Origin of the sequence: Micromonospora sp. NPDC049114, assembly GCF_040648635.1 — a bacterium.
Classification (GTDB): domain Bacteria; phylum Actinomycetota; class Actinomycetes; order Mycobacteriales; family Micromonosporaceae; genus Micromonospora.
Genome location: NZ_JBEZEA010000008.1, coordinates 111,859 through 166,390, shown reverse-complemented (window position 1 = coordinate 166,390; position 54,532 = coordinate 111,859). Strand labels below are relative to the sequence as shown.

Genomic DNA, 54,532 nt, shown 5'->3' with positions numbered 1-54,532 from the left:
GGGCCGGTGTGGCACCCAGGCGCTCTGCCGGGCCGGTCAGCTCGTGGTGGCCGCTGAGCCGTCCGGCGGCCAGCGGGAAGTAGGGGATGAAGAGGATGCCCTGGGTCTCGCAGTCGGCGAGGACCTGGACGCCGCTGCGGTCAAGCAGGTTGAAGCGGTTCTGCACCGCCGCGATGGGGGTCATCTGCTGGGCGCGGGCCAGCACCTGCGGGGACGCGCCGGACAGGCCGATGCGGCGGATCAGCCCCTGGTCTCGCAGCTGGACGAGTGCGCCGAGCGACTCCTCCAGCGGTACGTCCTGGTGCGCGCCGGGGGTGTCGCCGACGAGTCGGAGGTAGGTCAGCTCGCTCGCGTCGGTTCCCATGTCGGTGAGGGCCTCGTGAACCTGCCGCCGGACCGTCTCCGGGCGACCGTCGACGATCCAGGACTTGTCCGGGCCGCGCTCTGCGCCGACCTTGTTGCCCACGATCACGCCCTCGGAGATCGGTCCCAGCGCCTGCCCGATCAGCTGGTTCACCGTTCGTGGCCCGTAGGCGTTCGCGGTGTCGAAGAAGGTCACGCCCAGCTCGACAGCCAGGCGCAACACCCGCCGCGCCGCCTCCGGGTCGTCCGGGAATCCCCAGACGTCAGGGCCCGCAAGCTGCATGGCGCCGTATCCCACACGATTCATCGACCTCTCCTGCCCGTATCACTGCGACGGTATTTTCCGTATCGATGCCCGAACCAGTGATACGCCTTATGCCGTAGCATTGCAACCGTGGATGATGCGAAGACCCGCAGTCGCCGGCAGATCCTGGAAGTCGCGGCCGAGCTCTTGGAACGGGAGGGCGCCCAGGCGCTCTCCACCCGCGCCGTCGCAGCGGCGGCAGGCATCCGTGCCGCCTCCCTGTACCAGCTCTTCGGCGACAAGGACGGGCTCCTTTCGTCGCTGGCCATCCACGCCTTCGACCTCTACCTGGCGCAGAAGCACACGTTGCCGTCGAGCGGCAACCCGGTCGACGACATTCGCCGCGGATGGGACATGCACGTCGACTTCGGCCTGAAACACCCCGCCCTCTACCTGCTGATGTACGGCACCGACCGCCCCGGCCGGCGCCCACCTGCCGCGCGGCAGGCTCAGGAACTCCTCATGACGTTCCTCGGCCGCGCCGCCTCCGACGGCCGCCTACGGGTGCCGCCCGTCCTTGCCGCCCACCTCACGCTGGCAGCGGTAACCGGCACCACGCTCTCCCTGATCGGCATCCCCGAGAGCGAACGCGACCCGGAGGTCTCACCGCGCATGCGGGAAGCACTCATCGACACCCTGACCACCGACACGAGCCCAGCCCCGGACTCCACCCTCGCCGCTCGCGCCCTCGCGCTCGATGCCGCCCTCGGCGGGGCGGATCCAACTGACGTTCCGCTCCGCCCCGTCGAGACCGCACTCCTGCAGGACTGGCTCCAGCAACTCGCCCACTAGGACGAGCCGGGCCCCTCGAAGAGCATTTGTCAGCCACGGCCCAGGACGCGCCCGCGCGTCCGCATTGCCGGGTTTCCGAGGGTGCGCGCGGGGAAGGCCCGCCGGGTGAGCAACGCCGACGATCGGACCACCGCCCGCCGGGCCCTGGTCGTGATCGGCCTGGTGCTGGCGACCGCGCTCGCCCTGGCCTTCGTGTACGCGACCCGCCGGGTGCTGGTCTGGGCGGTGGTGGCCGCCTTCTTCGCGGTCGCGCTCAAACCGGCGGTGGACTGGCTGCAACGTCGCTTCGTGCGGCGGCGGGCGGTGGCCACGCTGCTCGTCTTCCTCGCCGCGTTCGTCGTGCTGGCGGTCCTCGCCACGGTCATCCTCGTGCCGCTGCTGGACGAGCTGGGCCGGTTCGCCGATCGGGGGCCCGAGCTGCTGCGCGACGCGCGCGCCGGCCGCGGACCGGTGGGCCAGCTTCTGGAACGCACCGGGGCACGCCGCTACGTCAGCGAGCACTCCGACCAGCTGCGCGACGCCGGCAGCCGGCTGCGTCAACCCGCCGTCGGCGTGCTGCGCGGTGTCCTGGAGACCGTCGCGGGGCTGGTCACGGTCGTCGTGCTGGCGTACCTCATGGTGTTGGAGTCGCCGCGGATCACCGGCAGCCTCCTCGCGGCGGTCGGGGACGGTGCTGGCGAGCGACTGCGCCGGGTCGGCCGGGAGGTGTCGCGCACGGTCAACGGCTACCTCACCGGCAACCTGCTGATCAGCGTGATCTGCGGGTTGTTGACGTTTCTGGTGCTGGCCCTGACCGGGGTGCCGTTCGCGGGCGTGATCGCGCTGCTGGTGGCGGTGGCCGACCTGATACCGCTGGTGGGGGCGACGATCGGCGCGGTGCTCGCCGCCGGCGCCGGGTTCCTGCACTCCTCCACCGCCGGGATCATCGTGCTGGTCTTCTTCGTCGTCTACCAGCAGGTGGAGAACCATCTGCTCCAGCCGCTCATCCTGTCCCGCGCGGTCCGGCTCAACCCGCTGACCGTGCTGCTGAGCGTGCTGCTCGCGGCGGAGCTGGCCGGGCTGCTCGGCGCGCTGCTGGCCATCCCCGCGGCCGGCATCGTGCAGATCCTGCTGCGCGAGTACGGGCCGCGACGACTGAACCCACCCCCACCGGCGGACCCCGGCGAACCGCCGCCGCCTGCTGTGCCACCGCGCGGACCGGCCGGTCCCGCCACCTCGCGGAGCTGACCGGCCGGAATCGACACGTTGCGCTCAGCGGCCGTGCATTGCGACCTCCGGCGACGTGCTCTCCAGCGGGACCGCGTTCGCCGGGACCAGCCCCAGCTGCACGGCCGAGCGGGTCAGCGCGGCGTCGAGCACCCAGTCGGCCCCCACGCGGGTGCGGTTGCCCGGCATCGCCATCAGGTGGTACGCCCGGGTGACGGCCTTGGCCGGCAGCCCGGCCAGGTTGACGTGCAACGGGTTGGCGGCGGCGTCCTTGCCACCCAGGTCGACGACCCAACCCAGATCGTGGTGCTTGTACGGCTTGCGCTGCCCGAAGCCGTACGACGCGGCGATGTTGTGCGCCACGCGCTTGCCCTGCCGCTGCGCGTGCTGTGCCGTCATGCCGCAGATCTGCCCCGGGTTGACCAGGTCGGGCACTGCGGCGGCGTCGCCGCAGGCGAAGACCTCCGGGTAGCCGGGGACGTTGAGGAACTCGTCGGTGACCAGCCGGCCCCGCTCGGTGCGCAGACCCAGCTCGTTGACGAACGGGTCCGGCCGCACCCCCACGCACCACACCAGCGTGCAGGTCGGCACGTACTCGCCGTCGGTGAGCTTGACCCCGTCGCAGGTCGCCTCGGCCACCGAGGTGCCCATCCGCACGTCCACCCCGCGCCGGTTGAGCACCTTGTGCGAGGTCTCGGACATCCGCTTGTCCAACTCGGGCAGCACCCGGGGGGCGACGTCCAGCAGCATCCAGCGGGGCCGGACGGTCAGCCGGGGCCGCTGCGCGTGCAGCGCGTCGGTGAACAGCTGCCCGTGCGCGGCGACCTCGGTGCCGGTGTAGCCCGCCCCGACGACCACGAACGTGGAGCGGGCCTGCTGCTCCGCCGGGTCCTCGGCCTGCTCGGCCAGCTCGACCTGGCGGACGATGTGGTCGTGCAGGTAGACGGCCTCGGGCAGACCGCGGAAGCCGTGCGCGTACTCGGTGACACCCGGGATGGGCAGCAGCTTGTTGACGCTGCCCACGGCGAGCACCAGCCGGTCGTACGCCAGGCGGTTCTTGTCCCCCTCGGGCTGGGTGAAGCCGACCCAGCGGTTCTGCAGGTCGACGTGGTCCGCCTCGCCGATCACCACCCGGACACCCTTGAGGGTCCCGGTCAGCGGCACCGCGATGCGCCGGGGCTCGACCACGCCGGCCGCCACCTCGGGCAGCAGCGGCAGGTACAGGAAGTAGTCGGTGGAGTTCAGCACCACGATCTCGGCCCGGTCCCGGGCGATCCGGCTCAACGTCTTCGCCGCGTGGTAACCGGCGAACCCGGCCCCCACGATCACCACACGAGGTTTCGTCATTGCGGGCCGTTTCCCGTCGCAGCCCGGGACAAACGTCGACGCGCTCAGCGCGCGTCGAGCCGGACGTTACCGCTGGTGCCCACGGCCTCCACACCCCACTCCTGACCGAAGGCCCGTACCCGGTGAGCAGTTATCCGGCCGAACTCGGGCGGGATGTCCGGGTCGAGCGTGAGCCGGCCGTCGACCGGGTTGATGCCCAGCATCGCGCGGATCAGGGCCAGCGGCGCCCCGGCCGCCCACGCCTGCGGGCTGCACGCGGTGGGATACGGGACGGCGAACAGCAACCGTTGCCGGTCGTACCCGCTGAGCGCCTCGGGCAGCCGGTGGCCGAACTGCTCGGCAGCGTCGATCATCGCCAGGCTGATCCGGTTCGCCTCCGCCCGGTAGCCGTAGCGCACCAGGCCCAGCGCGATCAGCGAGTTGTCGTGCGGCCAGACAGTGCCCAGGTGGTAGCCGATGGGCCGGTAGAGGCGTTCCTCGCGGGACAACGTCCGGACGCCCCACCCGGAGAACATGTCGGGCGACATGAGCTGTCGCACCACCGCGTCGGCCCGCGCCCGCGGCACGATCCCGCTCCACAACAGGTGACCCATGCTGGACGTCTTGGAGTCGACCACGTTCTTGTCCCCGTCGAGGGCCACCGCGTAGTAGCCACCCCGCTCGTCGATCCAGAAGTCCCGGTTGAACCGCTCGGCCAGGGTGCCGGCCTCGTCGCGCAGCCGTGCCGCCAGGGCGGGGTTGCCCAGCGGGCCGTCGAACAACTCGGCCAGGCGCACCTTCGCGTCGTAGGTGTAGCCCTGGATGTCGGCGGTCGCCAACGGCAGCACCGGGATGCGCCCGTCGGCGAAGCAGACGCCGTCCGGCGAGTCCCGCCAGCACTGGTTGCCCAGCCCCTCCGGGGAGCGGGTGGCGTACTCCACGAAGCCGTCGCCGTCACGGTCGCCGTACTCGTCGATCCACCGCAGCGCAGCCAGCGCGTTGTCGTGCAGGTGCCGGACGGTCTCGTCGTCGCAGGTCCACCGCCAGTACTCCGACAGCAGGATCAGCCAAAGCTGGGTGGCGTCGGCGGTGCCGTAGTAGGGGCTGTACGGTTTCTGGCCGGTGCGGGTCAGCTCGCCGCTGCGGACCTCGTGCAGGATCTTGCCGGGTTCCTCGTCGGTGAAGTCGTCGCAGGTCTCGCCCTGCAGCCGGGCGAGCGTGAGCAGCGCGCCCTTGGCGAGCGCCGGCCCGGCCACCAACGTCTGGTACGCGGTGATCAGCGTGTCCCGCCCGAAGACGGTGAGGAACCAGGGCAGTCCCGCGCCGGGCAGCAGGATCCGCTGACCCTTGACCTCCAGGTCGAGCCGCAGCGCCGCCAGGTCGTCGCGGGACTGGCGGATGGTGCGCTCCAGCGTCTGGTTGTCGCTGCGCAGCACCGCCCGGTCCTCGGTCCACCGGCGCAGCGGGTCGTCGGCGCGGCCGTGGATGACGTCGGCGATGTCGCCCCGCACCGGCTCGACCACACCCATGCCCGGCGGCAGCGGCACGTGCAGGTCCAGCTGCCGCCCCTCGCGCGGAAGCAGCCACAGGTCCCAGACCAGGTCGTCACCGTCGATCCGGTCCGCCGCCGTCGCGCACCGCACCCGCGTCTCGGCAAAGAAGTCGCCGTTGCGGTAGGAGAAGCACAGCTCGGAGCCGTCGGCGCGTGATCGCGGACGATCTTCGCGGAGCGGTCCCGGACCACCGACTTGACCTCGAACAGGTCGGCGAAGTCCACGCCGACGGCCAGGCGCACCTCCACCCGGACCGGCTCGGTCTGGAACGACAGCAGCTCCAGCCGCTCGTGGAAGCCGTCGCCGACGTAGCGCAACCGCCGCATGGCGAGACTGTTCGGCGGCAGCCCCGGCAGCTCGGGGTTGGTGAGCACGTACTGCGCGGAGTAGTGCTCGAGGGTTTCGGCCCGCAACAGCAGCAGCTCACTGCCGTTGACGGTGAGCGTCCAGCCGCTGATCAGGCGGGTGTCCAGGTGCACGAGCCCGCCGATGCTGCCCGGCGGCACGTCGCCGCGCGCGTCGGAGTACAGGAACGTGGGGCCGCTGAGCACGGCGAGCGAGTCGGGGCCCAACTCGGGCGGCATCGCCCGCTGGTCGCCGCTCGCGCCCGTCACGGAGGCCATGCCGACGGTCGGGTCGGCGGGGGTCGCGCGCACGACAGCCATGACATCCACCGTAGGAACGACGGCAACTGAGTGTCATCACCCGGTGCGGGTGAAAGCTCCCGCACCATCCACGTCCAACGATATGGACAAACGTCACCATCGATGGGCAGGATGCCGGAATGGGATCAGACGACACCGGCGAGCGGCCCACGAGGCCCACCCGCCGCACCTTCCTGTCCGCCTCCGCCGCCGCCACCGCGGCGACCGCCGCCACCGTCGCGGTGCCCTCGCTGGCCGCGCCCGCGGCCGCTGACGCCGGCCCCGCCGGCCCCGGGCGCCCCGCCCGCGCGCAGCGCCCCGAGCGCGAGCTGCGCGAGCTGCTCCGCCAGGTCGACCCACGCCGGATCGAGGCGATCGTGCGCCGGCTGGCCGCCTTCGGCACCCGGCACACCCTCTCCAGCCAGGACGACCCCGAGCGGGGCATCGGCGCCGCCCGGGACTGGATCCACGCCCGCCTCCAGGAGTACGCGGCCACCTCCGGCGGCCGGATGACAGTCGAACTCCAGTCGTACGTGCAGCAGCCCGCCTCGCGGATCCCCACCGCCACCCGGATCACCAACGTGGTGGCCACCCTGCGCGGTGTCACCTCACCGAACCGCACCTACGTCGTGACGGGCCACTACGACTCCCGGGTCACCGACGTGATGGACGCCGTCAGCGACGCGCCCGGCGCCGACGACGACGCCTCGGGCGTGGCAGTGGTGCTGGAGCTGGCGCGGCTGATGGCCACCCGGCCCACTGCCGCCACCATCGTGTTCGCCGCGGTCGCCGCCGAGGAGCAGGGCCTGTACGGCTCGGCGTACCTGGCCGCCCAGCTCAAGGCGGCCGGCGCGGACGTGCAGGGCATGTTCAGCGACGACATCGTGGGCAGCAGCACCGCCGACGACGGCACCCGCGACCCGTACGCGGTGCGGCTGTTCGCCGAGGGGGTGCCGACCGCCGAGACACCCGCGGAGGCGACGACCCGCCAGTCCGTCGGCGGCGAGAACGACTCACCGTCGCGGCAGCTCGCCCGGTTCGTCCGGGACGTGGCGGACAACGACGCGACAGGCATGCGGGTGCGGGTGATCTACCGGCGGGACCGCTACCTGCGCGGCAGCGACCACATCTCGTTCCTGCGCGAGGGCTGGCCGGCGGCCCGGTTCACCGAACCGAACGAGGACTTCGCCCACCAGCACCAGGACGTCCGCGTGCAGGACGGAAAGCAGTTCGGTGACCTGCCGGAGTTCTGCGACTTCGGGTACATCGCCCGGGTGGCGAGGGTCAACGGCGCGGCGCTGTGGTCGCTGGCCCAGGCGCCCGGCACGCCCAAGGGCGCCATCATCGTGACCACCGACCTGACCAACAACACGACCCTGCGCTGGCAGCGCGGCGACGAGCCGGACCTGGCCGGCTACGAGGTGGTGTGGCGCGAGACCACTGCCGCCGAGTGGCAACGGGTGATCCCCGTCGGCGACGTCACCGAGGTCAGCATCGACCTGTCCAAGGACAACGTCTTCTTCGGCATCCGCGCGGTCAACCGATCCGGCCTCCGCAGCCCGGTAGCCTTCCCCCGCCCCGGCAGCTGACCGCCCACTTCCGCCCCACTCCCCCGCCCCGCCCTGTTGATCAAGAGGTTCGCGTCACGACACGCCGCTGTCGGTGACGCGAACCTCTTGATCACGCGGGAGGTGGGGTGGGGGTGGGGGCGGTTATGGCCCAGCGTTCGTGGTCGCGCCACGCGCCGTCGATGAACAGGTAGTCCGGGGAGAAGCCCTCCAGGCGGAAGCCGAGCTTGCGGGCCACCCGCCGCGAGGGCTCGTTGCCCGGCTGGATGTTCGCCTCCAGGCGGTGCAGGCCGGCCGTCGTGAACGCGTGGTCGATCACCAGCGCGATGCCCGCCGAGGCGTGCCCGGTGCCGCTGTACGGCTCGAACGCCGCGTACCCCAGGTAGCCGCCGCGCAGCGCGCCCAGCACGATGCCGCTGATGTTCACGTAGCCGGCGATCGCGCCGCTGGCCCGGTCGCAGATCAGGTAGCCGGCGCTGTCCCGGCGGCGGATGCGGCGCAGGTAGTTGTCGTACTCCTGCGGGGTCGCCGGCGCGGCCAGCCACGGGTGGTGCAGGTCCCGGCTACGCCTCGCGGCCGCCACGAACTCGTCGACGTCGGCGGGCCGGGGTCGCCGGATGGCGGCCGGACCACCGCTGCGCAGGTATCTCACGGCGGACCACTCTGACCGACCGGCGCGGCAGTTGTCCAACCGGCCCGCCGCGCCCGATCGCCTCAACCAGGCCCGCCGCTGGTGCTCGATGGCCGGCTGCGGAACCACATCACAATCAAGCGGGCGTACGCCGTCTGCACCGGCCGCGCGCGTCCGCCTAGCATCGTCGGCATGGCAACGCGGCTTGTGCAGATCAACATGAAGGCCCGGGACGACGCCGCCCTGGGCGGTTTCTGGGCGAAGGCGCTCGGCTGGGGCATCTCCAGCGAGGGACCGGGTGTCACCAACCTCGAACCCGAGGGCTTCGTCTATCCCGACCCCGTCGCCGTCTGCGTCGACCTCGTCGTCTCGGCGGAACCCAAGACGGTGAAGAACCGCGTGCACGTCGACCTGGCCACCACCTCGGCGGACCACCAGGCGGAGCTGGTGGCGCGGCTGAAGGGCCTCGGCGCGACACTCGCCGACGTGGGCCAGGGCGACGTGCCGTGGACGGTCATGGCCGACCCGGAGGGCAACGAGTTCTGCGTCCTGGACTCGCTCTACGACGAGACCGGACCGATCGCATCGGTGATCGTCGACTGCGCGGATCCGCAGGTCATGGCCCGCTTCTGGGGCGAGGCGACGGACTGGGCCGTGCACCGGGTGACCGACGACAGCGCGGTGCTGCGCTCCGCCAAGGGTGTGGGCCCCTATCTGCAGTTTCTCCGTACACCCGACGTGAAGACGGTGTGGAATCGCGTCCATCTCGACGTGCGCCCCTACTCGGGTGACGACCTGGAGGCCGAGGCGGCCCGACTGCTGTCGCTCGGCGCCACCGCCGTCGACCTGGGCGACAGCGACATCCCGTGGACCGTCCTGGCCGACCCGGAGGGCAACGAGTTCTGCCTCCTCACGCCGGGCTGACCCACACCCCGGCCTCCGTCGTGCTCAGTGCGCGGCACGAACCGCCGAGACGAGGCCACCCACGCCCTCGTCCTGCTCCGGCGGGGTGAGCACCGGACGCCCGTACGCTGCGGCACGCTCACGCAGGGTGAAGGTCTCCGCCTCCCAGCCGAGGCCGTGCAGCCAGCCGACCGGGTCCTCCGGCATCTCCCAGACCCACATCGACGCTGCCGATCCCGCGGCGGCGTCGTCGCGGAAGCGTTCGACCACACCGCGCGAGCCCAGGGTGAGGCCCATCCTGCTGCCTGCGGCGGACAGCGCGCCGACCCGTTCGAGCAGCGACTCCACTGCGTCCTGGGGTAGATAGATCAGCAGTCCCTCGGCGATCCACACGGTCGGCTGCGCCGGGTCGTGCCCGGCCGCGGCCAGGGCGCCGGGCCAGTCCTCGCGCAGGTCGACAGGAACGGTGATCCGCTGGCAGCGCGCAACGGCACGCTCCCGCCGCAGCACCGCGGCCTTGAAGCCGAGCGGTTCGGCAGTGTCGACCTCGAACAACCGGGTGCCCGCCGGCCAGTCCATCCGGAAGGCCCTGCTGTCCATCCCGGCTCCGAGCAGCACGACCTGCCGGACGCCGGACGCGACCGCCCGATCCAGCAGGTCGTCCAGGAACTTCGTCCGGATGACGATCGAGAAGGCCACACCGAGCCAGCGGCGCCGTGCCACCTCGTCCGCGTGCGCGCGCGGCGGCGTCCCGGGGCCTCGCCCGCCGGCCGTGGCGAAGGCCAGCGCCAGCGGGTCCCGGAACAACGGCTGTTCGCGTGCCGTCTCCATCGCCCGCACCCGGGCCACGCCCACGGCGGTGGCCCACACCCCCGACGGCTCGATCGGCCCCGCCGCGTCAGTCACGCGTCCAGCCTAACCAGCGCCCGTGTCACGCCACCTCGTGCGCGTTCCTGATCACCGCACTACCGGGGCATCAGCAGCCGGAACTCGGTGCCGTCGGGGTCGGCCAGCACCACCGCGCCCTGCCCGTCGGTGCCGACCACTGTGGCGCCGAGGGAGAGCAGACGGTCGACCTCCGCCTGCGGGTCGTCGCCGTCGTCGACGGCGAGGTCGAGCGTCACCCGGTCCCGGTCACCCTTCGGCATCAACGGTGGACCACCCCAGGTGATCTTCGGGCCGCCCAGGGGTGACTGGATGGCGGTCTCCTCGTCCTGGTCCCAGACCAGCGGCCAGCCGAGCGCCGCGCTCCAGAAGTAGCCGACGGCCTGTGTTCCGTCGCAGGCCAGATCACCGAGGAAACCGCAGCCGGCGAGGAACGTGTTACCCGGACCGAGGACGCAGAACTCGTTGCCCTCGGGGTCGGCGAGCACGATGTGGCTCTCCTCGGGGAGCTGGCCGACGTCGGTGTGCCGCGCGCCCAGCTCCAACGCCCTGGCCACCGTCTGCCGCTGGTGTTCCGGCGAGTCGCTGGTCAGTTCGAGGTGTGCCGGGTTCTGTAACACCTTCGGCTCGGGGATCTGCGGAAAGCGGAGCCGGAAACCGGACTTGTCGTCGGGCAGCACGAGGACGCCGTCGCGGGGGTCGTCGACCAGCTCCCGACCCAGGATCTCGGACCAGAAGCGTGCGACACGCAGGGGCTCGTTCGCACCGAAACACACCGCGAAGAGGTGACTGGCCATCGCTGCGCTCATCTCCGATCCTTGGACGGGGGCAGCCCGGACGGGCCGGAGATCGGAGCCTACGGATCCGGCCGCGCCGCCCGCACCCGAGTTTCCGACGCGTTCGCCGCAGCGGCGGTTGATCGACTCGACTTCGCTGAAATCGGGGTGTCCCGGGTGCTCGGACACCCCGATTTCCGTGAAACGGAGTCGATCATCGCGCGCTGCGGCGGGTAAGCCGGGACGCCTCGGCGGATGCCGCATACAGTTGGCGCGGAACTTCGTATCCCTGGTTCGAGAAACACGTCGCAGATGAACTCGGGACCTCGCCGCGAGCGAGGAGAAGGTGGCGGCTTCAGTTCACGCTGCCCACCCTACGGAGATCGACATGGACATCGGCCTCGGCCTGCCCATCAGCGCACCGGCCCGTCTGCTCGACTGGGCCACGACCGCCGAAGCACTCGGCTTCGACAGCCTCGCTCTGCTGGACCGCCTCACGTTCGACAATCCCGAACCGTTGACCGCCTTGGCGGTCCTCGCCGGCGCCACGACGCGCATCCGCCTCCAGACGGAAGTCCTGCTGGGCCCGCTGCGCGAGACCGCCCTGCTGGCCAAGCAGGTCGCCACCCTGGACCGCATGTCCGCTGGTCGCTTCGTCCTCGGCATCGGCGTCGGTGGTCGCGACGACGACCACGTCGCCGCCGGCACGCCGATCGGGCAGCGAGGTCGACTGCTCGACGGGCAACTCGCCGCCCTGCGCGAGATCTGGCGGGGCGAGCCGTACCGCGGCACGACGATCGGGCCCCGCCCCACCACGCCCGGGGGGCCACCGATGCTGATCGGTGGGTTCGCCGCGCCGGCACTGCGGCGGGTCGGACGGTACGCCGACGGGTTCGTCTGCGCGGCGCCCCTGGCCTGGGCCGGCCCCCTGGTCCGCACCGTGCGGGAGGGGTGGGAGGCGGCGGGCCGTCCCGGTCGGCCGCGCCTCGTGTGCCAGGTTAACGTCGCGGTCGGGTCGGCCGCCACGATCGACGAGGCCCGCGGCGCCATCGCCGCCTACTACGCGTTCACCGGCCGGCCCGGTTGGGGCGAGCCGTTGAGCGACCCGGCGCAGATCGTCGACACCGTGGCCGCGTACCGGGAGTTCGGCGCGGACGAGCTGGTGTTGTACTGCTACGCCCCGGACCCGGGGCAGGTGGACATCCTCGCGGAGATCGTGCGTTGAGCCGGAGCACCCGGATCGGGGTCGCCGCAGAGGCAGCACGCCGCGTCGACACGGTGGCCCCGGTCCTGCCCCGTCCGGTCAGCTGACTGTCCGCTGTGGTGGACGCGGTCCGCGCCATCCGGGCCGAGGCGGATGCGGAAGCGCCGTAGCGGCGGCTCCGCTCAGTTGCGCTGTGTCGCGGGCCGGACGAACCACCGGGCCAGCCACGGGGTGGACCCGACGAAGGCGACCGCGAGGGCGGTGATGACGGCCTGCCCGATCCGGCCCGGTGTGACGCCACCGGCGGGGTCGAGCACGTAGTTGGCGTACCCGTTCGCGGCGGCGTCCGTCACCAGCACGGCGCAGCCCAGCGCGAGCCCCGCCCGACGGCGAGCCGCCAGCAGCAGCGCCGCCAACGGATCCCACAGGGTCAGGGACACGAAGTAGGCGGCGAGCCACCCGGGCAGGGCGAGCGGCGGCCGGAGCCCGGGGACGAACACCTGCAGCACGTGCACGACGGTGCCGTAGGCGAAGACCAGGACGGCCGCCGACACGACAAGCCGGGCCCGCGGTGGAACGCCGTGCCACCGACCGGTGCTCATCCGGCCAGTCTGCCGCAGCGGCGTGGGCGCCGGGTGACCCGTCAGAGCGGCTCGGGAAGCGGCCGTTCCATCGGCATCGGCACCTGGAGGTAGGTGACGCCGCGCATGTCCAGCCAGGCCCGGTCCGGTGCGCGGACCAGGCGCACCATCACCGACTCGCAGGACGGGCAGCGCGCGACCAGGCCCGGCGCGTGCGAGTAGACGTGCAGACTGGCCATCGAGCCGGTCATCCCGCAGTTCTCGCAGCGGCCCATCGCGGTGCTCAGGTCGACGGTGAACAGCTCGCGCATCGGGCCGTCGAGCATGTTGCCGTCCAGGTACGACATCTCGGTCATCGGGTCTCCTCGACGTTGCGTCGGCGGGCGGGACAGGCGGCGGGCGGGACAGGCAGCGGGCGGGACAGGCAGCGGGCGGGCTCTCAGCCGGTGGGGCCGAAGCGTTCGGTCTTGATCCGCCGCGACGGGTGGCCCAGCCCGACCAGCAGATCGGCCACGGCCTCCACGAACCCGGTCGGCCCGCACACGTACGTCTGCGGTTCCAGGTCCGGCGGCCAACCGTGGGTGTTCACGTCGGCCAGGCCGATCCGGTGCGGCTCGCCGCGCCAACCGTCGGGCGCCTCGCGCGTGTAGACGTACGCCACATCGAGGCCGAAGTCGTCGCGGACCCGGCGGCGCAGCTCGTCGGCGTAGATCACGTCCTCCGCGGTACGCACCGAGTAGATCAGCCGGAACGGCACCCTGCTGCCGATCGCCCGCCGCGCCCGGATCATCGCCATCAGCGGCACGATGCCGGAGCCACCCGCGACCAGCTGCACCGGCGCGGTGTCCTCCGACCGCCAGATGAACCAGCCACCGAGCGGTCCGCGGACCTCCACCGGGTCGCCGGCGCCGAAGACATCGATGAGGTACGGCGACACCTCACCGTCGGGCACCCGCTGGACGGTCACCTCGATGCGCGGGCCGCCCGGGCCGTCCACCGCCGGCCCGGCGATCGAGTACGACCGGGCGGCCTGGTAGCCGTCCGGCGCGGTCAACCGCACGTCGACGTGCTGCCCGGGAAGGTGCCCCGGCCAGTCCGGCACCTCCAGGACCAGCGTCTGCGCCGTCGCCGTCTCGACCCGGCGCTCCACCAGCCGCGCCACCTGCCACTTGATCGGCGCCCGGGCCGGGGTGCCCGTCGCCACGGCCCGCTCAGTCACCCTGGTACCGCTGTTCGCGCCACGGGTCGCCGTAGTCGTGGTAGCCGGCCGTCTCCCAGAACCCCGGCTCGTCCATCGTCTTGAGCCGGATGCCACGCACCCACTTGGCGGACTTCCAGAAGTACAGGTGCGGCACCAGCAGCCGCGCCGGGCCGCCGTGCTCGGCCGGCAGCGGCGCCCCGTCGAAGGTGTGCGCCACCCAGGCCCGGCCACCGCGCAGATCGTCAAGCGGCAGGTTGGTGGTGTACCCGCCGTACGAGTGGGCGAGCGCGAAGTGCGCGCCGGTGTCCACGCCGTCGAGCAGGGTGTCCAGGGAGACGCCCTGCCAGGTGGTGCCGAGCTTCGACCAGTGGGTGACGCAGTGGATGTCGACCATCGGGGTCTCCTGCGGCAGCGCCATCAGCTCCTGCCACGACCACCGGTACTCGGTGCCGTTCTCGGCGGAGATGACGAACTCCCAGGTGTCCAGGGAGACCCGGGGTGTCGGGCCGGCCGACAGCACCGGAAAGTCCTCGGTCAGGTACTGACCGGGTGGCAGGGCCGGCTCCTGTGAGCGGGGCCGACCCTGAAAGCCCGGTGACACGATTCCCATTGCACAGTCGTACCACCCGGGCCGGCCGGGTCGGAGGCTTTCTGGCGTACGCCCTCGTCGACCCGGCGCGGCGCGGTCAGTGCCGCTCCGTGACGACCTCGCGCTGCTCGGGCGTGCCGCCCCGGGTGGCCCGCAGGCTGGTCAGGGTGACCACCGCCAGCACGCCGATGATCACGCCGAGCGAGGCCAGGGTGGGGATCTGCGGCACGCTGGGCCAGATGCCGTGCGCCCAGTGCAGGCCCAGCTTGAGGCCGATGAACGCCAGGATGGTCGCCAGGCCGTAGCTGAGGTGCACCAGCCGGCTCAGCGCGGCGTGCAGGACGAAGTAGAGCGCCCGCAGGCCGAGCAGGGCGAACGCGTTCGTGGCGAAGACCAGGTACGGGTCCTCGGTGATGCCGTACACCGCGGGCACCGAGTCGACAGCGAACACGATGTCGGTGGCCAGCACCGCGACGACCACCAGGGCGAACGGGGTGAGTGCCCGCTTCGCGCCCTGCCGAACGGTCATCCGGGTGCCGTGGTACTCGTCGACCACTGGCATGATCTTGCGCAGCAGCTTCACCGAGCGCATCTTGTTGATGTCGACTTCCTGCTGATGCCCGGAGAGAGCGTCGCGCAGCAGCTTCACCGCCGTGGCGACGAGGATGATCGCGAAGAGCAGGAAGGCGAAGTCGAGGGTCTGCAGGGCCGCCGCGCCGAGGGCGATGAAGACCGCCCGCAGCACCAGAGCGCCGGCGATGCCGTAGAGCAGCACGCGCTGGGCGAGCACGGCCGGCACCGCGAATGCGGCCAGCAGCAGCATGAAGACGAAGAGGTTGTCGACCGAGAGGGACTTCTCGACGAGGTAACCGGTCAGGTACTGCACGCCCTGCTCGGAGCCGTAGCGGGACCAGACCCAGCCGCCGAACGCGAGCGGCAGCGCGACGTAGAACGCCGACCAGCCGATCGCCTCGCGCATGGACACCTCGTGCGGCTTGCGCGTCACCAGGAAGTCCAGCACCAGCAGGAGCACCACGCCGGCGATGGTCACCGCCCAGAGGGTGGGCGTACCCACCGACGACAGATCACTCGCAGCGGCTAGATATGACAATTCGGTCATGGGGTCTCCTCGAACACCGTGTCATGTTCGAGGTCTCCTTCACCCATCACCAGATGGGCAACCACCCGAGGCACGCCGGGCGTGCCGTACTGACCGGAATGGTTCGTGGGAAGTACTCCCCTCGCACGACAAGGTTAGGCCAGGGCCGATCGACACGCCAAGCCGGACGTCGATGGTTGCCCTGGCCAACCGCTGTGCGTCTCGATTTCTGGCACTGTCGTCAGGCGCGGCGCAACGTGGCGCCCGGCGCCATCGCCTGCTCCACGAGGCCCCGGTAGTCGCGCGGCAACTGGGTCGCCACGTCGTCGAACTCCCCGCCGGTGATCGCCTCACGCAGGGTGGTGAACACCGCCCGGACGGCGTCCCGCGCGGCCGGCTCCTCCACGCGGGCGCGCAGCGCCACGCGCGCCACGAACTCGGCCGCTCCGAACCGGTCCGCCTGCTCGGTGCTCGGGCTGGGCTTGAGCACCAGTTGCAACGGCTGCGGAAGCTGCGCGGCCAGGTCCAGCACCTCCCCGCCGGTCAGCCGCTCGGCGAACGTCTCCAGCACGGCCCGGGTCAACTCGACCGCCTGCTCGGACGACGTCCGAGTGCGCTGGGAAACCTGGTCGACGAAGGTGTCGTAGTTCATCGCGTACTCCCTCGGGCTTGTCGGCGGCGCCTGCGGGTACCCGCCGCGCCGTCGTGGAAACGACGCCGGATCTCCCGCGGCGACCAGGACGACGTCCTCCGCCGGCCTGGGCGATTTCCTGCGCCCGGCCGGGCGTGACCGGACGGCGGACGGGTAACCGCCGCCGGTCGTGACCACATCGATGCCCCGAGGGAGCCCCAGACATGGCGAGCTACGCGGACGTCCTGCAGTACCTGTCGAGCCTGGACTACCCGGCCGAGAAGGACGACGTGGTCCGCGAGGCCGAACGCGAGGGTGCCCCGCCGGACGTGCTCAAGGCGCTGCGCGCCCTGCCGCCCGTCGACTACGCCAACGGCACCGAGGTGGCCCGGTCCGCAGGCATCGAGGCCGCCCCGGAGGTGGGCCCCTCGCAACGCGCCGCGCAGGCCCGGGACAAGAAGCACAACCGGGTGTCGCAGCATCTGCGCGGCATCTGACCCGGCGGTGGTGGCGTCCGCCGCGACGGGCGGGCGGCGCGGATGAGCCGCACCGGTCCGCTGTCCCGCCCCCCGGACGGGCACACCCCGGCGGCGGGGCAGCTCCTCGTCGTGGCGGTGGTCGGCGCCATCGCCGGCTGCGTCTTCGCGCTGACACTGTCGCCATCGCTCGCCCCGCTGGCCGGCTGGGACGCCGCCGCGCTGAGCTGGCTGGTGCTGGTGTGGCGCAAACTCTGGCCGATGGACGCGACCCGCACCGCCCGACTCGCCGTACACGAAGATCCCAACCGGGCCATCCGGGACGTGGTGCTGCTGATCGCCTGCCTCGCCAGCCTGCTGGCTGTCGGCCTCGTCGTGGCCAGCGCCCACGCGGCGCCACCCGGCCCGCGCCGGGACCTGTACGGCGGCCTCGGCGTCTTCAGCGTGGTGCTGTCCTGGCTGGTGGTGCACACCGTGTTCGCCGCCCGGTACGCCCGGATCTACTACACGGGCCCCGACGGCGGGGTGAACTTCAACCAGCCCGAGCCGCCCCGGTACTCGGACTTCGCGTACGTGGCGTTCACCATCGGGACGACGTTCCAGGTCTCCGACACCAACCTCACCAGCAACGAGATGCGTCGTACGGTGCTGCGGCACTCGATGGTGTCGTACCTGTTCGGCGCGTTCATCATCGCCGTCACGGTGAACCTGCTGGCGGGTCTGGCCCGCTGAGCGCTCACGCCCGGCTGCGTCACGGGCGGCGGCGGTTGTGTGTCACGGGCGGCGGCTCGTGCGTCACGGCGGCGCCTCGCCGGGACAGGCGGGCGCCCCTTGGCCACGAACCGCGGCCGGGGGCGCCACACAAACCTGTCCAGGCGGTGAACCGCGTCCGAACCGGTCGCGGGTCACCAGGCGGTGGATGGCCGCTCGAACCGAGCGGTCAGCACTGCCGGGTACAACCATACGACAGACCATCCTCCGTACGGTCAGTTTTTGGCGAAGTGTGGGCCAGGGCACGTCAGGGACGCCCGGTCAGCTCCGCGTACCGGTGCTCCAGATCGACCCGGGCCAGGGCCCCCACCAGCCATGCCAGCCGCTCGGACTCGCCGCTTGCCAAGCCGGCCAGGTCATCCGCCGAGCGGCCCAACCCCAGCCGACGGGCCGCCGCCAGCGCCCGCCGGTCCGCGACCGGCGCCACCTCCCGCCACAGCGCCTGTGCCTCGCGCAGAAACAGGTCGACCACCTGGTCGTCCACCCCGGGCAGGTCGGCGAGGAGCGCACGCTCGGCAGCCGGCTCGTGGTGGGCGACCGCACGCAACCGGCGCAGGTCGCCCCGGTACCGCTCGACGACCGTCCGGGCCAGATCACCCAGCACGTCGGCCAACGCGTCGACGTCCCCGCGCTGACCACTGTCGCGCAACACCCGCACCCGGTCCCGGTGCAGCGACCGGGCCAGCCGGGCGGCGCTGTCCCACCCCTCGTCGCGCAGCGCCCGCGCGCCGTCCACCGCCCGCCGGAAGTCACCCCGGCGGGCGAGCAGGACCGCGAGGTAGAGCACCTGGAACAGGCTCGCCGGATTGTTGGTCACGCGGAAGCCGTACTGCTCGGCGAAGCCCCGTCCGCTCCCGGCCAGCCGGCGGGCCAGACGTTTGCGGTCCTCCACGGGCGTGATCAGAGTGGTCGCCATGCCGGCGACTACCCACGCCACCGTCGGCCAACCGCCGCCCCCGGCCCGCCCAGGCGCGGCGTGTCCTGACCCGGCCCGCGTCCCGGCCCGGCGCGCGTCCCGGCCCGGCGCGCATCCCGTCCCGGCGCGCGTCCCGTCCCGGCGCGCGTCCCGGCCCGGCGCGCATCCCGTCCCGGCGCGCGTCCCGGCCCGGCGTGCGTCCTGACCCGGCGTGCGTCCTGACCCGGCCCGTGCCGGTCAGCCGTGCAGGCCGCCGGTGCGGTCGCGCGCCTTGAGCCGGGTGGTGGGCAGGGCGGGCGCCGGCAGCGGCGACGCCGCGTCGTCGGCCACCACTCCGAATCGCCGGCCGGCCATCCAGTCCTGACGAGCGGCGGCGACCTCCTCGTGCGAGCGGCCCACGAAGTTCCACCACATGACCAGCGGCTCCTCGAACGGCGTGCCCCCCAGCAGCAACAGCCGGGCCCCCGCCCCACCGCGCACGGTCACCTCGCGCCGACCCGAACCCAGGTAGAGCAACGCGCCCGGCTCGAAGCCCACCCCGGCGGCCTCGGCGGAGCCGGACATCGCCAGCAGGGCGTACTCGAAATCGGGCCGCAACGACAGCGTGGTCGGCGCCGCCCCACCCAGCTCGAGCTGCACGCCCACCAGCGGGGTGTGCACCACCGCCGGGGACCGCTGGCCGGCGAACTCGCCGACCAGCAGGGTCGCGTCCAGGTCGCCGTCGCGCCACCGGGGCAGGTCGGCGTGGTGGGCGAAGTCCGCGGCGCCGGCCCGCGCCGGGTCCGGCAGCGCCACCCAGAGCTGCACACCGTGCATGACCGGCGGGTGCGTGGCCGGCGACCGCTCCGAGTGGGCGATGCCGTGCCCGGAGGTCATCACGTTCAACTGGCCGGGCCGGATCGCCTGGACGTTACCGAGGCTGTCGCGGTGAATGATCTCGCCGTCGAGGAGCCAGGTCACCGTCTGCAGGCCCGTGTGCGGGTGCGGTGGCACCTCCATGCCGGGGCGCTGCGCCACGTCGTCCGGGCCGAAATGGTCCACGAAGCACCACGCGCCAACCATCCGCCGAGGCCGCTGCGGCAACAACCGCCGGACGGTCGTGTACCGCCCCAACGGCACGTCGTGGCCCGGCAGCAGCACGCTGCCGGGATCGACGTCGGCCACGCCGGGCGGTCGGGTCTCTGCCAGCATCGATTCGGTACGCTCCACCGCCCGACTGTACGCTCGCGCCCTCCCCGGGCAGCGGCGCTTCCCAGCAGGGGTGACCTCCGACCCAGCACGTCACGGGCGGGCCGGTCGGCGTCCCACGCAGCGGCCCGAAGTCCCGCCCGACGTCCGGCCCGCTCCCCCGGCGGCCCCGCGTTCAGCCCGCTCCCCCGGTGGCCCCGCGTTCGGCCCGCTCCCCCGGTGGCCCCGCGTTCGGCCCGCTCCCCCGGTGGCCCCGCGTTCGGCCCGCTCCCCCGGTGGGCCCGCGTTCGGCCCGCTCCCCCGGCGGCCCCGCGTTCAGCCGGCTCCCCCCGGCGGCCCCGCATTCGGCCCGCTCCCCCGGCCACACCGGCTGGTGTCGCCGTCGTTGGCCACTGCTCCGCCCTGGTCACTGCGCGACGGCCCCGACCAGCACCCGACCTCACCGCCCCGGCGACACCGGCCGGCGCCCGACGAACCTGGTCGGCGTCCGAGTCGCGGGACGGTCACCGAGACTCGGTCACCGTCACGGTGCCGGCACCTGCGACCAGGTCAAGGAAGAGCCGGTTGGCCGAGCGGTCCCACCCTGGCGTACTCAGCAACGCACCCGCGGCGACCCCGGCCCAACGCTCGTCGCGGACCGCGACCGAACCGGCCCCGGCTCCCGCCCGCACCCGTACCGGTGGAGTGCCAGGTACCCGGATGTCGAACTGGTTGACGCCACCGGTCAGCCGCACGGTCGTCGTGCCGCCGTTCACCGGCGGCAGGATGAGGTCGGTGCGGGCGGAGCCGCCGACGAGGTCCACGCCCAGAAGTCGCGCCTGCGCCAGGTCAAGCACCTGTTCGCCAACCCCGCCTTCCAGGCGCAGACGCCAGGCGACCCGCTCGCTGAGCAGCACCCGCGCGGCCCGCCCCTCGGACGTGCCGGTGGCCACCACCCCGAGCCGGACGGTCTCACCCTGCACCACGGGACGGACTGCCACGCCCGAGCCGGCCGGGCTGCTGATCCGATAGAGGTCGTCGCCCAGGTCGCCCACCCGAAGGTCGAACGACGACAACCCGTCCGCCAGCACGAAGGTGGCCTTCTGTCGCCCCGCCAGCGGCGTCGTCATCGTCTGCTCGGCGGCCGCTGCCGCATCCGGCCGGGTAGCGTCCCGTCGGCTGCCGTCCGGGGGGACGCCGTCGGGTGCGCCAGAGTAGGTCTGGCCGAGACGGTAGGGGTCGGCGACGATGACCACCACCGCCGAGGCCCCGAGAACCAGCACCACAGCCGCGGCGGCCAACAGCAGCCGGGCACCGACCGACCAGCGCCCCGGTGCGGCGTCGGCTTCCGGTGGTCGCGGCTCCGTCTCCGACCGGCGCCCTGCGTCGGAGGCGGGCCGAGCCGAGCCGCCCTCGCACTCCGGCTGAGCTGCGGCCGAACGCTCCACCCCCGACCGCGCCGCCGGTTGCGCCACCGCCGAGCGCGCCGCCGCCGGGTGGGTTGGTTGCTGCCCGGGTTCGTGTTCTGCCTGGTGCTCGGTGCCGTCACCCACTGCGGCCATGCCTCTGCCCTTCCGCCGGTCCCCGCCGGGAGGTACGTACCCGCCCGCCGATCGGATCACTCCGCGCCAACCACGCCGCTCCGCTACGTCGCATCGGTGAATCTTGGACAGTTTCCGTTAGCTGCTAACGGAAACTGTCCAAGATTCACCGTCACGCAGGCCGACAACGCCGTTCATCGGAACTGCAGCGGTGGATGTGCGGGGGCGGCCGGTCACTCTGGCGAAGCTGGCTATGCCGCTGGCCGGCCCCCGGTTTCGAGGTGGCGGCCAGGTCAGTGGGCGGGGGTTGGGTATGCCGCTGGCCGACACCCGACTCGGGGTGGCGGCCAGGTCAGTGGGCGGGGTTGGGTGTGCCGATGGCCGGCACCCCGGGGTTCGGGGTGCCGGCCGGGTATGCCGATGGCCGGCACCCGTTGTCGGGTGCCGGCCATCGGTTGGTTCGGGGTCAGCTGTTCCAGTGCTGGGCGACGAGGTCGGTGGCCTGCTGCTCCCACTGGGCGTACGCGTCCGGGTAGGCCGAGACCTGCACGGTCTGCGCGGCGTCGGTCAGCGGCATGTCCTGCCAGCCGTCAACCTGCTTGAGGCCCTTGAGGAACGCGGTGGTGGAGTACTCGGGGTTGGTGATCTGCTCGGGGGTGCCCCAACCGGAGGTGGGGCGCTGCTGGAACAGGCCCAGCGAGTCGTGGTCGTTGGCGTCGCCGAGGTGACCCAGGTTCTCCAGCTTGGACTCCTGCAGGCTCGTCGCGATCGAGATGACCGCGGCGCGCTCGGGCAGGCCGGCCTTCTTCGTGGCGGCGATGATCGCCTTGACGTTGCCGGTCTGCTCACCGTTCAAGTCGATGTGGGACTGCGCGCCCTGCGGCTTCGGCGCCACGGTCTGCACCGCGGCGGCGGCGGTGGGCTTGGCGTCGACGGGGTTGGCGTGCGCGGCGATCGGGCCGGCGAAGACACCACCGGCGAACGCGAGACCGGCAACAGACAGCATGCTCTTACGGAAGATCGTGTTCATGGGGGTAGCTCCTTCGGGGGTAGGAACACCACACGCACCACCAAGGGGGGTCGGTGACGTGGGGTGTGAGCACCTCGTCCGGCGCTGCACAAAACAAGGGGAAAGTTTGGGGGCCTGCGAGCCGGGGGCTCGCGGCGCGGCGACCTTGCGAGCGGGGCTCGTGGCGCCGGGACCGGGTGTAACGACCCGCGATCCGCGGTCATTCCCGGCGGCCCGCAAGCGGGGCTCGCGGCGTCCGGACCGGGTGTAACGGCCGGCCATCCGGGGTCATTCCCGGGCCCTCACCGGGGCCCAGGGGGCGGGGCCACGGGTTGTTCGGGGGTCTGCAACGACCCGGCCGCGTCGGCCATTCCCAGCCCGGTCGAGCGGGCGGGGGTGGCCGTGGTCCTGCGATCGTCAGGGTATGTAACGACCCCCGGCCCGCCACGATTCCGGCCCACGGGTGCGACCGGTCACCACCCAACGACCGCCCAGAAACGGACATCCCGCCCAGTCGGGCACAGCGACGCGGGCGGTTGGGAAGGGCCACGGGATGATCCACTCGGGTTACGTGAAACCGGGGTATTCGGACTCGGCTGATACCCCGGTTTCCATGAAGTCGAGTGGATCATGGAGGTCGGATGGCGTCAGCCTTCCAGGCGAGAGCGGACCTTTTCCGCACAGGCCCCCACAACGGTCTGCGCGTCGAGCCCGAGGCTCTCGATGGCTACGAGCGCGGTGAACACCACGTCGGCCAACTCGGCCGCCACGTCCTCGCGGGTGTGGGTGACACCCTTGCGCGGATTCTGCCCGAGCAGACCGATCCAGGCGGCTGACGCCTCCCCCGCCTCCTCGGTGAGCTTCAGGATGCGGCAGGTCAGTTCCGTCTGCCCGGTGCCGTTCGCCGCGTCCAGCCAGCTCCGCGCAGACCGGGCCGCCGCCCAGATCGAGTCGTCCACGGCGACCAGTCAACCCGACCGCCCCGGCCGGTCACACACCCGGGCCGCACGGTCGGGGCGCACCCGGGGGCACGGTAAGGGCGCAGCCCGCACGGTCGGGACGCGCGGGCCGCACCGGCTGTCTGACTGGTCGGTCAGTTCAGCCATTGACTCCGGTCGACGGCAGTCCTAGGTTCAGGGCGCTACCGGCCGGTAGGCAACCGTCCCGCCTGGTCGCCCCCGCAGGCGACATCCGTCCGATGGGGAGCATCGATGCTGTCCGTACCCGTTCGCAGGCTCCGCCCCCTGATCGCCGCCACCGCGACACTGACCCTGGCCGTCGGGCTGCTCGGCGCCGCACCCACCGCCGCCGCCGCACCCACCGCCGCCGCAGCCAACACCGCCGCACCCAACACCACCGGCGCCGCGCCCAGCACCGCCGGCCACGACCCCTCCGGCGACCAGCCGCTGCCCGGCTACACCTTCCAGAATCCGCCGCTGGCGCCGCTGGTGGTGGCCGGCAAGCCGACGACGGTACGCCAGGGCGTGCACCGGCACGCCGCGTACATCATCGAGGTTCCCGCCCGGTGGAACGGCGACCTGGTGGTGTGGGCGCACGGCTACCGCGGCCAGGGCACGGTGCTCTCGCCGGAGTCGCCGGCCTTCGAGCTGCGCCAGCGGCTGCTGGCCCAGGGATACGCGTGGGCGTCGTCGTCGTACGACCGCAACGGCTTCGACATCCGCTCCGGTGTGCTGAGCACGAGGGACCTCGCCGACCACTTCGGGCGGACGGTGCGCAGACCTCACCGCACCTACCTGGCGGGGGTGTCGATGGGCGGGTACGTCATCGGGCGCTCGTTGGAACAGTATCCGGGCTACTACGACGGGGCGCTGCCCATGTGCGGCGTGCTCGGTGACCAGACGTTGCTGGACTTCTATCTGGACTACAACCTGGTCGCGCAGACCCTCGCCGGTGTGCCGGCCTACCCGACGCCGGCCGACTACCTCAGCAACGCCGTGCCCCGCATCCAGGTGGCGCTCGGGCTGGCGGGTCTCACGCCGACCGGGCCGGACACCACCAACGATCGGGGCAAGCAGTTGCGGGCCATCACCGTGAACCGTTCGGGCGGGCCACGGCCCGGCGCGGAGGCGGCCTTCGCGGTCTGGAAGGACTTCCTCTTCTCCATCGCGGTGACCGACGGCGGCGACTCCCCCGCTCAGCGGCCCAGCCAGATCTCGACCAACCTGCTGACCCGCTACAGCCCGAACAGCCCCGTCGACGTCAACTCGTCGGTGCAGCGGGTGGCTCCGGAGAACGTCGTGCAGCGACTCCTGCCGACGCTGACCGAGGTGCCGAAGATCGCCGGGCGGCCGAGCGCGCCAGTGGTCAGCCTGCACGACCTGGGCGACATGTTCGTGCCGTTCAGCATGGAGCAGGCGTACGCCACCGACGTGGCACGGCACGGTCGTGGCCGGCTGGTGGTGCAGCGGGCCATCCGGGCCGCGCAGCACTGCGAGTTCAGCCCGGCCGAGGCCGGCGCCGCCTGGGACGACCTGGTGTCCTGGGTACGCACCGGCAAGCGCCCGGCCGGCGACACGGTGACCGATCCGGCGGTGGTGGCCCGACCCGACTACGGCTGCCGGTTCAGCGACCGGGCCGCGTACGCCGCCGGGGTCGGCACCCGCCGCCTGTACGCGCCCTGCTGAGGCAGCGCCGTCCGGACAGCGCTGACACGACGACGCCGGCCGGCTCCCGAGATGGGGGCCGGCCGGCGTGTGTGTGCGTGTCGTGTCACCAGAGCTGCTGGACGACGTCCGCCGCCTGCTCCTCCCACTGCGCGTACGCGTAGGGGAAGGCGGAGACCTGCACGGTCTGCGCGGCGGCGGTCAGCGGCAGGTCCTGCCAGCCGCCCACGTTCTTCAGCGCGCTGAAGAACGCTGTGGCCGCGTACTCCGGGTCGGTGATCTGGTCGGGCGTGCCCCAACCGGACGACGGGCGCTGCTGGAACAGGCCCTGCGAGTCGTGGTCGTTGTACGCGCCGAGGTGGCCGAGGTTGTAGAGCTTCGACTCCTGCAACGAGGTGGCGACGCCGATGACCGCGCCACGGTCGCCGACGCCTGTCTTCTTGGCCGCGTCCACGATCGCCCGGGCGTTGGCGAGCTGCGCGTCGTCGAGCGGGATGCGCGACTGGGCGCCCTCGATGCCTTGCGGGATCAACTCGTCGCGGCTCGGCTTGCCGGCCGGCGGCTTGCCGGTGGCGGAGCCGGTGGTCAGCCCGGACTCGACCGGCTGGTCCTTCTGCTGCTTGGCCGAGGTGGCGGCCTTGCCGGTGGCGAGGTCGATGGCGGCGACAGCGCCCTGGTGCGGCCCGCTGGTGACCGGGGCGGCGGTCGCGGTCGGCGCGAGGGCCAGACCGCCGAGGGCAGCCACACCCACCACGCTCAGCGCGGTCTTGCGGTACGAGTCCTTAGCGATGGCGGGGAGCCATCGAGTGAAGTCGACCTTCACGATGGTTCCTTTCGATCGTGCGGAGCGCTCCGGGGTGAACGCTCCTCGGGAGGATGACCGCGGAAAGGGGTTTGGGCTCCGGCGGTACGGGGGACACAACCGGGTTGACGTGTCGGTCATTCCGGAAATGCCCGAGGCGTGGGCGGCTGCGGTCCCGGTCACTCCGAGAATCGGATGGCAGACCCTTCGGACGGCGAAATGGGACGATCCACCCGGCCGGGTCAACCGCGGTGGGCCGTGCCGAACCGGACGAGAACGTGCCAGAGCTGCTTGAGGTGCTGCAGGGTGTCAGCGATCGGGCCCCGGTCCGCCCACCGCTGCGGCTCGGTGACCACCGACACGGCGCCCCGACCGATCAGCTCCGCGTCCACCGGCGTGCCCGGGCGGGCGAACTCCCGGTGCAGGCGTGCGGCGAGCACCGGGATCGCGGGCCCCCGGAACTCGGCGTCAACCCGGTCGACGGCCAGCGCGAAACCGCTGTGCCAGCGCAGCGGAAAACCGTACCGCCGGGCGGTTGATTCCAGCGCCGCCCCGGTCGGGGTGCCGGCGAACGACGGATCCACCACCAGTTCCTCGACATCGTGCGCGAGGTCGAGCGGGCCGTGGATCTGGGCCTCCACGTAGTCGTCGAGCGCGCGCCCGAGGGTGGCCGGCGCGCTCGGCGCCTCCAGCAGCGTCCGGGCCAGGGAGGCGACGTCCATCCCGGCCCGTCCCAGGCACTCGCCGGTGCCGGCGACGCCGGCCAGCAGCCCGGCGAACACCCCCTCGAAGGCGTCCGCCGTGCCCACCACGTCCGGACCGAGGTGGCTGTCGCCGAGGCAGAAGGTCGCCCGGCCCCACACCGCCGGACGCAGCCGCAGGTGACAGGAGCCGAAGCGGGGACAGGCGCCGTCCGCGTGGTCGAGCAGGTTGATCCCGCCGTACGTGGGTCGCTCCGCCGGGGCCACCCCGGGCCGCTGGTACGCGCCGCCGAACATCCGGTGCTCCCACCGGTCCCGATCGCCACCGGGATACGCGGTGAGGCCGCCGTTGGAGATCCCGGTGACGAACTGACTGCGGTACACCCCGTCCTCGGCCAGCGCCGCCGCGACGGAACGCCCGTCGGCGCACAGGCGATCGGGGTGGAAGTTGACGGTCAGCCGACCACGGTGGGCAGCCGCGGCGAGCAGCAGGTCCGGCCGGTGGCCGCCATCGGCTGCGACGAGGTGCCGCTCGATCGCGGCGAGCGCCGCGGGACGCTCGACCACCGCCGACGACCGCACGTACGCGAGGGCAGCCGCCTGCGCCGGGGTGAGTGCGGCGCGGAGCCGTCGCTCAGACGTCGCCGTCATGTCCGGGGTCCACGGCGCGCTCCGGCGGTGCGCCCAGCTCCTCGAAGACGGTGATCTGCAGGTCCGCCGGGGCGTCCAGGCGCGAGTTCAGCGACTGCCAGGGCGTACGCGTCGGCGGCGCGATCTCGCTCGCCCCGGCGGCGACCAGCCGGGCGGTGGTCGCCCGCGTGTCGTCGACCTCGAAGGCCACCCGGATGCGCGGCGCGACCTGCCGGCCCACCTCGACCTCGTCGATCATCCGCTTCTGCGCCGGGTTGGCGATCTCCAGGGTGGCCCGACCGGCGTCCAGGATCACCACGCGGGCGTCGCCGTCACCGGTGAACGCCGCCTCCTCGGGCAGACCGAGGGCGTCCCGGTAGAACGCCACCGCGGCCTCGTGGTCGGCCGCCTCCACCACGAGGCGCAGCTGACGGACGACGGGAACCTGGTGCTCGGCGGCCATGCGCCGGATCCTAACAACGCCCTAGGCTGAACACCGTCCGGAAGGGAGCGACGATGGTCGAGACGGATGGCGACGACGCGTACGTGGTGCGTCCGGTCGGTCGGGTGGCCTCGCCGCTGACCGACGCGGCGAGCGCGCCCCGGCAGGGCGATGAGGGTGCGCCCACCGCGTGGCTGATCTTCGACCCGCAGGTCGAGCAGGCTCTGGCCGACCTGTCGGCCGGCGCGGAGCTGCTGGTGCTGACCTGGTTGGACCGCGCCCGGCGCGACGTGCTGACCGTGCACCCGCGCTGCGACGAGACCCGTGCGCGCACCGGCGTGTTCAGCACCCGCTCCCCGCACCGGCCCAACCCGATCGGCCTGCACCGGGTGCGGGTGCTGGCGGTGGACGGGTTGCGCGTCGAGGTGGCCGACCTGGAGGCCCTCGACGGCACCCCCGTCCTGGACGTCAAGCCGGTGCTCGGCCCACCCGACGAACGCTGAGCCGCCGTCAGTGACCGCGGGCCAGCCACTCCGGCAGGTGCGGGGCCTCCGCGCCGATCGTGGTGTCGTCGCCGTGCCCGGTGTGCACGACAGTCTCCGCGGGCAGGGTCAGCAACCGGGTGCGGATCGACTCGATGATGGTGTCGAAGTCGCTGTACGAGCGCCCGGTCGCGCCCGGCCCTGAATGAAACAGGGTGTCGCCGGTGAACACCGCCCCCAGCTCCGGGGCGTAGAAGCTGCACGCACCGGGGCTGTGCCCGGGGGTGTGCAGCACCCACAGCGGGGTGCCGGCCACCTCGATGCTCTGCCCGTCCCGCACCTCGCCGTGCGGCGGCAACTGGGGGTGGACCAGGTCCCAGAGCACCCGGTCGGCGTCGTGCAGCAGCACCGGAGCGCCGGTCGCCTCGGCCAGTTCGGGCGCCACCCGTACGTGGTCGTCGTGCCCGTGGGTGGCCAGGATCGCCCGGACCCGGCGACCGCCCACCAGCGCGAGGATCGTTGGCACGTCGTGCGGCGCGTCGATGATGACGCACTCGTCGTCGTCGCCGATCACCCAGACGTTGTTGTCCACCTCGAACGTCTGCCCGTCGAGCGAGAACGTGCCGGAGGTGACCGCGTGGTCAACCCGGACGGCCATCAGAACACCACCACCGAGCGGAGCACGTCGCCGTGGTGCATCCGGTCGAACGCGTTCTCGACCTGGTCCAGAGCGATCTCCTCGGTGACGAAGGCGTCCAGGTCGAGACGGCCCTGCAGGTACAGCTCGGTGAGCATCGGGAAGTCCCGGCTGGGCAGGCAGTCGCCGTACCAGCTGGACTTGAGCGCGCCGCCGCGCCCGAAGACGTCCAGCAGCGGCAGCTCGATGCGCATCTGCGGGGTCGGAACGCCGACCAGCACGACCGTGCCGGCCAGGTCCCGGGCGTAGAAGGCCTGCTTCCAGGTCTCCGGTCGCCCCACCGCGTCGATCACCACGTCGGCCCCGAAGCCGCCGGTGGCGGCGCGGATGGCCTCGACCGGGTCGGTCTCGGAGGCGTTCACGGTGTGCGTCGCGCCGAACTGTCGGGCCCAGTCCAGCTTGCGGCTGTCGGTGTCCACCGCGACGATCGTGGTGGCGCCGGCGAGGGCCGCGCCGGCGACCGCGGCGTCCCCGACGCCGCCGCAGCCGATCACCGCCACCGAGTCGCCGCGGGTCACGTTGCCGGTGTTCATCGCCGCGCCCAGCCCGGCCATCACGCCGCAGCCGAGCAGGCCCACCGCTGCCGGCCGCGCGGCCGGGTCCACCTTCGTGCACTGACCGGCGTGCACCAGCGTCTTCTCGGCGAACGCGCCGATGCCCAGCGCCGGGGTGAGTTCCGTGCCGTCGGTGAGCGTCATCCGCTGCGCGGCGTTGTGGGTGTTGAAGCAGTACCAGGGCCGGCCCCGACGGCAGGCCCGGCAGACGCCGCAGACGGCCCGCCAGTTGAGCACCACGAAGTCGCCCGGGGCGACGTCGGTGACGCCGTCGCCCACCTGCTCGACGACGCCCGCCGCCTCGTGCCCGAGCAGGAACGGGTAGTCGTCGTTGATGCCGCCCTCGCGGTAGTGCAGGTCGGTGTGGCAGACCCCGCAGGACTGGATCCGGACGATCGCCTCACCGGGGCCGGGATCGGGCACCACGATGGTGGTGACCTCGACCGGTGCGCCCTTGCTGCGGGAGATGACTCCCCGGACTTGCTGGCTCACTTCGCCTCCTGCTGGTGGTGTGCGGCGGGGCCGGACACCGGGCGGGCGGATGAACCGGGCTCGGCGGTGGGCCCCTGGCGAACCTACCCCGATCACCACTGTCGGCCCAGTCGGCCGGGCGGTGCGGTTATCAGCTGTCACGCCGGGTACGCGGGCCACAATTCGGACCACGACCACCGGGAGTGATCATGAAACTCGCGCACCTGCCGCTGCGCGTCACCATCGGGGCGTACTTCCTCAACTCGGGTCTGGGCAAGCGGAACCTGGAGGGCGAGGCCGCGCAGGCCATGCACGGGATGGCGGTGGCGGCGATGCCGCAGCTCGGTCAGTTGGAGCCGCCACGGTTCGCCAAGCTGCTGTCGTACTCCGAGATCGCCCTGGGGGCCGCGCTGCTCGCGCCGTTCGTCCCGGCGCCCCTGGTGGGGCTCGGCCTGACCGCGTTCGGCGCGGGCCTCGTGCAGCTGTACCTGAAGACGCCCGGGATGCGCGAGCCCGGCAGCGTACGGCCGACACAGCAGGGCGCGGGGCTGGCCAAGGACGTCTGGTTGGTCGGGGCCGGCCTGACCCTGGTGCTGGAGGGGTTGACCCACGGCCGCCGGCGCGGCTGACCTGGGCGAATCGCGCCGCCGCCACCCGTTATCGTGTGGGCGACCCGGCGGTCGGTCTGAGGAGCTGCGGTGACCCACAGTCGTTCGGTGCGACCGTTCTACCGGCCGATGAGGCCCCGCCGCCGCGACGAGCCGCACCGCGCGGCCACCCCGCTGGAGCTCTTCTTCGACCTGTGTTTCGTGGTGGCCGTGGCGCAGGCGGCGACCAGCCTGCACCACGACGTCGCCGAGGGTCACCTCGCCCACGCGCTGACCAGCTATCTGATGGTGTTCTTCGCGATCTGGTGGTCGTGGATGAACTTCACCTGGTTCGCCTCGGCGTACGACACCGACGACGACGTCTACCGGATCACGACGCTGGTGCAGATCACCGGGGCGTTGATCCTGGCGGCCGGGGTGCCCCGGGCCTTCACCGACGGCGACTTCACCGTCATCACCTACGGGTACGTGGTGATGCGGCTGGCCGCTGTCACACAGTGGATCCGGGCAGCCGCCGGCGATCCGGCGCACCGGGCGGCGGCACGCCGCTACGCGATAGGCGTGACAGTCGTGCAGCTCGGCTGGCTGCTGCGGCTGGCGCTGCCCGACGGTTGGGGCATCGGGGCGTTCGTGCTGCTGGCGCTCGCCGATCTGCTGGTGCCGGCGGTGGCCGAGCGTCCGGGGATGACGCCGTGGCACCCGGGGCACATCGGCGAGCGGTACGGACTGTTCACGCTGATCGTGCTCGGCGAGGCGGTGCTGGCGATCTCGGTGGCGATCCAGACCGGGCTCGACGCGGGCGACCACGGTCTGTGGGCGCTCGCGGCGGCGGGCGCGCTCATCGTGTTCGCGCTCTGGTGGCTCTACTTCGACCGTCCGGTGGACGCGCCGGACCGGTTGCCGTACTCGCTCATCTGGGGTTACGGCCACTATCTGATCTTCGGGGCGATCGCCGCGGTCGGAGCGGGGCTGCCCGTGGTGGTGGACCACGAGCGGCACCTCGCGCACGTCTCCGGCACGGCCGCCGCGTACGCGGTGGCCGTGCCGACAGCCGTCTACCTGCTGACCGTCTGGGTGCTGCTCGTGCGCCGCCAGCAGCACGGCGCGGTGGTCGTCGCCTATCCGGTCGTCGCACTGCTGGCGCTGCTCGTGCCGCTGGGCCCGGCCCCGGTGCAGGTGCTCGCGGTGTTGCTCGTCGCCCTCGTGACCCTGACGGTGCTGCTGCGCGAACGCGACAGCGGGGCGCCTGCGACGCGCCGGGCCTGATTCCGATCTGGATCAGAGGTCGGCCACCCGGCCTGCCGGCGCGCGGGACGGCCCGGAAGTCGGCAGAATTGCGGCATGCCTCGCCGCCGATGGTTGCTGGCCGACCAACTCGGGCCACATTTCCTCGACGACCCCGATCAACCGGTCCTCCTGGTGGAGGTCCGGGAGCTGTTTCGCCGTCGGCCGATGCACCGGCAGAAGGCGCACCTGATCCTCTCCGCGGTGCGCCACCGTGCCGCCGAGCTGGGCGACCGGGCGCTGCTGCTGCGTACCGGCACGTTCCGCGAGGCCCTGGCCCAGGTCGCCGAGCCGGTGGAGGTGTGCCATCCGCACTCCCGGGCCGCGCTGGAGTTCGCCCGCTCGGCGCCCGGGTTGACCGTGCTGCCGCCGCGCGGCTTCATCACCAGCCAGGCCGACTTCGCGGCATGGGCGGACCGCACCCGCCGGGGTCCGCTGCGGATGGCTGACTTCTACCGGCAGGCCCGTCGCTGGCACGACGTGCTGACCGGCTCGGCCCGGGGCACCGGCGGGTCCGGTGGCACCCCGGCGCCGCGCCGACCCCGCTCGGAGGCCCCGGCCGTGCCGGCTACGCCGCCGCCTCCACCGCCGATCGTCGAGGACGACATCGACGCGCAGGTCCGCCGCGACCTGGACCGGTGGGCCGCCGACGGGGTGCGGTTCGTCGGCCGCGACGGCCCCCGGCAGCACCCGGCCACGCACGCCGAGGCGCAGGCCCGGCTGGCGCACTTCCTGACGTACCGGCTGCCCGGGTTCGGCCGCTACGCCGACGTGATGAGCGCGGACGATCCGCTGTTCGCGCACTCGGCGCTGTCGTCGTCGTTCAACCTGGGATTGCTGCACCCTGAGCCGGCCGTCCGCGCCGCCGAGCAGGCGTGGCGGTCCGGCGCCGCGCCGCGTACGGCGGTGGAGCCGTTCATCCGCGGGCTGCTCGGCTGGCGGGAGTTCCTCTGGCAGCTGTACTGGTACCACGAGCCACGCTTTCGGGGCGCGAACTGGCTGGCCGCGACCGAGCCGGTGCCGCAGTGGTTCGCCGAGCTGGACGCCGACGCGGTGGAGGCGCGCTGCCTGGCCGACGTGCTCGCCGCCGTCCGGGACCGGGCGTGGACGCACCACAGCCCCCGGCTGCTGGTGCTCGGCAACTACGCGTTGCAGCGGGGTTGGCGTCCCACCGAGGTGGCGGACTGGTTCCAGCGCTGCTTCGTCGACGGCACCGACTGGGTGATGAACGCGACCGTCATCGGCATGAGCCAGTACGCCGACCTGGCCCGGGTGGACACCCGCCCGTACGCGGTGGACGGCACCGACATCGACGAGATCAGCGACTACTGCGCCGGCTGCCGTTACACCCCCGAGCGGGCGCTCGGCGAGCTGGCCTGCCCGTACACCGGGGGTTTCGAGAGCTTTTTGCACCGCAACCGGGAGCGGCTGGTGGCCGACCCGCGGCTCGCCGCGGAGCTGGCCCGCCGAGACGAGCCGGAGCACCGCGAGGCGGTGCTGGCGCAGGAGGAGAAGCGGGGCAGCAGCCCTCCGTGATCAGGTGGGGTCCGCGACGGGCGGCGGGATCGGCACCTGCCGGTCGACGCCCCGGTTCAGGCCGACGACCAGCAACCGGTTGTACGACGCCGGCAGGATCCGGGCCAGCAGGTCGGGGAGTTTCGCCGACCAGCCGATCAGCACCCGGCCCCGGCGCCGCTCGACGCCGCGCAGGATCACCTCGGCGGCCCGCTCCGGGGCGATGGTGAGCAGCTTCTCGAACTGGGCCCGGCCGGCGGTGTACTCCTCGATAGACACGCCGCTGCCGACCCGGGCGTTCTCGGTGATCCGGGTGCGGATCCCGCCGGGGTGCACCGACGTGACACCGATGCCGTCGTCGACGAGTTCGTGTCGCAGCGCCTCGGTGAGGCCGCGGACGGCGAACTTGCTCGCCGCGTACGCGGTCTGCCCGGCCGGCGCGATCAGCCCGAACAGGCTGGAGATGTTGACCAGGTGCGCGCCCGGCTCGGCCTTGAGGGCGGGCAGCAGCGCGTGGGTCAGCTGCGCCACGGCCCGGAAGTTGATGTCGATCACCCAGCTGAACTCGTCGAACGTCACCTGGTCGAACCGCCCGCCGAGGCCGACACCGGCGTTGTTGACCAGCAGGCGGAGGCGTGGGTGCCGCTGGCCGATCTCGACCGCGACCCGGGCGGTGGCGGCCGCGTCGGCGAGGTCCACCCGGTACGTGTGCACCTGCCGGTCCGGGTGCGCGGCGTGGATGGCGGCGGCGACGGCGTCCAACCGCTCGGCGTCGCGGTCCAGCAGCACCAGGTCACTGCCCCGAGCGGCCAGGCCGTGCGCCAACGCGGCGCCGATGCCGCTGGCCGCGCCGGTCACGACGGCAGTCGCGCCGGCGAACTCAAACCTGCGCACGATCGGTGCTCCTTTCCTGCCGGGTGCGGCGGGAGAACCGCACCCCCTCGTCGGTGAGCCGGCCGTGCCGCATCAGCAGCACGTCACGGGCGTAGTTCTGGTACAGCCGCCAGGGCGCCCGCGCGCCCTGCCTGGGCAGCGCGTCGACGCTGCGCAGCACGTAGCCCGAGCGCAGGTCGATGAGCGGCACCCGCCGCGCGTCGGGCGGTGGGAGCGGGGTGACGACCTGCTGGCCGGTGCGGTCCAGGTGGCGCAGCAGCCGGCAGACGTAGCCGGCGACCAGGTCGGCCTTGAGGGTCCACGACGCGTTGGTGTAGCCGATGGTCAGCGCGAAGTTCGGCACGCCGGAGAGCATCATGCCCTTGTAGGCCACGGTCCCGGGAAGGTCGACGTCGACGCCGTCCACCCGCAGTGTCAGGCCACCGAGCGCGAGCAGGTTGAGCCCGGTCGCGGTCACCACGATGTCGGCGCTCAGCTCGTCGCCCGAGGCCAGCCGGACCCCGTGCGCGGTGAACGTGTCGATCGTGTCGGTCACCACCGACGCCCGCCCCTGCCGCACGACGGTGAACAGGTCACCGTCGGGCACCACGCAGAGCCGCTGGTCCCACGGGTCGTAGCGGGGCGAGAAGTGCCTGTCGACGTCGTACCCGACCGGCAGCTGGCGCTTCGCGCCGCGCCGGAGCAGCCGCTTGACCAGGCCGGGCGCGCGCCGGCTGAGCTGGAAGTTGACAGTGGACAGCAGCACGTTCTTCCACCGCACCACCCGGTACGCGGCGCTCGCCGGCAGCCGGCGCCGCAACGCGCCGGCCAGCCGGTCACGCGAGGGCAGGGCGATGACGTACGTGGGTGAGCGTTGCAGCATCGTCACGTGCGCGGCCCGCTGCGCCAGGGCCGGCACCAGGGTCACGGCTGTCGCGCCGCTGCCGACCACCACCACCCGCCGGCCGGTGTGATCCAGGTCGTCGGGCCAGTGCTGCGGGTGCACCAGCCGCCCGGCGTACGCGTCCACGCCCGGCAGCGTGGGTGTGTAGCCCTCGTCGTAGCGGTAGTAGCCGGTGCAGGCGAACAGGAACGAGCAGGTCAGCACCACCGTCTCGGCGGTGTCGGTGCGCTCGGCGTGCACCGACCAGCGGGCGGTTCCGCTGTCCCACTCGGCGCGCGTCACCCGGTGGGAGAAGCGGATGTGGCGCTGCACGTCGTACTCCCGGGCGGTGTCGCGCACGTACTCCCGGATGGCCGCGCCGTCGGCGATGGCCGTCGCGTCGGTCCACGGCCGGAACGAGTAGCCGAGGGTGAACATGTCCGAGTCGGACCGGATACCGGGGTAACGGAACAGGTCCCAGGTGCCACCGATCGCGTCCCGTGCCTCCAGCACCGCGTACGTCTTGTCGGGGCAGTCGCGGCGCAGATGGCAGGCGGCGCCGATGCCGGACAGGCCGGCGCCGATGATGAGCACGTCGACGTGGTCGGAGGGCATCGCGTTCCTCCCGTCCGGGGCGGTGGACGGACACTAACACCGCCCCGGACGCCGGGCACCTAGCCCGAGACCACCGCCGGGCCGCCGAACTGACCGTGACGGTGGGAGGCGCGCTCGGCGTCGAGCCGGGCGAGCATCCGCGCGAAGTCGTCGGCCGAGAGCACCGGGCCGTTGTTCTTGCGCAGGCTCGCCATCCTGGAACGCCGCTGCACCGCCGACTCGAACGCCCCGTTGGTCGTCAGCACCCAGCAGGCGTCACACGCGGTGGGCCCGCCGAGGAGCAGCGCGGGACGGGCCTCGAACCCGGTCACCTCCGGCCAGGGAAGGGTCCGCGTGCGGAACACGTGCCGCAGCCGTACGCCCCGGTCGTTGACGTAGATCCCGGCGAGGTACATCCGCAGGACGCCGGTCAGCCACAGTCCGAGGAACAGCAACGCGCCGGTCAGACCGAAGGCCGCCGATGCATCGATCCTGCCGTCGGCGGGTCCACGGCTGGCGGCGACCACCACGGCGACGGCCATCGTCGACCCGACCAGCAGCGTGAGTCCGGTGACCGCCTGCGCCGCGCCCCAGGGGCTGATCCGCCGCCATCTGCGCATGGCCCGCAGGCTAGTCGGTGGACGCTCGCGTGGATTCCATGATCCAGTTCGTCTCCCAGGTGCGTTCGCCGTCGACCGAGAACGCCTGCTCCCAGCGGGCCGTGGTCGCGGTGATCCCCGACCAGATGAACCGGCACCGGACCGGCCGCCCCTCGTGCTGGTCGTCGGCGTAGAAGCGGCCCACCCCGTCGACGAAACGCCCCACCATCGGCGGCTGCTCCAACTCCCCCCGACCGCTGTTCATCCAGTAGATCGACCACTGCCCGCTCGCCGGGTCGAAGATCCTGATCGTGGCGCCGGAGAAACCTTGGTCGGGAAGGTGATCTCGTCGAAGTTGCCGCCGCCGCCGAAGAAGCTGTGCGCGACCGACACCCCGGGAAATTCCTCCCACTCGTCGCAGCCGGTCAGCCGCTCGCGCAGCCGACGGTTGACCACGTTCCAGGTGCCCACGTAGAAGTCGAAGTCGCCCATCAGCGGCCCACCGGCCCTTCCGCTCGCGTGTCATCCAGATAGCCGGTCAGGTCGGGAGCCTCGGGCACCAGCATGTGCCGGACCCAGGCGGCCCGCTCGTGCTCCAGCACCGCCAGCTCCCACACGCAGCCGACCTCGCGCCGACCCAGCTCGACGAAGTGGGTCGGGTCGACGTCCGGGCAGTCCAGCGCGGGCTGCCCGGCCACCGCGATGTGCACTTGCAGCGCGTTGTCCCACACCCAGGTGTACGCCAGCAGGTAGGCGCCGGTGTCCGCGCCCCGGTGCAGCACCACCCAGCCGGCGGCCGGGGTGCCGTCGCTCACCGCGCGGGCCAGCAGCGCTGGCAGCAGATCGTACGCGGCCTTGCGCACCTCCGGCTCGATAGGCCGCTCCGGCTGGTCGATGTGGTAGCGCTTGAGCTGCCAGCCGTCCGCGGTGACTGGTCCCGGCGTTCGTAGATCCTTGTCGCGAAAAGCCATGCCGGGACGGTAGGACCACTCCCCTGACAGCTAGTGTCAGTGAAGTGCGGGCCAGTCGACTTCTCTCCGTCCTGCTGCTGCTCCAGTCGCACGGCCGGCTGACCGCCGCGCAGCTCGCCGAGCGGCTGTCGGTCTCCCCACGCACCATCTACCGGGACGTGGAGTCGCTGCACGCCGCCGGCATCCCGCTCTACGGCGAGGCCGGGCACGCCGGCGGCTACCAACTCGTCGACGGCTGGCGGACCCGGCTGACCGGCCTGACCGCCGAGGAGGCCGACCGCCTCTTCCTGGCCGGGCTGCCCGGCCCCGCCGACGAGCTGGGCTACGGCGACGTGGTGGCCGCCCTGCAACTCAAGCTGCACGCCGCGCTGCCCGCCCCCCTGCGCGACCGGGCCACCCAGCTGCAACAACGCTTCCACCTGGACACACCCGGTTGGTACGCCGACGGCGACGCCTCCCCCGAGCTGGCCCGCACCGCCGAGGCCGTCTGGCGGCAGCAGCGCATCGAGGTGCGCTACCGCGGCTGGCGCGGCGAGGTGACCCGGGTGCTGGAGCCGTACGGCCTGGTGCTCAAGGGCGGCCGGTGGTACGTGGTGGCCACCCGGCCGGGCCGCGCCGAGCCGGCGACCTACCGGGTCAACCAGATCCTCGCGCTGACCCCGCTGGCGCAGGAGTTCGACCGACCTGCCGACTTCGACCTGCCGGCCTGGTGGCGGGAGCACGTGCTCCGGTTCCGGGAACGGCTGCACCGCGACGAGGCCACCGTACGGCTGTCGCCCGCCGGCCGGGAACGGCTGCGGGAGATCGGCAGCGACCCGGTGGTGTCCGCGGTGGACGCCAGCGCCGGGCCACCCGACGCGCACGGCTGGGTGACCGCCGTCCTGCCGATCGAGTCGCTCACCCACGCCCACGGTGACCTGCTGCGCCTCGGCGCCGACGTGGAGGTGCTCACCCCGCTCGCGCTCCGCGACCGCCTGGCCGCCACCGCCGCCGGGCTGGCCGCCCTCTACGCCCCAGCCGGCCCGCCGACCCGATAGCCACCGCCGCTTCCACAGTGGAAGATCGGCGGGACATCGACTGTCGGCAGGGTGTGCCACCCTGGGACGGGCACCAGCGGTCACCGGAGGTGAGGGCCACGCTACGACTACGCGCACTGGTCGCCGTCCCCGGCACCGGGCCGGTGACCCTCGACGTCCCGTCCGGTGAAACGGTCGCCCTGGTCGCGCCGCAGCGGGTCGGCACCGCCGTGGCCCGGGTGCTGGCCGGGCTCGCCGCCCCGGTCACCGGGCGGATCCTGGTCGGTGACCGGGACGTCACGGCCCTCGCGCCGCCGCGCCGGCAGATCGGCTACGTGCCCGCCGGCGGGGCGCTGCTGCCGCAGCTCACCGTGCGCCGCAACATCGAGTACGGCCAGCGCAAACGCGAGCGGGTGCACGAGGTGGCCGACGACTGGACGGCCACCGTGGTGGACCGGCTGGAGCTGGCGCCGACGCTGGATCTGCTGCCCCACCTGCTCTCCGACGCCCAGCGCTTCCGGGTGGCACTGGCCCGCGCGGCGGTCTGCCTGCCCGAGGTGCTCGTGATCGACCTGCCCGTCGACCCGTCCGGCGGCAGCCGCCTCGCCGACCTGCTGCCCCGACTGGCGCCTCCGGACGCGCCGGGGGTGGCCGTGCTCGTCTGCACCGCCGACCCGGCCACGCTCGCCGAGATCCCCCGCCACCACGAGCTGGTCACCGAGCCCGACGAGGCGCTGCGGTGACGCCGGCCGGCCGCCTCACCCGGCGTACGCTGCTGCGCGCCGCAGCGGCCGGCGCGGCGGCGACCGCGGCCGGGTGTGCCGGCGGCAGCCCCTCGGTGCAGGTGGCAGTGGTGTGGAGCGGCAGCGAGCTGGACCGCTTCCGGGAGGTCGTGGCCACCTATCCGCACCCGGTGCGCGTGGTCAGCGCCGGCAACGACATCGACGCGTTCCTGCGCGCCCGTCACCTCGCGGGCACCTCGCCGGACGTGGCGATCCTGTCGCGCCCCGGCCTGGTGACGGAGTACGCCGCGCGGGGCTGGCTACGCCCGGTGCGACCCTCGACCGAGTACGCGGTGCCCATCGGGCTCAGCGACCTGTTGATGGCCGGCGGGCAGCGCTACGGCGTCTGGGTCAAGGCCGCGCACAAGTCACTGGTCTGGCACCTGCCCTCGATGCTGCCCGAGCAGCCGACCAGCTGGGACGGGCTGGTCTCGCTGACCCGCCGCCTCGGCGCGCTCGCCCGGCACGGCGCCGGCCCGGCGCCGCTGGCGATCGGCGCGGCGGACGGCTGGGTGCTCACCGACTGGTTCGAGAACGTGCTGGCCGACCTCGCGCCGACCGCCTACGACGCCCTCGCCGGGCCGGACGCCGACTGGCAGGGCCGGCCGGTGCGCGACACCCTGGACCGGCTCGCCGAGCTGTGGAGCATCGACGGCGCCTTCCCCGGCGGCGGCCGACGCGCGCTGCTCACCCAGTACGAGGAGTCGGTGATCCAGGTGGTGCGCTCCCGACGCGCGGTGATGGTCTTCGAGGCCGACTTCACCGCCGAGGTGGTCGGCCGGTTCCGGCGCGGCCCGGAGGAGCCCGTCACGTTCCGGTTCCCGAGCGCCGGCACGGGCGGCGGCGCGTTGATCGTGGGCGGGGACGTGGCGGTGGTGTTCGCCGACGCCCGGGGCGGGGTGGAGCTGGTCGAGTGGCTGACCCGGGCCGACTCGTTCCAGCCCTGGCTGCGCGCCGGCGGCTACCTGTCGCCGAACACCACCATCGCGCTCACCGACTACGCCGACCCGGTCCGTCGCCAGCTGGCCCGCGAGATGCGCGGCCCCGACACCCTGCACTTCGACCTCTCCGACCAACTGCCCGGTCCGTTCACCGGCTCCGACGGGGTGGGCATCTGGCGGATCATGCAGGACTTCTTCGCCGACGTCACCGACGGTGTCTCCGCCGGTGAGGCGGTTCGCCGGGCCACCGGGCAGCTCGCGGCGGCGGCCCGCGACGCGGGCGGTGGCCGATGAGCCAGGTCAAGGTGCTCGGCGAGCTGGCGGTGCTCGACGACGTGGGCCCGCCCCGGCGTGGCCGGGCCTACCCGGCGGCCGGGGCGACCTCCGCGCTGCTGCTGCCGGCCGCGCTGCTGCTCGGCGCGCTGGTGCTGTGGCCGGTGCTGCGCACGCTGCACGCCAGCGTCACCACCGACGGTCGCTGGGTCGGCGCGGAGCACTTCCGCGCGGCGCTCGCCGCGCCCGGCACCGGCGCGGTGGTCGGCCGGACGGTGCTGTGGGCGGTGCTGGTGCCGGCGGTGGTGACGGCGCTTGGCTACCTGTTCGCCGTGGCGTCCCGCCGCTGGAAGGAGGGCGGGCTGGTCCGCCTGATCCTGCTGGTGCCGGTGGCGTTGCCGCTTGTCGTCACCGGGGTGACCTTCCGCCTCATGTACGACCCCGACCCGACCCGCGGCCTGGCCACCCTGCTCGCGGCACGGCTGACCGGCCGCGCCGACGACAACGCGCCGCAACTGCTCGGGCCGGGCCTGGTCACGGTGGCGCTGATGTCGGCGTTCGTCTGGGCCTGGGTGGGTCTGGCCGTGCTGGTCTTCCGGGCCGCACTGGACCGGCTGCCACCGAGCCTCGCCGACGCGGTCCGCGCCTACGGCGGCGGTCGACGACACGTCCTGTGGGACGCGCAGTGGCGACCGCTGCTGCTGCGTACCGTCGCGGTGGTCTTCGCGCTGGTGGCGCTCGGCACCAGCCGGACCTTCGACCTGATCCTCGTCATGACGCCCGGGTCGGTCCGCGACGACGCGGCGGTGCTCGCGTTGCGGGTCTGGCAGACCTCGGGTGGCACCACCACCGGGCAGGGCGCCGCGCTCGGCGTCGTCTGGCTCGTGGCGGTGGCCGCCGGGATGCTGGTGGCGGCGTTCTTCGTCCGCCAGGCGTGGCCGCCACCCCGCGTCGAGGCGACACCCGGGCCCGCACCGACGACCCCGCCGCCGCGACGACTGTTCCGGCTGCTCGCCGCGGGCGGCGCGGTGGCCTGGCTGATCCCGCTCGTCGTGCTCGTGGCGACCTCCGCGCACGGGCAGGTGGACGCCGCCGCGCGCGGCTGGTGGTCGGCTCCGCCCGGGACGGGCTCCTACGCGGCGCTGCTCGGTGGCGGCGAGCTGTGGCGGGCGCTGGGCTTCACGCTGCTGTTGGCGACCGTCGTGACCGCCACGGTGCTGGTCGTCGCGCTGCTGGCCGCGTACCCGCTGGCGTGGCTGACCGGGCCGGCCGCGCAGGCGACCGGGCTGCTGCTGATGGCCGCCACCGTCGTCCCGGTGCAGGTGATCGCCGGGCCGGTCAACGAGGTGCTGGGCGTGGTGCTCTCCTCCGGCACCGCCCGCGGGCTGGCCCTGGTGCACGTGGCGCTGGGGGTGCCGTTCGCGGTGCTGGTGCTGCGCAACGCGTTCGCGGACCTGCCGGCCGAGCAGGTGCGGGGCGCCCGGCTCGGCGGTCGGCGCTGGTGGGGCACCCTGCACCGGCTGGCCCGGCACAACCTGCCGGCCGTGATCGCCGTCTCCGTGCTGGAGTTCGTCCAGGTCTGGAACGACCTGGCGGTGGGCCTGCTGTTCAGCGGGCCGGAGGCCACCCCACTCGGGCTGTTCCTGGCCGGGCAGAGCCGCGGCTTCGTGTCCAACAGCGGCGTCCTGGCCGCCGGGTCGGTGCTCGCCTCGGTGCTTCCGGTGGTGCTGATGGTGCTCGCCCGACGGCAGCTCGTCGCCGGGCTGGTCTCCGGGGGCGTCCGGTGACCGGCCCCACCGGTCCCGGCCGGGCGCCGCGCTGGCCGGTGCTCGTGACGATCGGCACGCTGCTCAGCGGGGTGTTCGGCAACCTGGCCAGCAACCTGCTGTCCGAGTTCGCGGCAAGTGTGCTCGGCCCGGCCAGCATCGTGGTCGCGGTCGTGGGCGGCGTCGGTTTCGTGGTGTTCGAGCTGCGCCGACGACGTGCCGTCCGCCAGACCGGCCCGGAGCCCACCGACGTCGTCACCACACCGCCTACCGACGTGCCCACCCTGCCGTACACGGCCGGGTTCGCGGGCCGGGAGGAGCACGTCCAGGCGGTGCTCGACCTGCTCGCCCGCGAGCACGCGGTGGCGGTGCTGGGCCGGCGGGCGGTGGGCACGTCCGCCTGCGCCGTCCAGGCGGCGAACCTGTGCCGGGAGGACTTCCCGGACGGGCAGTACCATTTCGACCTGCGCCGTGGCGGTCGTCCCCGCTCCGCACGGCAGGTGCTCACCGCGCTGGCGGGCGTCCTGGGCACCGCCCCACCGACGTCGGGCCGCCCGGACGCCCTCGCGGCCGCCGCCGCCGCGCTGCGCCGCAAGCTCGACGGTCGCAAGATCCTGCTGGTGCTGGACAACGTCGACCGTCCCGAGCAGGTCCGCGCGCTGCTGCCGCCGACCGCCCGCACCTGCCGGCTGCTGCTGGCCGGCGGCCCCGCCCTCAGCGGCCTCGGCGGCGTGGTGGAGCACTGGATCGCCGAGCCCGGCCCGGACGAGGCGGTCGAGCTGTTCGCGGCGGCCGGTGGGGCCGCGCCCGCCGCCCGGATCCGCCGCGCCGACCCACGCACCGACCCGGCGGTACGCGAGATCGTCGACCTGTGCGGACGGCAGCCCCGCACCGTGCGGGCGCTCGGCTACCGCACCGCCCAGCACGGCTGGCGGCACTCCGACGTTCTGGACGCGCTGCGCCGGGCGGTGCGCACCCCGCCGCACCAGCGCGTCGCCGTGTCGCCGGCGGCCCAACTCGTCACCGAACGGGACACCGCGTACCGGGCGCTGACCCGCGAGGCGCGTCGGCTGTACCGGCTGATGTCGCTGACCCCCGCCCCGGTGGACCGGCCGACCATCGCCGCGCTGGCCCGCCGCCACCCCGAGCGGGTGACCGGGCTTCTCGACCAGCTGGCCGCCGCCGCGTTCGTGGTCGGCGCGAGCGGCGACCGGTACGAGGTCCGCCCGCTGCTCGCCGCGAACGCCCGGCTGCACCTGCGCGACGCCGAGCCGGCCCGCTCCCGGGTCGCCGCGCAGGCCCGACTGACCCGGCACCTGGCCCGGCGGGCCGAACGACACGCGGCCAACCTGGCCGTGCTCGGCTCCCCACCGGACCGGGAGTGGTCGCTGCCACTCGACGACGACCCGTACGGCTGGTTCGACCTGCACCAGGAGCTGCTGCTGGCGGTGGTCCGGGTGCCGGCCGGAGCGGCCGAGACGCTGCCCCGACGGGTCCGCAGGTGGTGGTTCCGGTTGGCCGTGGCGCTGTGCGGATGGCTCGCGCACGTCGAGCGACTCGACGAGTGGGAGCAGGTCTGCCGCACGGTCCTGGCCACTCCGACCGCCGACGACCGGCCGGAGATCGCCGGGTGGGCGCACAACGAGCTGGGGGTGCTGCGCCGGCGCCGGCACGACCCGCAGGGCGCGGCTGCCGCGCTCACCCTCGCCGTGGCCGAGCGCGGCCGGCGGGGCACCGCCCAGGCACGGATGAACCTGGGCCTGGCCCTGCTCGATCTGGGGCAGCTCGACGACGCGGTGGAGCACCTGGAGCTGTCCCGCCGGCACCGCTCGTCGGCGGACCGCTCCGGGCATGCCCTCACCGACCTGGGCCTGGGCGCGGCGCAACTGGCCCGGGGTGAGTTGGACACCGCGCACCACCACCTGGTCAGGGCGGCGAACACGTTCCGGTCGGTGGGTGACGCGCGCGGCTACGCCGCGGCGCTGACCAACCTGGTGCTGGTGCACGCGACCCTCGGCGAGCACCTGGACGCGGCGCAGGCGTGGCGGGCCGCGCTGCGCGAATACGAGTCCGTCAACGACCCGACCAGCCGCGCCGCGGCGCTGCTCAACGCCGGGGCGACGCTGCTGACCAGCACGCCGGGGCAGGCGCGGGCGGCGTACGAGCTGCTGGCCGAGAGCCGGCGGCTGCGGGCGGAGACCCGGCCGACAGCGGGGCTGGGCCGCACCCTGCTGTACCTGGGCGACGCCGCCGCCGCGCTGGGCGACGGGGCCGAGGCGCGGCGGCTCTGGGCGGACGCGGCGACGGTGGCCGAGGAGGTCGACGACGACCGGGCGCTGGCCGCCGCGGACGGCCGCCTGGAGCAGGACGTCGACGTGACGCAAGCCGGCTCCTGAGCGGCTCGTCCCGCCGCGCCGACGTGATGTCCATCGCTCGCGTTGGTCGGTGGCACGGGTCTGGGAGAGTGTGTGACCGTGGACGCTCTCTCGGTGCGGGGACTCAGCCGCAACTTCGGCAACCTGGTCGTGCTCGACGACGTGAGCTTCACGGTGGCGCCGGGTCGGATCGCGGTGGTGCTGGGCCCCAACGGCAGCGGCAAGACCACCCTGCTGCGGTGTGTGGTGGGCGCCGACCGGCCGGACGCGGGTGAGGTGCGGGTGCACGGGTACCGGGCCGACGAGACCGACCCGCAGGTGCGTGCCCTGGTCGCGGCCGCCCTGGACGACATCGACTTCTTTCCCGACCTGTCGGTTGTCGAGCACCTGGAGCTGGTCGCGTACGCCCACGGGGGCAGCGCCGAGCCGGTCGAGGAGGTGCTCGCCGAGCTGGGCCTGGAACCGGCCCGCGACCAGCTGCCGGTGACCCTGTCCAGTGGGCAGCGCCGCCGGCTGGCGCTGGCGTCGTGCTTCGTGCGCCCCCGCCGGGTGCTGATCCTGGACGAGCCGGAGCAGCGGTTGGACGTGCGCGGCCGGCAGTGGCTGGCCGATCGGCTGCGCCGGGAACGGGACGCCGGCACCGCAGTGCTGCTGGCCTCGCACGACCCGGAGCTGATCGACGCGGTGGTCGACGAGCGGATCGAGATCGGTCGGTGAGCGCCCCGCCGGCCACGCTCGCCCAGACACCCGCCGGGCTGCCCACCGCCCGACAGGTGCGTACGCACCTGCGCCGGGCCCGCCGCCGCCACCACGAGCACTCGCTCGGCGACGTGCTGGGCGACGCGTACGTCATCGTGCTCTTCGTGGGCATGTACGGCTGGTTCGCGGTCAGCGCCAGCCGCGACGTGCTGGTCTCCCCCACCGTGGGCCGGGCCGACGCGGGGGTGCGCTGGTGGCTGGCGGTCGCCGCGCTGCTGGCCGGCGCGGGGCTCGCCTGGCGGGGTCTGCGCGCGCTCGGCCCGTTGCTGGTCACCCCGGCCACCCAGAGCTGGGTGACCAGCGCTCCGGTGGACCGGCGGGCCTGGCTGGCGCCGCGCCTGGGCGTCCTGCTGGCGGGAGCGGCGGCCGGCACGGCGCTGCTCGCGGTGGCCGTGGCCGTGCTGGGCGGTGTCACCCAGCTGGGTGCGGTGGGCTGGGCCGCGGCGGCCGGCGCCGGGTGGGGCGCCGCCGCGCTCGCCCTGAGCGTCGTCGCCCAGAGCAGTCGGGCCGGCCGCCGCTGGCCGACGGTGGTCGGGGCGACGCCGATGGTGACGGCCGCCGTCGTCGCCACTCTCGTGGTGATCGCCGGTCGCCTCGGCGACGAACTGCCCCGGCCGGCGGCGCTGCCGACCGGCGCGCTTGTCGCTGTCGGGGTGCCCCTCGCGGTCCTGGGCACGGTTCTCGCCGTACGCGCGCTGCCCCGGGTGGACCGGGCCACGCTGACGACCGGCGCGCAGTTCGCCAACGCCGCCGCGACGGCCACGATCCTGCTCGACCCGAGCATGCTCACCAGCCTGGTGGAGAGCCGGCGGTGGCGGCGCATCGGCCGGGTCCGCAGCCGCCGTTTCCTGCCCGGCCCGGCCTGGTGGGCGCTGCTGCAGGCCGACGTACGCCGACTGCGGCGCCACCCCAGCGCCCTGCTGATCTGGGCCGGGCTGATCGGCGTCCAGTACGCTGCCGCGCTCGCCCTGCCCGGGCTCGCCGGCGCCACCCAGGTGGTGTTCGCCTACTTCGCCACCGACCGGCTCACCGGGGGCCTGCGCGCGGTCAGTCGGTCACCCGGGCTGCGCCGGGCGCTCGGTGGCAGCGACGCGGCGCTGCGCGGTATCCACGTGGTGGTGCCGGCGGTCGGCGCGGGCCTGTGGTGGCTGCTGACCCTGCCGAGTCTGCCGACCCTCGACGCCGGCCCGGCCTGGCTGGCGCCGACGCTTGCGGTCGGGGTGGTGGCCGCCGCCTGGCGGGCCGGCACCCGCCCGCCGATCAACTACGGCGGCGCGACTGTCAACACGCCGTTCGGGATGGTCCCGGTCGACCTGCTGCGCCAGGGCTCACGCGGGCCGGCGCTGCTGGCCGTGCTCGTGCTCGTGCAGCTCTTCCTGGGCTGAGCGAGCCGGCCGATTCGTCGGCGCCAGCGCGGCGGCGACGGCGGCGACGGCGGCGACGCCCTCGTCGATCTCCGTCGCCGTCCGGGCCGCGTAGCCGAGCACGAGGCCGGGCCGGTGGGGCCGTTGGCAGTGCCACGACAGGGGCTGCACCTTCACCCCGCGCGCCAGTGTCGCCGCCGCCAGTTCCGTGTCCGCCACGGCGGCGTCGTCCAGGGTGATCGTCAGGTGCAGTCCGGCCGCGGCGCCGTGCACGGTGGCGGTGGGCAGGTGCCGGGCCAGGGCGGTGATCATCGCGTCCCGGCGGCGGGTGTGCCGGCGGCGCAGCAGCCGCAGGTGCCGTTCCAGCGCGCCGGAGGTCATCAGCTCCGCCAGGACCAGCTGCGGCAGCACCGCGTTGCCCAGGTCGGCGTTGCGTTTGGCGGCCACCACCGCGGCGCGCAGTCGCTGCGGCACGAGCAGCCAGCCGACCCGCAGCGCCGGGGCGAGCAGTTTGGACACGCTTCCGGCGTAGCAGACCTGCTCGGGCAGCAGCCCCCGCAGCGCCGGCACCGGGGGCCGGTCGTAGCGGTGCTCGGCGTCGTAGTCGTCCTCGATGATCAGACCGCCGGCCCGTGCCCAGTCCAGGAGTTGGCGACGCCGGTCACCGTCGAGCACCACGCCGGTCGGAAACTGGTGCGCGGGCGTGAGCAACACCGCGGGCAGGCCGCTGGCGACCAGCTCGTCGACCCGCAGCCCGGCGTCGTCCACGCGGACCGGCGGGGTGACGACCTGCCAGTTGTTCAGGTGCTGCCGTACGCCGAGCGAACCGGGCTCCTCGACCGCGATGTGATCGATGCCGGCCGGGCGGAGCGCCTGGGCCAGGAGCCCGACCGCCTGCGACACCCCGGCCACGATGATCACGTCGACGGGGTCGACGGTGATGCCCCGGTTGCGGGCCAGCCAGGCGGCGACGGCCCCGCGCAGCGCGGGCGCCCCGCACGGGTCGCCGTACCCGAGGTCCGCCGCGGCGACACGGCCGAGCACGGCGCGTTCCGACCGCAGCCAGTCCGCGCGGGGAAAGGCGGTCAGGTCGGGTACGCCGGGGGTCAGGTCGATCGTCGCGCGGGCCGCGCGTACCGCGTCGAAGATGTCGCTGCCGGGCGTCGGCGGGAAGAGCACAGCCGGTTCCGCCGGCGCGGCCGGGGCGGGGGGCGGCGCGGGCGGCGCTCCCGGGGCGCCGACGACCAACGTCCCGGCCCGGCCCCGGCCGGCGAGGTGCCCCTCCTCGGTGAGCCGCTGGTACGCCTCGGTGACCACGCCCCGGGAGACGCCGAGGTCGGCGGCGAGCACCCGGGTGGCGGGGAGCCGGGCGCCGATCGGCACCCGCCCCTCGGCGATCGCCTGGCGCAGCCGGCCGGCGAGCCAGTCGGCACGCCCGCCGGGGGGCGCGTCGGCGACGGTGAGGTGCAGAAAATCCGAGCCGGCCGTTATGGACCTCTCGGAGTCGTTCGGTTTGGCCCTGCTCACCGGTCCATCTTGGCAGGAGAGTGGGTCGCAGACACCCCGCCCGACTCCACCGGAGGACGACCGTGAGCATCCCCTTTCTGATCACCGCCCTGATCGTGGTGATCACCCCCGGCACCGGGGTGTTCTTCACCCTCTCCGCCGGACTGTCCCGGGGCGCCCGGGCGGGCGTGCTGGCCGCGTTCGCCTGCACGCTGGGCGTGGTGCCACACCTGCTGGCGGCGTTGACCGGGCTGGCGGCGCTGTTGCAGGCGAGCGCCACGGCGTTCGAGGCCGTCCGGTACCTGGGCGTCGGCTACCTGCTCTACCTGGGCTGGTCGACGATCCGCGACCGCAGCGCCTTCGCGGCGACGAGCGAGCGCCCACCCCGCTCGGCGGCCCGGGTGATCGTCTCCGGTGTGCTGGTCAACCTGCTCAACCCGAAGCCGACGCTGTTCTTCGTCGCGTTCCTGCCGCAGTTCGTGGACACCACCGCCCCGGGCTCGGCCCGGGCGATGCTCGCCTGCGGCGTGGTGTTCATGCTGCTCACCTTCGTGGTGTTCAGCGGCTACGGCGTCTTCGCCGCCCGCCTGCGGGACCGGGTGCTGACCCGCCCCCGCGTCACCGACTGGCTGCGCCGGTCCGTCGCCGGCACGTTCGTCGCGCTCGGCGTGACGCTCGCCCTCACCGAACGATAGGAAGTCCCATGCAGTTCGAGCACTCGGCGCAGCTTCGCGCCGCACATCCCGACCTGATCGCCGGTGTGGTGCACGTCGCCGACGGGATCACCGCCGACGCCGACCGGACGGGGAGCACGGCCGACCACCTCGCCGAGGCCCGACGGCGGTTGACCGCTGACGGCAGCGAGAGCGGGTTCCCGGAGATCCAGGCGTGGCGGCGAGCGTACGCGGCCATGGGCTTACGACCTACCAGGTACCGGTGCGCGGCCGAAGCCCTGCTGCGCCGGCTCCGTCTGGACGGCGAACTGCCCCGCGTGCACCCGCTGGTCGATCTCTGCAACGCCGTCTCGGCGGCCTACGCCATCCCCGTTGCCGTTCTCGACCTGGACCGGGTCGACGGCGACCTGGTGGTCCGGCCGGCGCACGGCGACGAGACGTACCTGAGTTTCGCCGGCGACACCGAGCACCCCGACCCGGGCGAGGTCACCTTCGTCGACTCGGTCGGGCGGGCGCACGCCCGGCGATGGACGAACCGGCAGAGCGGATGGTCCGCCGTACGGGCGGGCACCTCGTCGGTGCTGATCGTCGCCGAGGCGCTGCACCAGGGCGCCGAGCCGGCCGTGACCCGGCTGGTCGACACCCTGGTGGCGGAGCTGACCGACGGGTGGTCCGTCCCGGCGACAGCCGCGGTGCTCACCGCCGCCGCGCCCCGCTTCGGCGCCCCGGCGGCCACCACCCTCAGCCGTCCAGCCGGCGGACCATGTTCATGATGGACTCCACCTGCGCGCCGCCCTTGATCGGGAAGTTGGTCGCGCCCAGGTAGCCCCACCAGTCCCAGCAGCCGTTCGGGTTGCTCAGGGCCGTGCCCGCCTGCGGGTAGAGCACGACCAGGTTGTTGGTGTCCGCGTACTGGTTGAGGTTGGCCCGGTCGACGAAAGCCGTGCCCACCGACCCGTACCCCTGGGCGCAGCCGTGCAGGGCGACAAGCAGCCGGCACGACTGCCCGGCGGCGCAGGCCGACGGGACGTAGGCGAAGCCGTTGGCGTCCATGCTCAGCCCGTTGGCCCAGCCGTTGACCGCGAAGGTGTTCTGGTCGAAGCGCACGAGCCGGCCACCGAGAGCCGCGGGATTTGGCGCGTTCACCCCGCCGAGCAGCTTGCGCAGCAGGGCGTTCTGGGGGTCGGTGCCGCAGTCGTTGAGGAACGGCGAGGCGGTGGCCGTACACCCGGACGTGCCGTACGGCGTGACCCACGAGTGACCGGCGGCCGAGCCGCTGTCGTACTGCACGCTGGCCCCGAAGTGCTGGTAGTAGCGGACCAGGTCGTCGGTGACGGACTTCTTGACGGAGGTGTCGTTGGCGCCGTGGAACACGTACACCGGGTCGCCGGAGAGGTTGCCGACCGGGTCGACCCAGCCGTACGTCGCCCAGGTCCTGGTGTACGTCTGCAGGGCGGACACGTTCGTCGGGTACAGGTTGTCACCGCAGCCGTAGAGCGCCTGGGCGACGGTGTTCTGCGAGCAGTAGTACGGGCCCGCCGCGAAGACGGCAGCGCCCCGGATCCGGGACGAGTAGGCGACGTGCAGCTGGGTCGCCATGTAGCCACCGGAGGACACGCCGGCGACGTACACCCCGGAGATGTTGTAGGTGCCCAACGACCCGGAGACGGGCGATGTGGTGGCGGGGGTGGCGGCCTGGGCGGGGGCCGCGATGGTCAGGATCAGCAGCAGGACGGCGGTCACGGCGGTGGCGGTTCGGCGCGGTGGGGTCATGAACGTTCTCCTCGGCAGCGCCGTCGGGGGCGTCGGCGTGCGCCGAAGCTACCGTGACGCAGGCCACACCCGACATGAGCCCGACCGACACGCTCGTCGATGTCGGTGTGTGCCCCGACCACCCACGACGGTCCCGGTGACGCGCCCGACGAGGTTCCCACTGCTGCGACGACGCGGTCGCTCAGGCGGTGTCGCCCGGGGCGAGGTGGCGGTAGCCGGGGATGGTCTCGGCGAACCAGCCGGCGACGCTGGCCAGACCACGGTCGTTGAGCTGCGCGTCGTGGATCGGGTACGTGACGGCGGCGCCCACCGCGCGGGCGAAGCGGATCGCCTCGTCCAGGCGCAGCCACGACCCCTGGGCGGGAACGAGCAGGGTGTGCACCGGCTCGTCCGGCACGTGCACCGAGTCGCCCGGGTGGTAGAGCCCGTCGCCGATCAGGTAGCCGAGGTTGGGGCAGTCCGGCTGGCCCTCGTGGATGGCGGCGTGCCGGCCACCGTGCGCGCTGACGGTGATGCCGGCGGCGGTGAAGCGTTGCCCCGCGCGTACCCGCGTCACCGGCAGCGGGGCGAGGTCGGGCAGCCGGGCGCCCTCCGGGGCGTACACCGGGACGCCCAGCCCGGCCAGGCGCAGCACGTCCACGTGGTCGGTGTGTTCGTGGGTGACCAGGACGGCGTCCGCGCCGGCGAGCGCGCCCGGCTCGCTCCAGGTGCCCGGGTCGACGACCAGCACGCCGCCGTCGTGCTCGACGCGGACGCAGGAGTGCGTGTATCGGGTGATCCGCATCCGGCGACGGTACGCCGCGCCCGGTCGGGGTACTGCGCAGCAATGCCCCAGCGATACGACAACTACCCGAGGATCGCCGTGGTCACCGGCGCGGACTCCGGCATCGGCAAGGCCAGCGCGGTAGCCCTGGCCGAGGCCGGCTTCGACATCGGCATCACCTGGTACGGCGACCCCGACGGCGCCGAACGGACCGCGACCGAGGTCCGCGCCACCGGGCGGCGGTGCGAGGTCGCCGAGGTGGACTTCACCCGCCTGCCGGACGCGGCGGCGGTGATCGACGAGTTGGCCGACCGGCTCGGCGGCATCGGGGTGCTGGTCAACAACGCCGGTACTGGCGCTTCGACGCCGTTCGTCGACACCGGCTGGGACCAGTGGCGCGAGGTGCTCGCCGTGGACCTCGACGCGCCCTTTCTGTGCGCGCAGCGGGCCGCGCGACGGATGCGGGCCGTCGGCGCCGGCGGACGGATCATCAACATCACCAGCGTGCACGAGCACGCGCCGCGGGTGGGTTCCGCCGCGTACTGCGCCGCGAAGGGCGGCCTGGGACTGCTGACCCGGGTGATGGCCCAGGAGTTGGCCGCCGACGGGATCACCGTCAACGCCGTCGCGCCGGGCGAGATCGCCACGCCGATGACCGGTCAGGAGGACGTCGACCCGTTCACCCAGGACCGGCCCGGCGTGCCGGTGGGACGGCCCGGCGACGCCCGGGAGGTGGCGGCAGTGGTCGCACTGCTGGCCTCGCCTGCCGCCAGCTACGTCACCGGGGCGTCCTGGCCCGTCGATGGTGGCATGCTGCTGATGGGTCCGCAGGCCAACGCGCTCGCCAGCGACGACTGGCGTCGGGTCTGAGTGCCCTCAGGCCGTGCGTCCCGCCGACGTCCAAAGGATGTACGCGAACTGGGCCGCGAACGCCGCCAGCGCGACCGCCACCCCCGCGACGACCATCAGCCAGTGCCAGCGCCCGACCATGCCGAGCAGCAGGGCGACGCCCGACCCGACGAGCGCCGCGTTGACCGCGCCCACGAGCGCCGCCGTGGTGAGCAGGAACTCCCAGCGCCCCGGCCGGGTGCCCACCATCGTCCAGGCCGCCTGCGCAGTGTCCTCGGAGACCACCGCGTCGGCGAAGAAGTCGTGCTCGCTGGCCAGACGATGGTGGTAGTAGGCGCGGATGCGCTGAATCCGCTTCAGGTCCAGCGAGTTCTCCACGGTGGTCTCCACCAGCCGCAGGAAGGTCAGGATCCCGATGATCACCAGGATGGGCAACACCGCGCCCAGGTAGGGCCGGACCACCTTGTCGTTGCCGGCGGCGAAGCCGAGGCCGATCAGGGCCGCCGACAGCACGGACAGGAAGATGGTGGCGCGTCCGGTGGCCTCGTCGATCGTGCCGGAGCGGGACGTCTGTAGGGCGTAGTGCTCGGTGCTGAGGACGCTCAGCAGCGCCTTCTCGCGTTCCGCGTCGTCCACACCGTCACCTTCCGCGCTCGCCCGACCCCGTTACCGTCACCATAAGAGCGGTTCGGGCGGCCGGGTCGGCGAACGCGTCGGTCGCGAACAGGACAGCGAGCGGCAAAGCCGGCACGTATCCTCCGCATCTCGATGATCGGTGGGCCAGGACGGAAAGGGGACCGGATGCCCGAGTGGGCTGGTCGGGGTAACCGTGGCGGCCGGCAACGACGTGCGTTCGGCGTCGGCGGCGCGCTACTCGGGATCGCCCTCGTGATGCTGCTGGCCGCCTGGCGCAGCAGCGGCTTCCTCAGCGACCTGCTGCTCAACATCGGCTCCAGCGTGGTGCTCGCGGCCATCTCGTACGTCATCTTCGACCCGCTGTTCGAGGAGGCCCGCAGGGCGCGTGTGCAGGAGCACCTGAGCTTCGACCAGCACGCCTTCGTGGCCCGGCTGTACCGCTCCGGACGCCGGGTGCGGATCCTGGACACCTGGACGATCCTGCTGGAGGACACGCAGCGCGAGGAGGCGCTGCGGGGGATGCGGGCGGCGCTCGCCAACGGCGCGCAGGTGCAGTTGCTCCTGCTGGACCCGGACTGCACGGCCGCGCAGCAGCGCTCGGAGGAGTTGGAACGGCAGCGGGTGGACGTGCCGCGCCAGATCCGCACCAACCTGCGCCACCTGGCGCTGTTCCAGGACTCGCTCGACGCCCGACTGCGGCACCGGTTGCAGGTTCGGCTCTACGACGCGTCCCCGTCCATCCAGCTCTACCAGTGGGACAGCCGGGCGCTGATCTCGTTCTTCCCGATCGGGAAGCTGTCGTTCAACGTGCCCCAGCTCGAGGTGGACATGGACAGCCCCTGGGGCGGGTTCGTGCACGCCCGGTTCGAGGAGCTGTGGGAGCACGAGCAGGCAACCGTCAACCTGGAGCGGTACTGGTCGGTCGCCGTCACGCTGCGCCACGACGACTCCGACGTGGTCGAGGTGCAGGTGCCCTACGTGAGCGTGGACGGGCAGCACTACGTCGACTGCGGAGTGTTCAAGGTGACCGGGCCGCTGACCGTGCGGGCCGTGCTGCCACCACGCGCGCCGGGCGGCGCCCCGGGCGTGTTCGCCCTGGCCGAGCCGGTCGACGGGGACCGGACGCCGGCCGCCACCGTACGCCGGCACTTCGACCAGAAGTACGGCGGCGGCGACGGGCAGCGGGAGATCCGCCGGCTGGTGCCGCCGCCGGATGGTTCGCGTACCCCCGCTCCCCGCTCCGCGGCGGCCGGCGACGCGCACGGACGGTGACCCCCGACCCGCTGGGTCGGGCCGAGGCGCGGGACAATGGGGTCGCCGCCTCGATCGCCAGGAGGACCGTTCCCCCGTGTCGACAGATCCCGCGCCGCCGTCGCCGCCGTCGCATCTGCGTGCCGACTGCGCGCGCTGTTTCGGGTTGTGCTGCGTGGTTCCCGCCTTCGCCGCGTCGGCCGACTTCGCCATCGACAAGCCGGCCGGACGGCCCTGCCCGAACCTGCGCCCGGATCACCGCTGCGGCATCCACACCGAGCTGCGGGAGCGGGGGTTCGCCGGCTGCACGGTCTTCGACTGCTTCGGGGCCGGGCAGCAGGTCGCCCAGGTCACCTTCGGTGGACGGGACTGGCGCGACGCCCCGGAGACACTGCCCGCGATGGCCGAGGCGTTCACGGTGCTGCGTCCGCTGCACGAACTGCTCTGGTATCTCGGCGAGGCGGTGTCGCTGCGCCCACCGGCCGCGCTGCGCGCCGAGCTGGATCGCGCCCGCGCCGAGATCGCCGCGCTCGCCGACGGTGACCCGGCGCGGCTGCGCGGCGTTGACGTCGACGCGCACCGGGCCCGCGTCAACCCGCTCCTGTCGCGGGCCAGTGACGCGGCCCGCTCCCCCGGCGGGCTCGATCGGCGGGGCGCGCAGCTCCTCGGTGCGGACCTGCGCCGGACGGACCTGCGCCGGGCCAACCTGCGCGGCGCGCTGCTGGTCGGCGCCGACCTGCGCGGCGTCGACCTGAGTCTGGCCGACGTCACGGGCGCCGACCTGCGCGGGGCCGACCTGCGCGGCGCGGACCTGCGCGCCACCCTGTTCCTGCACCAGGCCCAGCTGGACGCCGCCCGGGGTGACGTCCGCACCGCAGTGCCGGCGACGCTGGCCCGGCCGGCGCACTGGACGGCGCTGGCGCTCACGCCGGTGCGCC

56 protein-coding genes and 1 pseudogene (2 of these 57 running past the window's edge) are annotated in these 54,532 nt (G+C 73.3%); 24 read left to right on the top strand and 33 right to left on the bottom strand.

Annotated elements, in window-relative coordinates:
- On the bottom strand, positions 1-670 hold the 5' portion of the coding sequence (locus AB0B39_RS22775) for an aldo/keto reductase (protein WP_357575300.1). 209 nt of this gene lie to the left of the window's left edge; 670 of the gene's 879 nt are visible here — the first part of the coding sequence; the start codon lies at positions 668-670; its stop codon lies beyond the left edge, outside the window.
- 87 nt (positions 671-757) lie between these two features.
- Between AB0B39_RS22775 and AB0B39_RS22770 the strand changes: the two genes are divergently transcribed.
- Together AB0B39_RS22770 and AB0B39_RS22765 are read left to right on the top strand one after the other, a co-directional pair.
- Entirely contained in the window at positions 758-1,459 is a 702-nt protein-coding gene (locus AB0B39_RS22770; RefSeq protein WP_357490026.1) for a TetR/AcrR family transcriptional regulator, read from the top strand.
- 81 nt (positions 1,460-1,540) lie between these two features.
- A complete protein-coding gene (locus AB0B39_RS22765; protein WP_357575299.1) occupies positions 1,541-2,686 on the top strand; it encodes an AI-2E family transporter in 1,146 nt (381 codons plus the stop codon).
- Positions 2,687-2,710: 24 nt separating this feature from the next.
- Here the strand turns inward: AB0B39_RS22765 and AB0B39_RS22760 are convergent, their stop codons facing one another.
- From AB0B39_RS22760 to AB0B39_RS22750, 3 genes and pseudogenes are all read right to left on the bottom strand, one after another.
- Positions 2,711-4,012 carry an NAD(P)/FAD-dependent oxidoreductase gene (locus AB0B39_RS22760; protein WP_357490022.1) on the bottom strand — a complete coding sequence of 434 codons (1,302 nt, stop codon included), beginning with the start codon at positions 4,010-4,012 and terminating at the stop codon, positions 2,711-2,713.
- Between the two features lie 44 nt (positions 4,013-4,056).
- Positions 4,057-5,634 carry a glycogen debranching protein gene (locus tag AB0B39_RS22755; protein ID WP_357575361.1) on the bottom strand — a complete coding sequence of 526 codons (1,578 nt, stop codon included), beginning with the start codon at positions 5,632-5,634 and terminating at the stop codon, positions 4,057-4,059.
- 23 nt (positions 5,635-5,657) lie between these two features.
- Positions 5,658-6,128: pseudogene (locus AB0B39_RS22750) on the bottom strand (glycogen debranching N-terminal domain-containing protein); the annotation flags it as partial.
- 200 nt (positions 6,129-6,328) lie between these two features.
- Between AB0B39_RS22750 and AB0B39_RS22745 the strand changes: the two are divergent.
- Positions 6,329-7,777, top strand: coding sequence for a M20/M25/M40 family metallo-hydrolase (locus AB0B39_RS22745; protein ID WP_357575298.1), 1,449 nt, complete (start codon positions 6,329-6,331; stop codon positions 7,775-7,777).
- Between the two features lie 91 nt (positions 7,778-7,868).
- On the opposite strand, the gene AB0B39_RS22740 is transcribed toward AB0B39_RS22745, so the two are convergent.
- Positions 7,869-8,408, bottom strand: coding sequence for a GNAT family protein (locus AB0B39_RS22740; RefSeq protein ID WP_357575297.1), 540 nt, complete (start codon positions 8,406-8,408; stop codon positions 7,869-7,871).
- A 171-nt stretch (positions 8,409-8,579) separates the two neighbouring features.
- On the opposite strand from AB0B39_RS22740, the gene AB0B39_RS22735 reads away from it, so the two are divergent.
- Positions 8,580-9,311 (top strand): VOC family protein, encoded by a 732-nt coding sequence (locus tag AB0B39_RS22735; protein WP_357575296.1) that lies wholly within the window; start codon positions 8,580-8,582, stop codon positions 9,309-9,311.
- 24 nt (positions 9,312-9,335) lie between these two features.
- On the opposite strand, the gene AB0B39_RS22730 is transcribed toward AB0B39_RS22735, so the two are convergent.
- Both AB0B39_RS22730 and AB0B39_RS22725 read right to left on the bottom strand, forming a co-directional pair.
- Positions 9,336-10,196 carry a class I SAM-dependent methyltransferase gene (locus AB0B39_RS22730; RefSeq protein WP_357575295.1) on the bottom strand — a complete coding sequence of 287 codons (861 nt, stop codon included), beginning with the start codon at positions 10,194-10,196 and terminating at the stop codon, positions 9,336-9,338.
- A gap of 59 nt (positions 10,197-10,255) precedes the next feature.
- Complete coding sequence (locus tag AB0B39_RS22725; RefSeq protein WP_357575359.1) at positions 10,256-10,972, bottom strand: VOC family protein; 717 nt, start codon at positions 10,970-10,972, stop codon at positions 10,256-10,258.
- Positions 10,973-11,339: 367 nt separating this feature from the next.
- On the opposite strand from AB0B39_RS22725, the gene AB0B39_RS22720 reads away from it, so the two are divergent.
- The gene (locus AB0B39_RS22720) at positions 11,340-12,176 is read left to right on the top strand and encodes an LLM class flavin-dependent oxidoreductase (protein WP_357490010.1); all 837 of its coding nucleotides are present in this window, start codon (positions 11,340-11,342) and stop codon (positions 12,174-12,176) included.
- 161 nt (positions 12,177-12,337) lie between these two features.
- On the opposite strand, the gene AB0B39_RS22715 is transcribed toward AB0B39_RS22720, so the two are convergent.
- The 6 genes from AB0B39_RS22715 to AB0B39_RS22690 all read right to left on the bottom strand — a co-directional run bounded on the left by AB0B39_RS22715 (position 12,338) and on the right by AB0B39_RS22690 (position 16,277).
- Positions 12,338-12,757, bottom strand: a complete 420-nt coding sequence (locus AB0B39_RS22715) for a hypothetical protein (RefSeq protein WP_357575294.1) — start codon at positions 12,755-12,757, stop codon at positions 12,338-12,340.
- Positions 12,758-12,798: 41 nt separating this feature from the next.
- Positions 12,799-13,092 (bottom strand): DUF6510 family protein, encoded by a 294-nt coding sequence (locus tag AB0B39_RS22710; protein WP_234588577.1) that lies wholly within the window; start codon positions 13,090-13,092, stop codon positions 12,799-12,801.
- A gap of 83 nt (positions 13,093-13,175) precedes the next feature.
- Complete coding sequence (locus AB0B39_RS22705) at positions 13,176-13,940, bottom strand: ferredoxin reductase (RefSeq protein WP_234588624.1); 765 nt, start codon at positions 13,938-13,940, stop codon at positions 13,176-13,178.
- A 7-nt stretch (positions 13,941-13,947) separates the two neighbouring features.
- A complete protein-coding gene (locus AB0B39_RS22700) occupies positions 13,948-14,547 on the bottom strand; it encodes a sulfite oxidase-like oxidoreductase (protein ID WP_234588575.1) in 600 nt (199 codons plus the stop codon).
- A gap of 76 nt (positions 14,548-14,623) precedes the next feature.
- Complete coding sequence (locus AB0B39_RS22695) at positions 14,624-15,646, bottom strand: TerC/Alx family metal homeostasis membrane protein (RefSeq protein WP_357490006.1); 1,023 nt, start codon at positions 15,644-15,646, stop codon at positions 14,624-14,626.
- 220 nt (positions 15,647-15,866) lie between these two features.
- Entirely contained in the window at positions 15,867-16,277 is a 411-nt protein-coding gene (locus AB0B39_RS22690; RefSeq protein WP_357490005.1) for a DUF2267 domain-containing protein, read from the bottom strand.
- A 203-nt stretch (positions 16,278-16,480) separates the two neighbouring features.
- Here AB0B39_RS22690 and AB0B39_RS22685 point away from each other — a divergent pair, with 203 nt between their 5' ends.
- Together AB0B39_RS22685 and AB0B39_RS22680 are read left to right on the top strand one after the other, a co-directional pair.
- Positions 16,481-16,753 carry a DUF2795 domain-containing protein gene (locus AB0B39_RS22685; RefSeq protein WP_234588572.1) on the top strand — a complete coding sequence of 91 codons (273 nt, stop codon included), beginning with the start codon at positions 16,481-16,483 and terminating at the stop codon, positions 16,751-16,753.
- 42 nt (positions 16,754-16,795) lie between these two features.
- Positions 16,796-17,464 carry a DUF1345 domain-containing protein gene (locus tag AB0B39_RS22680; RefSeq protein WP_357575293.1) on the top strand — a complete coding sequence of 223 codons (669 nt, stop codon included), beginning with the start codon at positions 16,796-16,798 and terminating at the stop codon, positions 17,462-17,464.
- Between the two features lie 286 nt (positions 17,465-17,750).
- Here the strand turns inward: AB0B39_RS22680 and AB0B39_RS22675 are convergent, their stop codons facing one another.
- From AB0B39_RS22675 to AB0B39_RS22655, 5 genes are all read right to left on the bottom strand, one after another.
- Entirely contained in the window at positions 17,751-18,419 is a 669-nt protein-coding gene (locus AB0B39_RS22675) for a hypothetical protein (RefSeq protein ID WP_357490001.1), read from the bottom strand.
- Positions 18,420-18,656: 237 nt separating this feature from the next.
- A complete protein-coding gene (locus AB0B39_RS22670) occupies positions 18,657-19,628 on the bottom strand; it encodes a pirin family protein (protein ID WP_357489999.1) in 972 nt (323 codons plus the stop codon).
- Between the two features lie 482 nt (positions 19,629-20,110).
- The gene (locus AB0B39_RS22665) at positions 20,111-21,148 is read right to left on the bottom strand and encodes a hypothetical protein (protein ID WP_357575292.1); all 1,038 of its coding nucleotides are present in this window, start codon (positions 21,146-21,148) and stop codon (positions 20,111-20,113) included.
- A gap of 445 nt (positions 21,149-21,593) precedes the next feature.
- Positions 21,594-22,157, bottom strand: a complete 564-nt coding sequence (locus AB0B39_RS22660) for a hypothetical protein (RefSeq protein WP_357575291.1) — start codon at positions 22,155-22,157, stop codon at positions 21,594-21,596.
- 626 nt (positions 22,158-22,783) lie between these two features.
- Positions 22,784-23,095 carry a MazG-like family protein gene (locus AB0B39_RS22655; RefSeq protein ID WP_357489993.1) on the bottom strand — a complete coding sequence of 104 codons (312 nt, stop codon included), beginning with the start codon at positions 23,093-23,095 and terminating at the stop codon, positions 22,784-22,786.
- Positions 23,096-23,347: 252 nt separating this feature from the next.
- On the opposite strand from AB0B39_RS22655, the gene AB0B39_RS22650 reads away from it, so the two are divergent.
- Positions 23,348-24,781, top strand: coding sequence for a hypothetical protein (locus tag AB0B39_RS22650; protein WP_357489991.1), 1,434 nt, complete (start codon positions 23,348-23,350; stop codon positions 24,779-24,781).
- Between the two features lie 85 nt (positions 24,782-24,866).
- Here the strand turns inward: AB0B39_RS22650 and AB0B39_RS22645 are convergent, their stop codons facing one another.
- The 3 genes from AB0B39_RS22645 to AB0B39_RS22635 form a co-directional block, all read right to left on the bottom strand.
- The gene (locus tag AB0B39_RS22645; protein ID WP_357575290.1) at positions 24,867-25,583 is read right to left on the bottom strand and encodes a hypothetical protein; all 717 of its coding nucleotides are present in this window, start codon (positions 25,581-25,583) and stop codon (positions 24,867-24,869) included.
- A 221-nt stretch (positions 25,584-25,804) separates the two neighbouring features.
- Positions 25,805-26,914 (bottom strand): DUF3626 domain-containing protein, encoded by a 1,110-nt coding sequence (locus AB0B39_RS22640; protein ID WP_357575289.1) that lies wholly within the window; start codon positions 26,912-26,914, stop codon positions 25,805-25,807.
- Positions 26,898-27,356 carry a VOC family protein gene (locus tag AB0B39_RS22635; protein ID WP_357489987.1) on the bottom strand — a complete coding sequence of 153 codons (459 nt, stop codon included), beginning with the start codon at positions 27,354-27,356 and terminating at the stop codon, positions 26,898-26,900. The genes AB0B39_RS22640 and AB0B39_RS22635 overlap by 17 nt, the downstream gene beginning before the upstream one ends.
- A 53-nt stretch (positions 27,357-27,409) precedes the next feature.
- Between AB0B39_RS22635 and tsaA the strand changes: the two genes are divergently transcribed.
- Positions 27,410-27,838, top strand: a complete 429-nt coding sequence (gene tsaA, locus AB0B39_RS22630) for a tRNA (N6-threonylcarbamoyladenosine(37)-N6)-methyltransferase TrmO (RefSeq protein ID WP_357575288.1) — start codon at positions 27,410-27,412, stop codon at positions 27,836-27,838.
- 7 nt (positions 27,839-27,845) lie between these two features.
- Here tsaA and AB0B39_RS22625 read toward each other — a convergent pair whose 3' ends face one another.
- Both AB0B39_RS22625 and AB0B39_RS22620 read right to left on the bottom strand, forming a co-directional pair.
- Positions 27,846-28,475: an MBL fold metallo-hydrolase gene (locus AB0B39_RS22625; protein ID WP_357489983.1), complete on the bottom strand. Its 630-nt coding sequence runs from the start codon at positions 28,473-28,475 to the stop codon at positions 27,846-27,848.
- Positions 28,475-29,560: an S-(hydroxymethyl)mycothiol dehydrogenase gene (locus AB0B39_RS22620; RefSeq protein ID WP_357489981.1), complete on the bottom strand. Its 1,086-nt coding sequence runs from the start codon at positions 29,558-29,560 to the stop codon at positions 28,475-28,477. Before AB0B39_RS22620 ends, AB0B39_RS22625 begins: the two co-directional genes overlap by 1 nt.
- A gap of 188 nt (positions 29,561-29,748) precedes the next feature.
- On the opposite strand from AB0B39_RS22620, the gene AB0B39_RS22615 reads away from it, so the two are divergent.
- From AB0B39_RS22615 to AB0B39_RS22605, 3 genes are all read left to right on the top strand, one after another.
- A complete protein-coding gene (locus AB0B39_RS22615; protein WP_357489979.1) occupies positions 29,749-30,168 on the top strand; it encodes a hypothetical protein in 420 nt (139 codons plus the stop codon).
- 69 nt (positions 30,169-30,237) lie between these two features.
- The gene (locus AB0B39_RS22610; RefSeq protein WP_357489977.1) at positions 30,238-31,413 is read left to right on the top strand and encodes a low temperature requirement protein A; all 1,176 of its coding nucleotides are present in this window, start codon (positions 30,238-30,240) and stop codon (positions 31,411-31,413) included.
- Between the two features lie 75 nt (positions 31,414-31,488).
- On the top strand, positions 31,489-32,967 hold the full coding sequence (locus AB0B39_RS22605; RefSeq protein WP_357489975.1) for a cryptochrome/photolyase family protein: 1,479 nt from the start codon (positions 31,489-31,491) through the stop codon (positions 32,965-32,967).
- Here the strand turns inward: AB0B39_RS22605 and AB0B39_RS22600 are convergent, their stop codons facing one another.
- The 6 genes from AB0B39_RS22600 to AB0B39_RS22575 are packed head-to-tail and all read right to left on the bottom strand — an operon-like array spanning position 32,968 to position 36,866.
- Positions 32,968-33,840 (bottom strand): SDR family oxidoreductase, encoded by an 873-nt coding sequence (locus AB0B39_RS22600; protein WP_357575287.1) that lies wholly within the window; start codon positions 33,838-33,840, stop codon positions 32,968-32,970. It abuts the gene before it with no gap.
- A complete protein-coding gene (locus AB0B39_RS22595; RefSeq protein WP_357575286.1) occupies positions 33,827-35,317 on the bottom strand; it encodes an NAD(P)/FAD-dependent oxidoreductase in 1,491 nt (496 codons plus the stop codon). Before AB0B39_RS22595 ends, AB0B39_RS22600 begins: the two co-directional genes overlap by 14 nt.
- A gap of 59 nt (positions 35,318-35,376) precedes the next feature.
- Positions 35,377-35,916, bottom strand: coding sequence for a PH domain-containing protein (locus tag AB0B39_RS22590; protein WP_357575285.1), 540 nt, complete (start codon positions 35,914-35,916; stop codon positions 35,377-35,379).
- 10 nt (positions 35,917-35,926) lie between these two features.
- Positions 35,927-36,160 carry a hypothetical protein gene (locus AB0B39_RS22585; protein ID WP_357575284.1) on the bottom strand — a complete coding sequence of 78 codons (234 nt, stop codon included), beginning with the start codon at positions 36,158-36,160 and terminating at the stop codon, positions 35,927-35,929.
- A complete protein-coding gene (locus tag AB0B39_RS22580) occupies positions 36,157-36,387 on the bottom strand; it encodes a hypothetical protein (protein WP_357575283.1) in 231 nt (76 codons plus the stop codon). The genes AB0B39_RS22585 and AB0B39_RS22580 overlap by 4 nt, the downstream gene beginning before the upstream one ends.
- Complete coding sequence (locus tag AB0B39_RS22575) at positions 36,387-36,866, bottom strand: hypothetical protein (protein WP_357575282.1); 480 nt, start codon at positions 36,864-36,866, stop codon at positions 36,387-36,389. The genes AB0B39_RS22580 and AB0B39_RS22575 overlap by 1 nt, the downstream gene beginning before the upstream one ends.
- Before the next feature lie 44 nt (positions 36,867-36,910).
- On the opposite strand from AB0B39_RS22575, the gene AB0B39_RS22570 reads away from it, so the two are divergent.
- The 7 genes from AB0B39_RS22570 to AB0B39_RS22540 all read left to right on the top strand — a co-directional run bounded on the left by AB0B39_RS22570 (position 36,911) and on the right by AB0B39_RS22540 (position 46,163).
- Positions 36,911-37,903 carry a WYL domain-containing protein gene (locus AB0B39_RS22570; RefSeq protein ID WP_357489964.1) on the top strand — a complete coding sequence of 331 codons (993 nt, stop codon included), beginning with the start codon at positions 36,911-36,913 and terminating at the stop codon, positions 37,901-37,903.
- 89 nt (positions 37,904-37,992) lie between these two features.
- Entirely contained in the window at positions 37,993-38,625 is a 633-nt protein-coding gene (locus AB0B39_RS22565; protein ID WP_357489962.1) for an ATP-binding cassette domain-containing protein, read from the top strand.
- Positions 38,622-39,899 carry an extracellular solute-binding protein gene (locus AB0B39_RS22560; protein WP_357575281.1) on the top strand — a complete coding sequence of 426 codons (1,278 nt, stop codon included), beginning with the start codon at positions 38,622-38,624 and terminating at the stop codon, positions 39,897-39,899. Before AB0B39_RS22565 ends, AB0B39_RS22560 begins: the two co-directional genes overlap by 4 nt.
- Entirely contained in the window at positions 39,896-41,665 is a 1,770-nt protein-coding gene (locus AB0B39_RS22555; RefSeq protein ID WP_357489958.1) for an ABC transporter permease subunit, read from the top strand. The genes AB0B39_RS22560 and AB0B39_RS22555 overlap by 4 nt, the downstream gene beginning before the upstream one ends.
- On the top strand, positions 41,662-44,040 hold the full coding sequence (locus tag AB0B39_RS22550) for a tetratricopeptide repeat protein (RefSeq protein WP_357575280.1): 2,379 nt from the start codon (positions 41,662-41,664) through the stop codon (positions 44,038-44,040). The genes AB0B39_RS22555 and AB0B39_RS22550 overlap by 4 nt, the downstream gene beginning before the upstream one ends.
- Positions 44,041-44,112: 72 nt before the next feature.
- A complete protein-coding gene (locus AB0B39_RS22545) occupies positions 44,113-44,736 on the top strand; it encodes an ABC transporter ATP-binding protein (protein WP_357575279.1) in 624 nt (207 codons plus the stop codon).
- Complete coding sequence (locus AB0B39_RS22540; protein ID WP_357575278.1) at positions 44,733-46,163, top strand: DUF6297 family protein; 1,431 nt, start codon at positions 44,733-44,735, stop codon at positions 46,161-46,163. Before AB0B39_RS22545 ends, AB0B39_RS22540 begins: the two co-directional genes overlap by 4 nt.
- Here the strand turns inward: AB0B39_RS22540 and AB0B39_RS22535 are convergent.
- Positions 46,107-47,669 (bottom strand): PLP-dependent aminotransferase family protein, encoded by a 1,563-nt coding sequence (locus AB0B39_RS22535; RefSeq protein WP_357575277.1) that lies wholly within the window; start codon positions 47,667-47,669, stop codon positions 46,107-46,109. The two genes, AB0B39_RS22540 and AB0B39_RS22535, sit on opposite strands and share 57 nt — an antisense overlap.
- A 62-nt stretch (positions 47,670-47,731) precedes the next feature.
- On the opposite strand from AB0B39_RS22535, the gene AB0B39_RS22530 reads away from it, so the two are divergent.
- Together AB0B39_RS22530 and AB0B39_RS22525 are read left to right on the top strand one after the other, a co-directional pair.
- On the top strand, positions 47,732-48,343 hold the full coding sequence (locus AB0B39_RS22530; RefSeq protein ID WP_234591506.1) for a LysE family translocator: 612 nt from the start codon (positions 47,732-47,734) through the stop codon (positions 48,341-48,343).
- Positions 48,344-48,351: 8 nt separating this feature from the next.
- Positions 48,352-49,095, top strand: coding sequence for a phenylalanine--tRNA ligase beta subunit-related protein (locus AB0B39_RS22525; RefSeq protein ID WP_357489946.1), 744 nt, complete (start codon positions 48,352-48,354; stop codon positions 49,093-49,095).
- Here the strand turns inward: AB0B39_RS22525 and AB0B39_RS22520 are convergent.
- Together AB0B39_RS22520 and AB0B39_RS22515 are read right to left on the bottom strand one after the other, a co-directional pair.
- Positions 49,064-50,095, bottom strand: coding sequence for a PHB depolymerase family esterase (locus tag AB0B39_RS22520; protein ID WP_234591504.1), 1,032 nt, complete (start codon positions 50,093-50,095; stop codon positions 49,064-49,066). The two genes, AB0B39_RS22525 and AB0B39_RS22520, sit on opposite strands and share 32 nt — an antisense overlap.
- A gap of 181 nt (positions 50,096-50,276) precedes the next feature.
- Entirely contained in the window at positions 50,277-50,879 is a 603-nt protein-coding gene (locus AB0B39_RS22515) for an MBL fold metallo-hydrolase (RefSeq protein ID WP_357575276.1), read from the bottom strand.
- A 42-nt stretch (positions 50,880-50,921) separates the two neighbouring features.
- Here AB0B39_RS22515 and AB0B39_RS22510 point away from each other — a divergent pair, with 42 nt between their 5' ends.
- Positions 50,922-51,728 carry an SDR family oxidoreductase gene (locus AB0B39_RS22510; protein WP_357575275.1) on the top strand — a complete coding sequence of 269 codons (807 nt, stop codon included), beginning with the start codon at positions 50,922-50,924 and terminating at the stop codon, positions 51,726-51,728.
- Between the two features lie 6 nt (positions 51,729-51,734).
- Here the strand turns inward: AB0B39_RS22510 and AB0B39_RS22505 are convergent, their stop codons facing one another.
- Entirely contained in the window at positions 51,735-52,343 is a 609-nt protein-coding gene (locus AB0B39_RS22505) for a hypothetical protein (protein WP_357489938.1), read from the bottom strand.
- Between the two features lie 165 nt (positions 52,344-52,508).
- On the opposite strand from AB0B39_RS22505, the gene AB0B39_RS22500 reads away from it, so the two are divergent.
- Both AB0B39_RS22500 and AB0B39_RS22495 read left to right on the top strand, forming a co-directional pair.
- Positions 52,509-53,615, top strand: a complete 1,107-nt coding sequence (locus AB0B39_RS22500; protein ID WP_357489936.1) for a DUF5919 domain-containing protein — start codon at positions 52,509-52,511, stop codon at positions 53,613-53,615.
- A gap of 76 nt (positions 53,616-53,691) precedes the next feature.
- Positions 53,692-54,532 carry the 5' portion of a pentapeptide repeat-containing protein gene (locus tag AB0B39_RS22495; RefSeq protein WP_357575274.1) on the top strand. It continues 47 nt past the right edge of the window, so the window shows 841 of its 888 coding nt (coding positions 1-841); the start codon lies at positions 53,692-53,694; its stop codon lies off the right edge, out of view.

What these genes read in the sequence shown, in the direction of transcription:
- AB0B39_RS22525 (WP_357489946.1), top strand. Translation starts at nt 48,352, where the DNA reads ATGCAGTTCGAGCACTCGGCGCAGCTTCGCGCCGCACATCCCGACCTG.
- AB0B39_RS22520 (WP_234591504.1), bottom strand. Translation starts at nt 50,095, where the DNA reads ATGACCCCACCGCGCCGAACCGCCACCGCCGTGACCGCCGTCCTGCTG.
- AB0B39_RS22615 (WP_357489979.1), top strand. Translation starts at nt 29,749, where the DNA reads ATGAAACTCGCGCACCTGCCGCTGCGCGTCACCATCGGGGCGTACTTC.
- AB0B39_RS22595 (WP_357575286.1), bottom strand. Translation starts at nt 35,317, where the DNA reads ATGCCCTCCGACCACGTCGACGTGCTCATCATCGGCGCCGGCCTGTCC.
- AB0B39_RS22650 (WP_357489991.1), top strand. Translation starts at nt 23,348, where the DNA reads ATGCTGTCCGTACCCGTTCGCAGGCTCCGCCCCCTGATCGCCGCCACC.
- AB0B39_RS22555 (WP_357489958.1), top strand. Translation starts at nt 39,896, where the DNA reads ATGAGCCAGGTCAAGGTGCTCGGCGAGCTGGCGGTGCTCGACGACGTG.
- AB0B39_RS22720 (WP_357490010.1), top strand. Translation starts at nt 11,340, where the DNA reads ATGGACATCGGCCTCGGCCTGCCCATCAGCGCACCGGCCCGTCTGCTC.
- AB0B39_RS22690 (WP_357490005.1), bottom strand. Translation starts at nt 16,277, where the DNA reads ATGAACTACGACACCTTCGTCGACCAGGTTTCCCAGCGCACTCGGACG.
- AB0B39_RS22700 (WP_234588575.1), bottom strand. Translation starts at nt 14,547, where the DNA reads ATGGGAATCGTGTCACCGGGCTTTCAGGGTCGGCCCCGCTCACAGGAG.
- AB0B39_RS22605 (WP_357489975.1), top strand. Translation starts at nt 31,489, where the DNA reads ATGCCTCGCCGCCGATGGTTGCTGGCCGACCAACTCGGGCCACATTTC.
- AB0B39_RS22710 (WP_234588577.1), bottom strand. Translation starts at nt 13,092, where the DNA reads ATGACCGAGATGTCGTACCTGGACGGCAACATGCTCGACGGCCCGATG.
- AB0B39_RS22715 (WP_357575294.1), bottom strand. Translation starts at nt 12,757, where the DNA reads ATGAGCACCGGTCGGTGGCACGGCGTTCCACCGCGGGCCCGGCTTGTC.
- AB0B39_RS22635 (WP_357489987.1), bottom strand. Translation starts at nt 27,356, where the DNA reads ATGGCCGCCGAGCACCAGGTTCCCGTCGTCCGTCAGCTGCGCCTCGTG.
- tsaA (WP_357575288.1), top strand. Translation starts at nt 27,410, where the DNA reads ATGGTCGAGACGGATGGCGACGACGCGTACGTGGTGCGTCCGGTCGGT.
- AB0B39_RS22580 (WP_357575283.1), bottom strand. Translation starts at nt 36,387, where the DNA reads ATGGGCGACTTCGACTTCTACGTGGGCACCTGGAACGTGGTCAACCGT.
- AB0B39_RS22585 (WP_357575284.1), bottom strand. Translation starts at nt 36,160, where the DNA reads ATGAACAGCGGTCGGGGGGAGTTGGAGCAGCCGCCGATGGTGGGGCGT.
- AB0B39_RS22640 (WP_357575289.1), bottom strand. Translation starts at nt 26,914, where the DNA reads ATGACGGCGACGTCTGAGCGACGGCTCCGCGCCGCACTCACCCCGGCG.
- AB0B39_RS22575 (WP_357575282.1), bottom strand. Translation starts at nt 36,866, where the DNA reads ATGGCTTTTCGCGACAAGGATCTACGAACGCCGGGACCAGTCACCGCG.
- AB0B39_RS22680 (WP_357575293.1), top strand. Translation starts at nt 16,796, where the DNA reads ATGAGCCGCACCGGTCCGCTGTCCCGCCCCCCGGACGGGCACACCCCG.
- AB0B39_RS22590 (WP_357575285.1), bottom strand. Translation starts at nt 35,916, where the DNA reads ATGCGCAGATGGCGGCGGATCAGCCCCTGGGGCGCGGCGCAGGCGGTC.
- AB0B39_RS22760 (WP_357490022.1), bottom strand. Translation starts at nt 4,012, where the DNA reads ATGACGAAACCTCGTGTGGTGATCGTGGGGGCCGGGTTCGCCGGTTAC.
- AB0B39_RS22660 (WP_357575291.1), bottom strand. Translation starts at nt 22,157, where the DNA reads ATGAACACGATCTTCCGTAAGAGCATGCTGTCTGTTGCCGGTCTCGCG.
- AB0B39_RS22510 (WP_357575275.1), top strand. Translation starts at nt 50,922, where the DNA reads ATGCCCCAGCGATACGACAACTACCCGAGGATCGCCGTGGTCACCGGC.
- AB0B39_RS22725 (WP_357575359.1), bottom strand. Translation starts at nt 10,972, where the DNA reads ATGGCCAGTCACCTCTTCGCGGTGTGTTTCGGTGCGAACGAGCCCCTG.
- AB0B39_RS22685 (WP_234588572.1), top strand. Translation starts at nt 16,481, where the DNA reads ATGGCGAGCTACGCGGACGTCCTGCAGTACCTGTCGAGCCTGGACTAC.
- AB0B39_RS22695 (WP_357490006.1), bottom strand. Translation starts at nt 15,646, where the DNA reads ATGACCGAATTGTCATATCTAGCCGCTGCGAGTGATCTGTCGTCGGTG.
- AB0B39_RS22735 (WP_357575296.1), top strand. Translation starts at nt 8,580, where the DNA reads ATGGCAACGCGGCTTGTGCAGATCAACATGAAGGCCCGGGACGACGCC.
- AB0B39_RS22625 (WP_357489983.1), bottom strand. Translation starts at nt 28,475, where the DNA reads ATGGCCGTCCGGGTTGACCACGCGGTCACCTCCGGCACGTTCTCGCTC.
- AB0B39_RS22515 (WP_357575276.1), bottom strand. Translation starts at nt 50,879, where the DNA reads ATGCGGATCACCCGATACACGCACTCCTGCGTCCGCGTCGAGCACGAC.
- AB0B39_RS22675 (WP_357490001.1), bottom strand. Translation starts at nt 18,419, where the DNA reads ATGGCGACCACTCTGATCACGCCCGTGGAGGACCGCAAACGTCTGGCC.
- AB0B39_RS22500 (WP_357489936.1), top strand. Translation starts at nt 52,509, where the DNA reads ATGCCCGAGTGGGCTGGTCGGGGTAACCGTGGCGGCCGGCAACGACGT.
- AB0B39_RS22665 (WP_357575292.1), bottom strand. Translation starts at nt 21,148, where the DNA reads ATGGCCGCAGTGGGTGACGGCACCGAGCACCAGGCAGAACACGAACCC.
- AB0B39_RS22745 (WP_357575298.1), top strand. Translation starts at nt 6,329, where the DNA reads ATGGGATCAGACGACACCGGCGAGCGGCCCACGAGGCCCACCCGCCGC.